Origin of the sequence: Micromonospora sp. NPDC085948 (genome assembly GCF_040686315.1) — a bacterium.
In the GTDB taxonomy this organism is placed as follows: domain Bacteria; phylum Actinomycetota; class Actinomycetes; order Mycobacteriales; family Micromonosporaceae; genus Micromonospora.
The window spans coordinates 510,880-568,550 of record NZ_JBFBJW010000003.1 but is presented as its reverse complement, the minus strand read 5'-3'; the positions used below and the strand labels follow the sequence as shown (position 1 = coordinate 568,550).

General features: G+C 70.0%; 37 protein-coding genes and 1 pseudogene (2 of these 38 only partly in view). 27 read left to right on the top strand and 11 right to left on the bottom strand.

Annotated features, from left to right (window positions below; all coding sequences use genetic code 11):
- Both AB0O48_RS12155 and AB0O48_RS12150 read right to left on the bottom strand, forming a co-directional pair.
- A pseudogene (locus AB0O48_RS12155) lies at positions 1 to 438 on the bottom strand (ice-binding family protein) (its annotated part extends 84 nt beyond the left edge of the window); the annotation flags it as partial.
- Positions 439 to 867: 429 nt separating this feature from the next.
- Entirely contained in the window at positions 868 to 1,521 is a 654-nt protein-coding gene (locus AB0O48_RS12150) for a class I SAM-dependent methyltransferase (protein ID WP_357254291.1), read from the bottom strand.
- Positions 1,522 to 1,651: 130 nt separating this feature from the next.
- On the opposite strand from AB0O48_RS12150, the gene AB0O48_RS12145 reads away from it, so the two are divergent.
- On the top strand, positions 1,652 to 2,398 hold the full coding sequence (locus tag AB0O48_RS12145; RefSeq protein WP_365065031.1) for an SDR family oxidoreductase: 747 nt from the start codon (positions 1,652 to 1,654) through the stop codon (positions 2,396 to 2,398).
- Positions 2,399 to 2,406: 8 nt separating this feature from the next.
- Here the strand turns inward: AB0O48_RS12145 and AB0O48_RS12140 are convergent, their stop codons facing one another.
- Complete coding sequence (locus tag AB0O48_RS12140; protein ID WP_365065028.1) at positions 2,407 to 4,635, bottom strand: hypothetical protein; 2,229 nt, start codon at positions 4,633 to 4,635, stop codon at positions 2,407 to 2,409.
- A gap of 281 nt (positions 4,636 to 4,916) precedes the next feature.
- Between AB0O48_RS12140 and AB0O48_RS12135 the strand changes: the two genes are divergently transcribed.
- The 17 genes from AB0O48_RS12135 to mmsB all read left to right on the top strand — a co-directional run bounded on the left by AB0O48_RS12135 (position 4,917) and on the right by mmsB (position 28,533).
- Positions 4,917 to 6,092: an FUSC family protein gene (locus AB0O48_RS12135; RefSeq protein WP_365065025.1), complete on the top strand. Its 1,176-nt coding sequence runs from the start codon at positions 4,917 to 4,919 to the stop codon at positions 6,090 to 6,092.
- 65 nt (positions 6,093 to 6,157) lie between these two features.
- Entirely contained in the window at positions 6,158 to 6,682 is a 525-nt protein-coding gene (locus AB0O48_RS12130) for a hypothetical protein (RefSeq protein WP_357254285.1), read from the top strand.
- Positions 6,683 to 6,754: 72 nt separating this feature from the next.
- Entirely contained in the window at positions 6,755 to 7,597 is an 843-nt protein-coding gene (locus AB0O48_RS12125; RefSeq protein WP_357570021.1) for a DUF4097 family beta strand repeat-containing protein, read from the top strand.
- Positions 7,598 to 7,628: 31 nt separating this feature from the next.
- On the top strand, positions 7,629 to 8,606 hold the full coding sequence (locus AB0O48_RS12120; protein WP_357570020.1) for an ATP-binding cassette domain-containing protein: 978 nt from the start codon (positions 7,629 to 7,631) through the stop codon (positions 8,604 to 8,606).
- Positions 8,603 to 9,391, top strand: a complete 789-nt coding sequence (locus AB0O48_RS12115) for an ABC transporter permease (RefSeq protein ID WP_357570019.1) — start codon at positions 8,603 to 8,605, stop codon at positions 9,389 to 9,391. The genes AB0O48_RS12120 and AB0O48_RS12115 overlap by 4 nt, the downstream gene beginning before the upstream one ends.
- 701 nt (positions 9,392 to 10,092) lie before the next feature.
- On the top strand, positions 10,093 to 11,775 hold the full coding sequence (araB, locus tag AB0O48_RS12110) for a ribulokinase (protein WP_357570018.1): 1,683 nt from the start codon (positions 10,093 to 10,095) through the stop codon (positions 11,773 to 11,775).
- A 189-nt stretch (positions 11,776 to 11,964) separates the two neighbouring features.
- Positions 11,965 to 12,972, top strand: a complete 1,008-nt coding sequence (locus tag AB0O48_RS12105) for an ABC transporter substrate-binding protein (RefSeq protein ID WP_357246139.1) — start codon at positions 11,965 to 11,967, stop codon at positions 12,970 to 12,972.
- Positions 12,973 to 13,162: 190 nt separating this feature from the next.
- Positions 13,163 to 14,704 carry a sugar ABC transporter ATP-binding protein gene (locus AB0O48_RS12100; protein ID WP_357246136.1) on the top strand — a complete coding sequence of 514 codons (1,542 nt, stop codon included), beginning with the start codon at positions 13,163 to 13,165 and terminating at the stop codon, positions 14,702 to 14,704.
- The gene (locus tag AB0O48_RS12095; protein ID WP_357246134.1) at positions 14,701 to 15,771 is read left to right on the top strand and encodes an ABC transporter permease; all 1,071 of its coding nucleotides are present in this window, start codon (positions 14,701 to 14,703) and stop codon (positions 15,769 to 15,771) included. Before AB0O48_RS12100 ends, AB0O48_RS12095 begins: the two co-directional genes overlap by 4 nt.
- Positions 15,768 to 16,757, top strand: coding sequence for a galactofuranose ABC transporter, permease protein YjfF (yjfF, locus tag AB0O48_RS12090; RefSeq protein ID WP_357246131.1), 990 nt, complete (start codon positions 15,768 to 15,770; stop codon positions 16,755 to 16,757). The genes AB0O48_RS12095 and yjfF overlap by 4 nt, the downstream gene beginning before the upstream one ends.
- A gap of 26 nt (positions 16,758 to 16,783) precedes the next feature.
- The gene (gene araA, locus AB0O48_RS12085; protein WP_357246128.1) at positions 16,784 to 18,286 is read left to right on the top strand and encodes an L-arabinose isomerase; all 1,503 of its coding nucleotides are present in this window, start codon (positions 16,784 to 16,786) and stop codon (positions 18,284 to 18,286) included.
- Between the two features lie 339 nt (positions 18,287 to 18,625).
- Complete coding sequence (locus tag AB0O48_RS12080) at positions 18,626 to 20,746, top strand: family 43 glycosylhydrolase (RefSeq protein WP_357246125.1); 2,121 nt, start codon at positions 18,626 to 18,628, stop codon at positions 20,744 to 20,746.
- Positions 20,747 to 21,162: 416 nt separating this feature from the next.
- A complete protein-coding gene (locus tag AB0O48_RS12075) occupies positions 21,163 to 22,149 on the top strand; it encodes a LacI family DNA-binding transcriptional regulator (RefSeq protein WP_357246122.1) in 987 nt (328 codons plus the stop codon).
- A gap of 276 nt (positions 22,150 to 22,425) precedes the next feature.
- Entirely contained in the window at positions 22,426 to 24,096 is a 1,671-nt protein-coding gene (locus AB0O48_RS12070; RefSeq protein WP_357570016.1) for an alpha-galactosidase, read from the top strand.
- Positions 24,097 to 24,524: 428 nt separating this feature from the next.
- Positions 24,525 to 25,667: a multiple monosaccharide ABC transporter substrate-binding protein gene (chvE, locus tag AB0O48_RS12065; RefSeq protein ID WP_357246116.1), complete on the top strand. Its 1,143-nt coding sequence runs from the start codon at positions 24,525 to 24,527 to the stop codon at positions 25,665 to 25,667.
- Positions 25,668 to 25,747: 80 nt separating this feature from the next.
- Complete coding sequence (gene mmsA, locus AB0O48_RS12060; RefSeq protein ID WP_357246113.1) at positions 25,748 to 27,286, top strand: multiple monosaccharide ABC transporter ATP-binding protein; 1,539 nt, start codon at positions 25,748 to 25,750, stop codon at positions 27,284 to 27,286.
- The gene (mmsB, locus tag AB0O48_RS12055; RefSeq protein WP_357246110.1) at positions 27,283 to 28,533 is read left to right on the top strand and encodes a multiple monosaccharide ABC transporter permease; all 1,251 of its coding nucleotides are present in this window, start codon (positions 27,283 to 27,285) and stop codon (positions 28,531 to 28,533) included. The genes mmsA and mmsB overlap by 4 nt, the downstream gene beginning before the upstream one ends.
- A 151-nt stretch (positions 28,534 to 28,684) precedes the next feature.
- Here the strand turns inward: mmsB and AB0O48_RS12050 are convergent, their stop codons facing one another.
- On the bottom strand, positions 28,685 to 30,061 hold the full coding sequence (locus AB0O48_RS12050; RefSeq protein ID WP_357246108.1) for a DNRLRE domain-containing protein: 1,377 nt from the start codon (positions 30,059 to 30,061) through the stop codon (positions 28,685 to 28,687).
- Between the two features lie 222 nt (positions 30,062 to 30,283).
- On the opposite strand from AB0O48_RS12050, the gene AB0O48_RS12045 reads away from it, so the two are divergent.
- The 4 genes from AB0O48_RS12045 (at position 30,284) to AB0O48_RS12030 (ending at position 35,512) form a co-directional block, all read left to right on the top strand.
- Positions 30,284 to 31,564, top strand: a complete 1,281-nt coding sequence (locus AB0O48_RS12045; RefSeq protein WP_365065010.1) for an MFS transporter — start codon at positions 30,284 to 30,286, stop codon at positions 31,562 to 31,564.
- Positions 31,561 to 32,544, top strand: coding sequence for a hypothetical protein (locus AB0O48_RS12040; RefSeq protein ID WP_365065007.1), 984 nt, complete (start codon positions 31,561 to 31,563; stop codon positions 32,542 to 32,544). The genes AB0O48_RS12045 and AB0O48_RS12040 overlap by 4 nt, the downstream gene beginning before the upstream one ends.
- Before the next feature lie 117 nt (positions 32,545 to 32,661).
- Positions 32,662 to 34,188, top strand: coding sequence for an alkaline phosphatase D family protein (locus AB0O48_RS12035; RefSeq protein WP_357570012.1), 1,527 nt, complete (start codon positions 32,662 to 32,664; stop codon positions 34,186 to 34,188).
- Between the two features lie 13 nt (positions 34,189 to 34,201).
- On the top strand, positions 34,202 to 35,512 hold the full coding sequence (locus tag AB0O48_RS12030; protein ID WP_357246097.1) for a hypothetical protein: 1,311 nt from the start codon (positions 34,202 to 34,204) through the stop codon (positions 35,510 to 35,512).
- Between the two features lie 45 nt (positions 35,513 to 35,557).
- Here the strand turns inward: AB0O48_RS12030 and AB0O48_RS12025 are convergent, their stop codons facing one another.
- From AB0O48_RS12025 to AB0O48_RS12010, 4 genes are read right to left on the bottom strand one after another with little or no spacing between them, the layout of a single operon-like run.
- Positions 35,558 to 36,742, bottom strand: a complete 1,185-nt coding sequence (locus tag AB0O48_RS12025; protein ID WP_365065003.1) for a low temperature requirement protein A — start codon at positions 36,740 to 36,742, stop codon at positions 35,558 to 35,560.
- 58 nt (positions 36,743 to 36,800) lie between these two features.
- Positions 36,801 to 37,367 (bottom strand): TetR family transcriptional regulator C-terminal domain-containing protein, encoded by a 567-nt coding sequence (locus AB0O48_RS12020; RefSeq protein ID WP_365065000.1) that lies wholly within the window; start codon positions 37,365 to 37,367, stop codon positions 36,801 to 36,803.
- A gap of 51 nt (positions 37,368 to 37,418) precedes the next feature.
- A complete protein-coding gene (locus AB0O48_RS12015; RefSeq protein ID WP_357246089.1) occupies positions 37,419 to 38,084 on the bottom strand; it encodes a hypothetical protein in 666 nt (221 codons plus the stop codon).
- A complete protein-coding gene (locus tag AB0O48_RS12010) occupies positions 38,081 to 40,522 on the bottom strand; it encodes a PEP/pyruvate-binding domain-containing protein (protein ID WP_365064997.1) in 2,442 nt (813 codons plus the stop codon). The genes AB0O48_RS12015 and AB0O48_RS12010 overlap by 4 nt, the downstream gene beginning before the upstream one ends.
- Before the next feature lie 312 nt (positions 40,523 to 40,834).
- Here AB0O48_RS12010 and AB0O48_RS12005 point away from each other — a divergent pair, with 312 nt between their 5' ends.
- The 3 genes from AB0O48_RS12005 to AB0O48_RS11995 all read left to right on the top strand — a co-directional run bounded on the left by AB0O48_RS12005 (position 40,835) and on the right by AB0O48_RS11995 (position 54,508).
- Positions 40,835 to 41,809, top strand: a complete 975-nt coding sequence (locus AB0O48_RS12005) for a hypothetical protein (protein ID WP_357570008.1) — start codon at positions 40,835 to 40,837, stop codon at positions 41,807 to 41,809.
- Between the two features lie 380 nt (positions 41,810 to 42,189).
- On the top strand, positions 42,190 to 53,808 hold the full coding sequence (locus tag AB0O48_RS12000) for a putative Ig domain-containing protein (RefSeq protein ID WP_365064993.1): 11,619 nt from the start codon (positions 42,190 to 42,192) through the stop codon (positions 53,806 to 53,808).
- Positions 53,809 to 53,824: 16 nt separating this feature from the next.
- Positions 53,825 to 54,508, top strand: coding sequence for a hypothetical protein (locus tag AB0O48_RS11995; protein ID WP_357246077.1), 684 nt, complete (start codon positions 53,825 to 53,827; stop codon positions 54,506 to 54,508).
- A gap of 67 nt (positions 54,509 to 54,575) precedes the next feature.
- Here the strand turns inward: AB0O48_RS11995 and AB0O48_RS11990 are convergent, their stop codons facing one another.
- Positions 54,576 to 55,073, bottom strand: a complete 498-nt coding sequence (locus tag AB0O48_RS11990; protein WP_357246074.1) for a hypothetical protein — start codon at positions 55,071 to 55,073, stop codon at positions 54,576 to 54,578.
- 358 nt (positions 55,074 to 55,431) lie between these two features.
- Between AB0O48_RS11990 and AB0O48_RS11985 the strand changes: the two genes are divergently transcribed.
- Positions 55,432 to 56,079, top strand: a complete 648-nt coding sequence (locus tag AB0O48_RS11985; RefSeq protein ID WP_357246071.1) for a M23 family metallopeptidase — start codon at positions 55,432 to 55,434, stop codon at positions 56,077 to 56,079.
- 72 nt (positions 56,080 to 56,151) lie between these two features.
- Positions 56,152 to 56,382, top strand: a complete 231-nt coding sequence (locus AB0O48_RS11980; RefSeq protein WP_184183641.1) for a DUF2188 domain-containing protein — start codon at positions 56,152 to 56,154, stop codon at positions 56,380 to 56,382.
- Positions 56,383 to 56,434: 52 nt separating this feature from the next.
- On the opposite strand, the gene AB0O48_RS11975 is transcribed toward AB0O48_RS11980, so the two are convergent.
- Both AB0O48_RS11975 and AB0O48_RS11970 read right to left on the bottom strand, forming a co-directional pair.
- Positions 56,435 to 57,439 carry a hypothetical protein gene (locus AB0O48_RS11975; RefSeq protein WP_357246068.1) on the bottom strand — a complete coding sequence of 335 codons (1,005 nt, stop codon included), beginning with the start codon at positions 57,437 to 57,439 and terminating at the stop codon, positions 56,435 to 56,437.
- Positions 57,440 to 57,455: 16 nt separating this feature from the next.
- A protein-coding gene (locus AB0O48_RS11970) for a hypothetical protein (protein ID WP_357246065.1) crosses the window boundary here: on the bottom strand, positions 57,456 to 57,671 show its end. 333 nt of this gene lie beyond the right edge of the window; 216 of the gene's 549 nt are visible here — the last part of the coding sequence; its start codon lies off the right edge, out of view; its stop codon occupies positions 57,456 to 57,458.

Below are 57,671 nucleotides of genomic sequence, written 5' to 3'. Positions count from 1 at the left end.
GCCGACCTTCCAGAACACGTTGCAGGCCGAGGCGCCGTTGGTCAGTACGACGGTGCTGTCCGACGCCGTCGTCAGCGAGGAGTCGATCTGGAAGATGAACACGGCCGAAGGGTCGGCCTGGGCGTTGAGCGTCAGCGTCCCGGTCAGTTGTGCGGCTCCGATTCGGTAGACGCCCGGGTTGAGGGTGTTGCCGCCCAACTCCGACGGGATGACGGTGAACGGCGTCCGGCCGGCGGCGTCGTTGAAGGCGATCGTCAGGTCGCTCTGGGCCTGGAGAGCGACCGCGTCGCCGAGGTGGATCTCGCCGCCGATGGTTGCCGTCCCGAAGCCCATTGCGGTGTTCCCCGGGTATCGTCCGAGGCTCTGGGCGAGGAAGCTGGGGCCGGTGTTGGTCGGCTCGGCGCCGGCGAGGACGGAGAAGTTGCCGGCTGTCCCCATGTTCACCGGTGCGTCTGCGGCAACGGCTGGTGTCGTGTTGACCAGCAGGAGGCCGGCTGCGACGGCGGCCGCCGCAGCCGCCGCGAGCGCCGGTAGGAGACGTCGGCGAAGACGATGATGACTGGGTTTCGCTGTCACAGAACACCCTCCGTGGGTACTACTTCGCAGGGGGCGCCTGGTGGGCCGCGCCCTGCGCGAAACTGCCGTGATGACGTGGACAAAGTGCGGTGACCACCACATCACGTCATCGGCGCGTATACCCACAAAACGGGATATTGCGTACGAACCGGAGCGCAATAGCCATTCATATTCATGTTTTCCCTATTACGCCCTGTGATTGCCCGACGCCTACTCCCGCGCCGCCACCTTCGCGAGAAGTGGCCGCTCGTCGATCGACAGGCGAAACTCTTCCCAGGCCAACGGTCGTCCTCAGTGCTGGTGTGTCGGCGCGGGCCGGATCGCCCGGCCGTGCACGCAGGGTGAGGACGGGCCGTTGCTGGTGGCCGGGAAGCGGAACCGACGCAGCTCCTCGATCACGAACCCTTCGGCACCGATGGCGGCGACGGTGTCGCGGTTGGTGTGGCAGCCGGCGAACAACTTCGGCCACAGTGTCGCGTCGAGCAGGCGTTGGGTCCGGTGCAGGCGGCTGCTCTGCTCGGCGGCGACGTGTTCGAAGAAGCGCAGCTGGCCGCCGGGGCGCAGCACCCGGCTGACCTCCGCGAGCGCGCTCGCCTGATCCGGCACGGTGCACAACACGAGCGCGACGACGGCCGCGTCGAACTCGCCGTCACCCGCGGGCAGGGCGTCCGCCAGACCGTCGACGACGGTGACCGGCACCGGTGCGCTCGGTGCCGCCCGCTCGGCGGCGGCGCGCAGTCGACGTTCCGGCTCGACCGCGACGACCTCGGTCACCGCGGGTGGATAGTGGGCGAACATCCTGCCGTTGCCCGCGCCGATCTCGATCACCCGGCCGGACAGGCCAGCAACCAGGTCCCGTCGGAACTCCGCCGTGCCGGCGCGGTCCATGGCGACGCTGAGCCTCTCGTACACCCGGGCGAACACCGGATGGGACACCACGGCCACGTCAGACCTCCAGGGGACCGGCTGATTCTCGTCGCACTGTTCTTGGGCGATTGTCCTGCATCGGTGCACGGTTTCCGTCTTACTGGTGGGCAGCGGTTGCAGACCCACCGCAGACAGGACGTGTTCGACCATGAAGATCGTCGTCATCGGTGGCAGCGGCCTCATCGGCTCCAAGCTCGTGGACAATCTCGGCGCCCAGGGGCACGAAGCGGTGCCGGCGTCACCAAAGACCGGCGTCAACACACTGACCGGCGAGGGAGTGGCCGAGGCGCTCGCCGGTGCCGATGTCGTGGTCGACGTGTCGAATTCGCCGTCGTTCGAGGCCGCCGCCGTGCTGGAGTTCTTCGAGACGTCCACCCGCAATCTCCTCGCCGCCGCGGCGGCGGCCGGGGTGGGCCACTACGCGGCGCTCTCGATCGTGGGGTGCGACCGGATCCCGGACAGCGGGTACATGCGGGCGAAGGTCGCCCAGGAAAAGCTCATCGTCGCGGCCGGGATCCCGTACTCCGTGGTGCACGCCACGCAGTTCTTCGAATTTCTCCAGGGGATCATCGACGCCGCCACGGACGGCGACACCGTGCACCTCGCGCCGGTCCTCATCCAACCGATGGCGGCGGACGACGTCGCGGCCGCGGTCGCCGACGTCGTGGTCGGTGCGCCGACAAACGCGGTGGTCGAGATCGCTGGCCCGAAGCAGTTCCGCCTCGACGAACTGGGCCGATCCATCCTCGCGTCCCAGCAGGATCCCCGGTCGGTGGTGGCCGACCCGGGCGCCCGGTACTTCGGTGCCACGCTTGGCGAACGCTCGCTGGTCCCCGCCGACGGCGCCCGCATCGCCGCCACCAGCCTCGACGACTGGCGTACCCGGGCCGGGTGACTCGGCCGCTACCCGGCTGCGACGGGTGGGTCCGCCCGCCCACCCAGACGCCGCACCAACTCCCGCACCGCCGCGGTGAACGACTCGTCCGCCTCGTCCGGCCAGTGGCCGTGGATCGGAGGGGGAACGCTGTCGCTGGCCGGCGTCACCACGTCCCGGGGATCGCGTTGTCGACGATCGACGGTGTCGGCCGGGTCGCTTCCCGCAGCCCCCCGGGGTGACCGGTGGGGGGAGAAGACCCAGCCGCCGATCGGGTCGGTGTCGCGCCACAGGTTCACCCACCGCCAACCGACCCGGTGGCCGATGTCGTGCAGTGCCGCATCGTCGATGTAGGCGGGAAAGAGCCGCGCGTAGAGGCGACGCAGCGGTGACCCGTGGGTGAGCAGGGCGACCCGGCTGCCGACCTCCGGCGGCAGTTGGAGCACCGTCGCGGCGAGCAGCACCGAGCCGTGGCTGTGCCCGGTGAGCAGCACGGCATGGCCGCTCTCGACGAGGTACGTGATCCGGCGGGTCAGCTCCGGCACGGCGCGTTCGGCGTAGCAGGGCGGTGCGAAGGGGTGGGCGGCTCGGGGCCAGAACGTGCCGAGGTCCCAGAGCACGCCGACGTGCCGCCGGAACGGGATGGTCCGGTAGGCGAAGACGCTGCCGACGATCATGCCGAGGATGATCGCGGCGATCAGCCAACTGCCGAACGCGATGGCGAAGGTGACCACGTCCGCCGGCAATCCGATGTTTCTCTCGACCACGTCGCTCGGGAACTGTCCCAGCAGGCCGATGGTGGTGTTGGCCGTGGCGAGGCCGGCGAGGCAGCCGAAGAGCACCGCCAGCGGCACCAGCTTCTCGGTGAACCGGGCCCGGGCTATCGCGTCCCGGACCTGCCGCAGTCGGGTGCTGGCCTCCGGCGGCGGGTCCGGGTAGTCGTGGGCGACGATCGCCGCGGCGTCGCGACGCCGGCCCCGGCGGGAGATCACGATGACCAGACCGGCGACGACAAGCGTGACCACGATCGCGCGCAGGAAGCCGAAGATCACCCACGTGTACGCGCGGGGTGGACCGGCGGCGATGCCCGCACCGGTTGGCGTGTCCCGGTCGAGGAAGTCCGCCGCCCGGTAGACCACCTCGGCGGAGTACGCCACCGCCACGCTGATCCCGGCGGCCGCGATCGCGAGCCCACCCAACCCGAACAGCGGCGTCGCACCTCGCTGCCGGTCCCGGCGCCGGAGCAGCACCACGGCCAGTGCGGCCAGCAGGGTGGTCTGTGCGACGAACAGCCCGGCCAGGGTCATGTCGTAGCCGGGCAGCTCGCGACGTCCGTCCCACGGCTGCGGACTGGCCAGCACGTAGGCCACCACGAGGACGGTCAGGACGATGGCGCTGGACCGTAGCGCGTGGGTGATCCCGTCGAGGCGCCGATCCGTCGCGGCCCGGTCGATCAGCGGGGGAGTGCAGAGCGATCCCACGCAGGCGGCCAGGACCACCACGGTGGCCACCGTCAACGCGACGCCGATGGCGGTGGCGCCGCTGGCGACCCGGGCCAGGAGCAGGGTGAGGTCCAGCGTCGCGAACGCGGCGGCGACGTGGATCGAGCGCAGCCGCCCGACCAGCGGCTCGGCGTCCCACTGACCGACCGCGCCGAGCCGATGCCCGGAGACCTGCTCGGGTGCGCGAAACGCCTCGAACGTCCGCCCCGGCCGGTTGCTGATCCGCCAGATCAGGCCGATCGCGGTGGCCGGGACCAGCGCGAGTACCGCCAGTCGCACCCCGACCGGCCGGCCGCTCAACCAGGACAGCCAGCTGCGTCCGGCGAGGCAGTTCGCCGAGTTCAGACACTTCCAACCCACGAGATCCAGGGCGACGCCGGCGATGCCGAGCACGTAGAGCACGGTGAGCGTGAGCGCCAGCAACCGGCACAGCGACCTGACCGTCGCCTCGGAACCGGAGTTCGCGGGACGCATCCAGATCGCCACGTTGACCAGCATGAACGGCAGCAGGAAGACCAACCCCAGGGCGCGGACCACGGTCCCGGCGGGCAGATCACCCCAGCGGTACGACTCCAGCGTCAGCCCGTGCGCGCCGGTGGCGTCCGAGTACCGGGGACGCGGCCGGTAGAAGCCTCCGTTGCGGTCACCCGCCACCTGCGAGACCTGCCGCAGGTCCAGCACCTCTTCGGCGTTCGCGCCGGAGACGCCGTGCACCCGCAGCTCGACGATGCCGCCGGTGGTGTCTGGCTCGCTCAACCGCGCTGGTCCATCCGAATGCCCCCCGAGGCGTCTCGGCAGCCCTCGGGCACACGATCCACCCGAGGCCAGCCCTGCCAGCCCGCCGTGCCGGGGCCGCCACCCGGACGGCGGCAGACCGCGGTCTACCCGAACCGGACGGCCTCAATCGCGGCCCGCCCACGCCGCGACGGACGCCGTGGCTGCCCTTCGTCGTGGTCGGCGCCGCGCACACGCTCGGGCGGGGAGGTCGACGCACCGGCGCGGGGGATTGATCGGGTGCTGGCGGGGTAGGTGCCGCCATGGTCGCTGCCGGTCGGCACGGAGCGGAGGGCCGCGCTCCGATCGTGGTCCGGCTCTGGGACCGCGTGGTGGCCACGCTGCGCGACCGGATGCGTCGGGTACGGGCCTTCGGCGGGCTCGCGGTGCAGGCCGGTCTGGCCGCGGCGCTGGCGTGGTTCGTGGCGCACGAGCTGCTGCACGTGTCGCAGCCGATCTTCGCACCGATCTCCGCGGTCTCGACTCTCGCCGCGTCCGTCGGCCAACGGCTCCGCCGTACCGTCGAACTGATCATCGGTGTCACCGTGGGGGTGCTGATCGGCGATCTGCTGCTCGTGCTGATCGGCACCGGGTGGTGGCAACTCGTCCTGATCGTCGTGCTCGCGATCGTGGTCGCGCTGTTCCTCGTGGGCAGTGCGGCGGTGGTGGTCCAGGCCGGAGCGACGGCGGTGCTGATCGCCACGCTCAGTCCGTCCATCCGTGATCTGGAGATCCCTCGGTTCGTGGACGCGCTCGTCGGGGGCGGGCTGGCGCTGCTGATCACCACCGTGCTGCTGCCGCTGAACCCGCTGCGGGTGCTCAACCGGGCCGCGCGGCCGGCGTTGGACCTCCTCGCCACCCAACTCGACGCGACCGCCAGCGCGCTGGCCGAGCGGGACGCTGATCGGGCCCGCACCGCCCGCAGCGAACTGCGGCAGAACAAGGGCCAGGTGCAGGCGTTCGTCGAGGCGACCCAGGGCGCCCGGGAGGCCAGCGTCCTGTCGCCGGTGCACTGGCGCGAACGGCACGGTCCGGTGAGCCGGTACGCGCAGGCGGCAGAGCCGATCGACCGGGCGATGCGCAACAGCGGGACCCTCATCCGCCGGTCGGTGACGCTGATCGAGGACGGTGAACCGGTCCCGGACGCGCTGCCGGGGGCGGTGGCCGATCTCGCCGAGGCCGTCCGGTTGCTCAAGCGGCAGTTCGCCGCCGCGGTCGAGCCGAACCGGGCACGTGAGCAGGCGCTGCGGGCGGTCCGGACGGCCGGTGCGGCCTATCGGGAGGGGGTCGGCTTCTCCGGGGCGGTGGTGGTGGCACAGGTCCGGACGACCGTCAGCGACCTGCTGGTGGCCTCCGGGCTGACTCAGGCAGAGGCGAATCACCTGGTCCGGGGCATGTTCGGCGAGCTGGAAGCACCCGGCGTGCCGCGGCGGGCCTGATCGGTCGGCACCATTGTGAGCCACGCCTGTTGCGTTCTGAGCCAAAGTGGTGCCATGATGGTGCCATGGAGCTGAGGTCATACGTCGAGAACCTGCGAGACGAGTTCGCCATTGCTGCCGAGGGGGTCGACCCCGAGGCCCGGATGCTGGCCGAGCGGCTCTTCGCCCAGTTGGAGGCGGCGACCCGTCTCACGTTGCTCGAGGCCCTGTCCGACGCCGCCGACGAGATCACCCGCGATCTCGCGCCGGGTTCGGTGCACGTCCGGTTGCGCGGGCGCGAGCCGGACTTCGTGGTGACGCCGGCCAGCCCGCTCGTCGACGAGGTGAGTGAGGCCAGCGGCCCGCCGCCGCTCGCCACGCCAGCCCCCGCGCCGGAGGGGGAGGACGGTGGCACCTCGCGGATCAACCTCCGACTCCCCGACCACCTCAAGGCAAGCGTCGAGGAGGCCGCCGGGCGGGCCGGGCTCTCGGTCAACGCCTGGCTGGTACGCGCCGTCGCCGGTGCCGTCAGCGCCGGCGAGACGGAGCGTCGCCCGCCCCGCCGGGTGGAGCCACGCTCCGGCCAGCACCTCACCGGCTGGGCCCGCTGACTCTCCGTACCCCCTTGTTTTCCCGCCGCTGACCAGCGGCGACAGTCGCCGACCACCTTTCGGGAGACCACCATGCCTGTTTTCGAAACGCCAGAACCCATCGCCGTCCGGGTCGAGCTGCCCGTGGGAGATGTCTGGATCAAAGCGACCGACCGCACCGACACCGTGGTGACGGTGCGGCCCCGCGACCCGTCGAGCAAGGCCGACGTGAGCACCGCGGAACAGACCACCGTCCAGTACGCCGCAGGACAACTGCTGATCAGGGTGTCGAAGAGTTGGCGCCGCTACGGCTTCGGTTCCGGGCCGTCGGTCGACGTCCTGATCGAGCTGCCGGCCGGGTCGCGAGTGCACGGCGAGTCGTCCTGGGCGGCGTTCCGCTGCGAGGGTCGGCTGGGCGAGTGCCGGATCAAGACGGGGAGCGGGATCCGGCTCGACGAGACCGGGCCGTTGGACATCGACAGCAGCCACGGCGAGGTCGCGGTGGAGCGGGTCACGGGCTCGGCCCGGGTGAAGGTCTCCTCCGGCAAGGTCCGCATCGGGGCGGTCGACGGCTCCGCCGAGATCAAGAACTCCTCCGGTGACTGCTGGATCGGCCGCAGCGGCGGCGACGTCCGGGTCAACACCGCGTACGGCGACATCACCCTCGACGCGCCGCTGGCCTCGGTGACGGCCCGCACCGCCTACGGCAACGTCCGGTTGGGCGAGGTCGTCCGAGGGGCGATCGAGCTGAACACCTCCTACGGCGCCATCGAGGTCGGCATCCGGCGTGGGACCGCCGCCTGGCTCGACGTCAGTTCCAAGCACGGCCGCGTCCACAACGCCCTGGAGACGACCGACGGCCCGGCGCAGACCGACGAGACGGTCGAGGTCCGGGCGAACACCTCCTACGGCGACATCATGATCCGCCGCGCCTGACCCGCCCACCGCGACCACGAAGGAGGAGACCATGACCAGCTCCACGAAGCCCGCGATCGTCGCCACCGACCTGCGGAAGTCCTACGGTGACAAGGTCGTGCTGGACGGCATCGACCTGATGATCAGCGAGGGAACGATCTTCGCGCTGCTCGGCCCCAACGGCGCCGGCAAGACCACCACTGTGCAGATTCTCTCCACCCTGATCAACGCCGACGGCGGGCACGCCCGCGTCTTCGGCCACGACCTGGCCCGAGACCCCGACGCGGTACGCGAACTGATCGGCGTCACCGGCCAGTTCTCCGCCGTCGACAACCTGCTCACCGGCCGGGAGAACCTTCTCCTGATGGCCGACCTGTGTCACCTGGACAAGAGTGTCGGCCGGCGACGGATCACCGAGCTGCTCGACCAGTTCGACCTGACCGAGGCGGCCGGCAAGCCGGTGTCGACGTACTCGGGAGGCATGCGGCGGAGGCTCGACCTCGCGATGACCCTGGTCGGCGCGCCCCGCGTGATCTTCCTCGACGAGCCGACCACCGGTCTCGACCCGCGCAGCCGTCGGGCCATGTGGCAGATCATCCGCGCGCTCGTCGCCGAGGGCGTCACCATCCTGCTCACCACCCAGTACCTGGAGGAGGCCGACCAGCTCGCCGATCGCGTCGCGTTCCTCGACCACGGCCGGCTGATCGCCGAGGGCACCCCACGTGAACTCAAGCGGCTCATCCCGGGTGGCCACGTGGTGCTGCAGTTCGCCGACCAGGACGGGCTCGAATCGGCGGCCCGTACGTTCGCCGCCGGCAGGCGGGACGACGCGGCACTCACCCTCCAGGTGCCGAGCGACGGAGGGGTCGGGTCGCTGCGTTCGCTTCTCGACCACCTCGACCGTGCCTCGATCAGCGTGGCCGGGCTCTCCGTGCACACCCCCGACCTCGACGACGTCTTCCTCACCCTCACCGGCCAGCCGGACTCCCGCGCCGGCCGACCCGACCAGGAAAGGGCTCCAGCGCGATGAGCACCGTCTCCCTCGCCGTGCGCGACTCGAGCACCATGCTGCGACGCAACCTCCTGCACATGCGGCGGTACCCGTCGATGACCATGCTGCTCATCGGCATTCCGATCATCATCCTGTTGCTCTTCGTCTACGTGTTCGGCGGCACGCTCGGCGCCGGCCTCGGCCCGTCCGGCGGTCGCTCCCAGTACGCCAACTACGTCACCCCCGGCATCCTGCTCATCACGGTGGTCAGCGCGGCGCAGGGCACCGCCATCTCGGTCGCGATGGACATGACCGAGGGCATCATCGCCCGGTTCCGGACGATGGCGATCTTCCGACCGTCGGTGCTCACCGGCCACGTACTGGGCAGCCTGGTGCAGACCCTGCTCAGCCTCGCAGCCGTCATCGGCGTGGCGCTGCTCGTCGGGTTCCGGCCCACGGCCAACCCGGTCGAATGGCTCGCGGCGATCGGCGTCCTCGCCATGATCACCTTTGCGCTCACCTGGCTGTCGGTGGCCCTCGGTCTGGTGAGCGAGAGTGTCGAGACGGCCAGCAACCTGCCCATGCCGCTGATCCTCCTGCCGTTCCTCGGCAGCGGCTTCGTCCCCACCGACTCCATGCCGACCCCGGTGCGGTGGTTCGCCGACTACCAGCCCTTCACGCCCGTCATGGAGACCCTTCGCGGTCTGCTGCTCGGCACCGGGATCGGCGCCAACGGGATCGTCGCGGTCGTCTGGTGCGTCGTCATCACCGTGGGCTGCTTCTTCTGGGCCAAGTCGCTGTACAACCGCAGTCGGGCCACCTGATCCCGGCACCCCCGCCCGACGTCCCGCCATCGCGACGGACAGCCGGCGACTCGGCCCACGGGGCCGAGTCGCCGGCTGTCCATGTCGCGCGGCGCGGCCCGACGGCGGTCCGTCGCGAGGGCTTGATCGACTCGGATTTCTTGGAGTCGGCCGGTCTCCCGCGCTGGGACCCCCCGATTTCAAGGAACGCGAGTGGATCAGCCCGGCCCGCCACCCGTCCGTCCGGCGGACTCGCGGACCGCTCCGGGTAGGACTCAAACGTCGAATGTTATCGATAACACCGGCCCGTCCCGAGGCCACGAGGTGAGCCCGTAGTCGCCGGGGGAGCGCTCGCTTGCGAGCCATCGCGATGCCGGCAGCCATGCCAGAGGTCCGACCATGGGAGCGCGGCGACCCGGTGATGTTATCGCCAACATCATCAGGCGCCGGTGCTCGGCGGGCATTCCGTGGTGAGGGTGGTGCGGTACCTGTCGCCCGGCCCGCCGAGGAGCGTTCGGTCGGTGGCCGATCCGTGCGGCAGGCCGCGTTCTCGGTGCCGGATCGGGGGCCGACACCGGATTCGCGTGCTTTGTGGCGGTCCGCCAGCGACGCGCCCGAGTCGGCTCGGCTTCCGCGTTCCGTTACGGAGCTGTTGCGCCTAGATGTCTTGACGAGGCTGGATGTGAGCGTTAACACTATCCCCGTTAACGGTGGAGGTGAACATGAACCGTGTGGACGGAGCTGACGACCGCTACGTCGTCGGTGTCGACTTCGGCACCCTGTCCGGGCGAGCTCTGGTGGTCCGTGTCGGTGATGGTGCCGAGTTGGGGACCGCGGTGCACGAGTACGGCGACGGCGTGATCAGCACGGCGCTTCCAGGAGGCCGAGCGCTGCCTCCGGACTGGGCTCTGCAGAACCCGGACGACTACCGCGACGTGCTGCGCAACGCCGTCCCGGCAGCGGTGTCCGCCGCGGGGGTGGATCCCGCCGCGGTGGTCGGCATCGGCATCGACTTCACCGCCTGCACGGTGCTGCCGACGCTTGCCGACGGCACCCCACTGTGTGAGACGCCCGAGTTGCGCGACCGGCCGCACGCCTGGGTCAAGCTGTGGAAGCACCACGCCGCGCAGCCGCACGCCGACCGGATCAACGCGCTGGCCCACGAGCGGGCCGAGCCGTGGATCGGCCGCTACGGCGGCAAGATCTCCGCCGAGTGGCAGTACGCCAAGGGCCTGCAGATCCTCGAGGAGGACCCCGAGGTCTACGACCGGGCCGAGCGCTTCGTCGAGGCGGCCGACTGGATCGTCTGGCAGCTCTGCGGCACCGAGACCCGCAACGTCTGCACCGCGGGCTACAAGGGCATCCTCCAGGACGGTCACTACCCGTCCGAGGGCTTCCTGACCGCGCTCAACCCCGACTTCGGCGACTTCGTGACCAAGCTCGACGGTCCGTTGCTGCCGCTCGGCGCCCGGGCCGGCGCGCTCACCGCCCAGGCCGCCGCATGGACCGGCCTGCCGGAGGGGATCGCGGTGGCCGTCGGCAACGTCGACGCGCACGTCACCGCGGCGTCCGCGCAGGCCGTGGAGCCCGGCCGTCTCGTCGCCATCATGGGCACCTCGACCTGCCACGTCGTCAACGGCGCGCAGGTCGCCGAGGTGGCCGGCATGTGCGGTGTGGTGGACGGCGGCATCAGCCCCGGCGCGTGGGGTTACGAGGCCGGGCAGAGCGGTGTCGGCGACATCTTCGGCTGGTTCGTCAAGCACGCCGCCCCGGCCGGCATCGACTCGCACGAACAGCTCACCGAGCTGGCCGCGAGCCAACCGGTCGGTGCGCACGGGCTCGTCGCGCTGGACTGGTGGAACGGCAACCGCTCGCTGCTGGTCAACCACGACCTCAGCGGGATGATCGTCGGAATGACCCTGGCCACCCGGCCGCAGGACATCTACCGGGCGTTGCTGGAGTCCACGGCCTTCGGCACGCGGATGATCATCGAGGCGTTCGTCGATGCCGGTGTGGCCGTGAACGACCTGGTGATCGCCGGTGGTCTCACCAACAACGCGCTGCTGATGCAGATCTACGCCGACGTGACCCGGCGACCGCTGAACATCATCGCGTCCGCGCAGGGGCCGGCGCTCGGGTCGGCGATCCATGCCGCCGTCGCCGCCGGTGAGTTCCCGTCGATCCACGAGGCGTCGCAGGCGATGGGCCGGGTGCACGAGGCGGTCTACCGACCGGACCCGGACCGGGCGCGCGCCTACGACGCCCTGTACGCCGAGTACCGGGCGCTGCACGACCACTTCGGTCGCGGCGGCAACGACGTCATGCTCCGCCTGCGGGCGATCCGCAACGCGGCCGCCGAGACCGCCACGGCCACCCAGGAGGCCGCGCTGGAGGTCGTCGCGTGACAGCGGCCGGCGGGCGGAACGTCTCCGGTCGCCAACCAGTCCCACCGGCGGGTTCCTGACCCTCTGCGGCCACACCCGACCCGCCGGTCTGCACCACCCCGAAGTAGCAGCACGCAACACCCGCGTACGCCGCTCCTTGCACATCGGCGGTTGGCGCGGTTCCCCACCACACCGAGCCAAGGAGATTCGATGCGCAAGATGCGAATGCACTCCGCTCCGTGGCGCGCTGCCACGGTCCTCGCCAGTGTGCTGCTCGTCGGCAGCATGGCGGCCTGCGGCAACAGCGACACCGGCGGCGGCGGCGACACCAAGGACGACGGCAAGATCACGATGGGCTTCTCGCAGGTCGGCGCGGAGAGCGGCTGGCGTACCGCGAACACCACCTCGATCAAGGAGTCCGCCGCCTCGGCGGGCATCGAGCTGAAGTTCGACGACGCGCAGCAGAAGCAGGAAAACCAGATCAAGGCGATCCGCAACTACATCCAGCAGAAGGTCGACGTGATCGCCTTCTCGCCGGTGGTGGAGTCCGGTTGGGACACCGTGCTCAAGGAGGCCAAGGACGCCAACATCCCGGTCATCCTGACCGACCGCTCGGTGGACTCGGCCGACAAGTCGCTGTACAAGTCGTTCCTGGGCTCGGACTTCGTCAAGGAGGGCAAGCTCGCCGGTGAGTGGCTGGTCGAGCAGAAGAAGACCGCCACCGGCCCGGTGAACATCGTCGAGCTGCAGGGCAACACCGGTGCGGCGCCGGCGAACGACCGTAAGAAGGGCTTCGGCGAGGCGATCGCCGCCAACCCGAACCTGAAGATCATCGCCTCCCAGCCGGGTGACTTCACCCGCGCCGGTGGCAAGCAGGTCATGGAGCAGTTCCTCAAGGCCAACAAGCAGATCGACGTGCTGTTCGCGCACAACGACGACATGGGCCTGGGTGCGCTCGAGGCGATCACCGCCGCCGGCAAGGTGCCGGGCAAGGACATCACCATCATCACGGTCGACGCCGTCAAGGATGGTATGCAGGCCCTCGCCGACGGGAAGTTCAACTTCATCGCGGAGTGCAGCCCGCTGCTCGGCCCGCAGCTGATGGACCTGGCCAAGAAGGTCCACGCGGGCGAAGAGGTTCCGGCTCGGATCGAGACCCAGGAGACCACCTTCACCCAGGCGCAGGCCAAGGAGGCTCTGCCCACCCGCAAGTACTGATCGACGTCGGGGGGCCGCCGCGCTCGCGTGGCGGCCCCGCCTCGTCCCCCCATAAACCCGAACGGACCGGGCATGACCCGCGATGACCCGTGCCACGCCCGCCCGAGCCCCCCGCAGGGGCGGCCGGGCGTGCGCGGTGGGAGCGCAGCGGCCCTTCCGCGTCGACAACCCCCAGAAGAGGTCTGATGGGATGACGGATAGCCGTCCGGTCCTGACGATGACCGGGATAAGCAAGTCCTTTCCCGGGGTGCGCGCACTCCACGACGTAAACTTCCGGCTCTTTCCCGGCGAGGTGCACGCCCTGATGGGCGAGAACGGCGCCGGCAAGTCGACCCTCATCAAGGTGCTGACCGGCGTCTACGACACCGACGAGGGCGCGATCACCCTGGACGGCGAGGCGGTGTCCTTCAGCGGGCCGATGCAGGCGACCGCCCACGGCGTCAGCACCGTGTTCCAGGAGGTCAACCTCTGCACCAACCTGTCGGTGGCGGAGAACATCTTCATCGGCCGTGAGCCCCGGCTCCTCGGCGCCGTCCGCTGGGGCGAGGTTCGCCGCCGCGCCCGAGCCCTGCTCACCCGCCTCGACCTCGACCTCGACGTCAGCGCGCCGCTCGGCTCGTACTCGCTGGCGATCCAGCAGATGGTCGCCATCGCCCGCGCCATCGACATCAAGGCCCGGGTGCTGATCCTGGACGAGCCGACGTCCAGCCTCGACGCCGGCGAGGTGGCGCAGTTGTTCCGCATCATGCGGCAGCTGCGCGACGAGGGCATCGCGATCCTGTTCGTGACCCACTTCCTCGACCAGGTCTACGACATCGCGGACCGCATCACCGTGCTGCGCAACGGTGGGCTCGTCGGCGAGTACCTGACCACCGAGCTGCCCCAGCTCTCCCTGGTGGAGAAGATGATCGGCAAGGAACTCGACGTCCTCGAGGGCATCGAGGAGCACTCCCGACGGGACCTCGCCGCGGTGGAGAAGGGCACCCCGCTGGTGGCGGTGTCGGACTTCGGCCGGGCGGGGGCGGTCGAGCCGTTCAGCCTCACCATCCACGCCGGCGAGGTGGTGGGCCTGGCCGGCCTGCTGGGCTCGGGGCGTACCGAGGTCGCGCGGTTGTTGTTCGGCGCGGACCGGACCGACGGCGGTCAGGTCGTGGTGGACGGCACGTCGAGTAGCCTGCGGACCCCCGCGCAGGCCATCGACCACGGCGTCGGCTTCTGTTCGGAGAACCGCCGCGCCGAGGGCATCGTCGCCGACCTGTCGGTCCGGGAGAACATCATCCTCGCCATGCAGGCGGCCCGTGGCTGGCTGCGTCCCATCCCGCGTCGTCGCCAGGACGAGCTGGTCGACAAGTACATCAAGGCACTCAACATCCGGCCCGCGGACCCGGAGGTTCCGGTCCGCAACCTCTCCGGTGGCAACCAGCAGAAGGTGCTCCTGGCCCGGTGGCTGATCACCGAGCCGCGGCTGTTGATCCTCGACGAGCCGACCCGGGGCATCGACATCGGCGCGAAGACCGAGATCCAGAAGCTGGTGACGCAGCTGTCCGACGGTGGCATGGCGGTGCTGTTCATCTCTGCCGAGTTGGAGGAGGTGCTGCGTCTCAGCCACAAGGTGGCCGTCATGCGGGACCGCCAGATGGTCGCGCAGCTCGCCAACGACGACAGCCTCAACGCCGACCGCATCATGCAGACCATCGCGAGTGGGTCCCACCGCGAGGAGGCAGACCGATGAGCGACACCGTGAGCCGCTACCGGACGATCACCGGTCACCGGCTGTTCTGGCCCGCGGCCGTGCTGGTCGCCATGCTCGCCGCGAACACGATCTACCGGCCCGGGTTCCTGTCCATCGAACTCAAGGACGGGCACCTGTACGGCTCGCCGATCGACATCCTGCGGTTGAGCGCGCCGCTGATCCTCGTCGCGCTGGGCATGACCCTGGTCATCTCGACCGGCGGCATCGACCTGTCGGTCGGCTCGGTCTGCGCGATCAGCGGCGCGATGGCCTGCATGTACATCAGCAAGCAGCCCGACCAGAACAGTCTCACCGTGGTGCTGACCGCCCTCGCGATGGCGTTGGGGGTCGCGCTCGTGCTGGGCGTCTGGAACGGGGTGCTGGTGGCCGTGATCGGGATCCAACCGATCATCGCCACCCTGATCCTGATGGTGGCCGGCCGGGGTCTCGCCCAGCTGATCACCCAGGGGCAGATCATCACCATCAACTCCGGGCCGTTCCGGACGATCGGGCTGGGTCACCTGCTGACCCTGCCGCTGGCCATCTTCATCGCCCTTGCCGCGGCGGTGCTCGTCGCCGCGTTCACCCGCCGCACCGCACTCGGCATGATCATCGAGTCGGTGGGCGGCAACGCGGAGGCGAGCCGACTCGCCGGTATCCGCTCCGGCCGGGTCATCTTCCTCGCGTACGTCGTCAGCGCCGTCTGCGCGGCGGTCGCCGGCTTCATGATGACGGCCAACGTCTCCAGCGCCGACGGCAACGCCGTCGGTCTCTGGGTGGAGTTGGACGCCATCCTCGCGGTCGTCATCGGTGGCACGTCCCTCGCCGGCGGCCGCTACTTCCTGAGCGGCACCATCCTCGGCGCGCTGATCATCCAGACCCTGACCACCTCGGTGTACGCCATGAACATCTCGCCGCAGACCTCGCTGCTGTTCAAGGCGGTCGTCGTCATCGCCGTCTGCCTCATCCAGGCGCCGGCCTTCCGGGCCCGGTTCGCCCGCCGCAGGCGCAGCGTTCCGCCGTCCGCCCCCATCGCCGACAAGCCGAAGGAGCAGGTGCCGGCATGACCACTGGAACGCTTACCGCCGGTCGTACCCGGTTCCGGCTGCCGAGGAAGCAGATACCGGTCCTCGCGACGCTCGCCCTGCTGCTGGTGATGTACGCCATCGGGGTGTCGCAGTACACGGCGTTCTCCAACGTGCAGGTCATCTTCAACGTCTTCATCGACAACGGCTTCCTGCTCGTCGTCGCGGTGGGTATGACCTTCGTGATCCTCACCGGTGGCATCGACCTGTCGGTCGGGTCGGTCGTCGCCATGACGGCGATGGTGTCGGCCGCGCTGCTGCAGGACGGCATGCCGGCGGCACTGGTGCTCGTCATCGCCCTGCTCATCGGCCCGACGCTCGGTCTGCTGATGGGTTGCGCCATCCACTTCTTCGAGATCCAGCCGTTCATCGTCACGCTCGCCGGGATGTTCTTCGCCCGGGGCATGTGCACGTTCATCTCCGGCTCGTCCATCCCGATCACCGACGGGTTCTGGACCTCGATGTCCCAGGAGCGGATCGGTAACCCGCAGGGCAACTTCGTGTCGATCAGCGTGCTGATCGCCTTCGTCGTGGTCGCCGTCGCCGCGTACGTGCTGGCCTACACCCGGCTGGGCCGCAACGTGTACGCCATCGGCGGCAACCCGCAGTCGGCCCTGCTGATGGGTCTGCCGGTGGGGCGGACCCGGATCGCCGTCTACACGATCAGCGGCCTGTGCTCCGCGATCGGTGGGATCCTGTTGTCCTTCTACACCCTCTCCGGTGCGCCACTGATCGCCGTCGGCATGGAGCTGGACGTCATCGCCGCCGTCGTCATCGGCGGCACGGTGCTCACCGGGGGCGCGGGTTACGTCTTCGGAACGGTGCTGGGCGTGCTGGTCCTGGGCGTGATCCAGACCCTCATCACCTTCGATGGGAGCCTCAACTCCTGGTGGACCAAGATCGTGATCGGCGGTCTGCTCTTCGCGTTCATCCTCCTCCAGCGCCTCATCGGAATCCGTTACAAGTGACAGTTCCTCTCGCGGAAGGCAACCCCATGGCACCACAAACCCAGCCCGAGATCTGGTTCCTCACCGGCAGCCAAGGCATGTACGGCGAGGAGACGCTCCGGCAGGTCGCCGAGCAGTCCCGCCAGATCGCGGCCGCGCTCGACGACTCGCCGCAGATTCCCGCCCGGGTGGTCTGGAAGCCCGTCCTGACCAACAGTGGTGAGATCCTGCAGGTCTGCCGGGAGGCCGCCGCCCAGGGTGCCGTCGGGGTCATCGCCTGGATGCACACCTTCTCGCCGGCGAAGATGTGGATCTCCGGTCTGGACGCGCTGCAGACGCCGTTGCTGCACCTGCACACCCAGGCCAACGTGCTGCTGCCCTGGAACGACATCGACATGGACTTCATGAACCTGAACCAGGCCGCCCACGGCGACCGGGAGTTCGGGTACATCCAGACCCGTCTCGGTGTGGCCCGCAAGACGGTGGCCGGGCACGTCAGCGACCCGCGGGTCACCGCTCGGGTCGGGGCGTGGGCACGTGCCGCGCTCGGTTGGTCGGCGATGCGGTCGCTGCGCCTGGCCCGCTTCGGTGACAACATGCGCGACGTCGCGGTGACCGAGGGCGACAAGGTCGAGGCGGAGCTGCGGTTCGGGGTCTCGGTCAACACCTACGGCGTCAACGACCTGGTCGAGGTGGTCGGTGAGGTCACCGACGCGCAGGTGGACGACCTGGTCAAGGAGTACCAGGACACCTACCGCATCGGCGGCGACCTGCTGCCCGGCGGTGACCGGCACGACTCGTTGCGGTACGCGGCCCGCCTGGAGTTGGGCATGCGCACGTTCCTGGACACGGGCGGGTTCCGGGCCTTCACCACGAACTTCGAGGACCTCGGGGGCCTGCGTCAGCTGCCGGGTATCGCCGTGCAGCGGCTGATGGCCGACGGCTACGGCTTCGGTGGCGAGGGCGACTGGAAGACGTCCGTCCTGGTGCACACGCTCAAGGCGATGTCGGTGGGCGTGGACGGCGGCACGTCGTTCATGGAGGACTACACCTACGACCTCACCCCGGGCGAGGAGTTGGTGCTCGGCGCCCACATGCTGGAGGTCTGCCCGACCATCGCCTCCGACGTACCCAACGTGGAGATCCACCCCCTGAGCATCGGCGGTCGGGAGGACCCGGTCCGGCTGGTGTTCGACGCCGCCCCCGGCCCGGCGGTGGTGCTCGGGCTCGCCGACATGGGCGAGCGGTTCCGGTTGGTGGCCAACGAGATCGACGTGGTGACGCCGCCGCAGCCGTTGCGTCGACTGCCGGTGGCCCGTGCCGTCTGGCGTCCGCGGCCGGACCTGCCCGTTTCGGCCGAGTCGTGGATCACCGCCGGGGCACCGCACCACACGGTGCTGTCGCAGGCGGTGGGCGTGGAGGAGTTGCACGACCTGGCCGAGATGAGCCGTACCGAACTCGTCGTCATCGACGCGGACACCGAGCCCCGCCGCTTCGCCGACGAGATTCGCTGGAACCAGGCCTACTACCGGTTGGCCCGCGGCTTCTGACCGGCGCGGCCCGGCCGCGTCCATGACGGGTGGTCCATCCCGGCCTGCGGGCCGGCGGTGGGCCACCCGTTCGCGTCTGCGTCAGCAGGGCCACGAGGCGATTGTGTTACGCCTTGACTAACAGCATGTTATCGCTCACAGTCTATAGCCAAGATGGTCGATGTCGTTGGCTGGTCCGGCCGCGCGCGCGTCCTACCCCGCGGTTTCGGCACCTCGTCACCGTGACGGTCGGGCAACCGGTGTTAGCGATCACATGGCCGGGCGTGGTCAGCTCGGTGCCCCGCCCGGTGCCGCGGACGCCGACCCAGACCGCACGGTTCGCGTCAGCAGAGGAGGATCATGCTTTCCATCGGTCGGGTTCCCCGGGGTGCACCACGGCGTGGGTGGCTTACGAGACTCGCCGTCGCCGCGATGGTGCTGGTGGTCGGTGGCGCGGCTGCGGCCGTCGCCTCGTCGCCCGCGTCAGCGGCCACGGTCGACACCAGCGCGTGGTACGTGTTGGTGAACCGCAACAGTGGCAAGGCAGTGGACGTGTACAACATGGCCACGAACGACGGCGCGCGGATCACCCAGTGGACGCGCAACAACGGCAACCAGCAGCAGTGGCAGTTCGTCGACTCCGGAAGCGGCTACTACCGGCTCAAGTCGAGGTTGTCGGGCAAGGTGCTGGACGTCTCCGGCCGCTCGACCGCCGACGGCGGGCCGATCGTGCAGTGGTCTGACAACAACGGCACCAACCAGCAGTTCCGGCTGGCCGACTCGGACGGCGGGTACGTCCGGTTGATCAACCGCAACAGCAACAAGGCGATGGAGGTGCAGGGCGCCTCGACCGCCGACGGCGGCAACATCGTGCAGTACGCCGACTGGAACGGCACCAACCAGCAGTGGCAGCTCGTTCGCGTCGACGGGACCAACCCCACGACGCCACCGCCCACCACCACGCCGCCCCCGTCGAACGGGACGTACACGAACCCGGTGGTCTGGCAGGACTTCGCCGACGTCGACATCATCCGGGTGGACAACGCCTACTACATGTCGGCGTCCACCATGCACTACTCGCCGGGCGCGCCGGTGCTGCGCTCGTACGACCTGGTCAACTGGGAGTTCGCCGGACACTCGGTGCCCAAGCTCGACTTCGGCTCGAAGTACGACATGAGCGGCGGCAGTAACGCGTACGTCGACGGGATCTGGGCGTCGACGCTGAACTACCGGCCGAGCAACAAGACGTACTACTGGGCCGGGTGCATCGACTTCGCGCAGACCCACATCTACACCGCGTCCGCCGTCGACAGCACGTGGAGCAAGCACACCACCATCCCCAACTGCTACTACGACGCCGGCCTGCTGTTCGACGACAACGACACCCCGTACGTCGCGTACGGCAACGGCACCATCAGCGTCGCCCAGCTGTCCGCGGACGGGAAGTCGCAGGTCCGCGCCCAGCAGGTGTACCAGACGCCGTCGAGCATCGGGACGCTGGAGGGCGCCCGCTTCTACAAGCGCAACGGCGCTTACTACATCTGGCTCACCCGCCCGGCCAACGGCCAGTACGTGCTGAAGTCGACGAACGGCCCGTTCGGCCCGTACGAGCAGCGGCAGGTGCTGCTCAACCTGCCCGGCCCGATCTCCGGTGGCGGCGTGCCGCACCAGGGCGGACTGGTGCAGACCCAGAACGGCGACTGGTACTACATGTCCTTCGTCGACGCGTACCCCGGTGGTCGGATGCCGGCCTTGGCCCCGATCACGTGGACCGGCGACGGCTGGCCGGTGCTGCAGACGGTCAACGGCACGTGGGGCACCACGTACCCGAAGCCGAACCTGCCGGCGCCGCCGCGAGCGGTCAAGCCGCTCACCGGCACCGACACGTTCGCCGGCACCACCCTCGGTCCGCAGTGGGAGTGGAACCACAACCCCGACAACAGCAAGTGGTCGGTGAACAACGGGCTGAACCTGCAGACCGCCACCGTCACCGGCGACCTGTACAAGGCGCGCAACACGCTGACCCACCGGATCCAGGGACCCACCTCGACCGCCACCATCGAGTTGGACTACTCCACGATGCGCGACGGAGATCGCACCGGCCTGGCGGTGCTGCGCAACTCGTCGGCCTGGATCGGGGTCCGGCGGGACAACGGATCCACCCGTCTGGTGATGCAGAACGGGCTCACGATGGACGGCAGTTGGAACACCACGAGCACCGGCAGTGAGGTGGCGAGCACCGCGGTCTCCGGTGGCCGGATCTGGTTGCGGGCCAACGCCGACATCAGACCCGGGTCCGGCCGGCAGGCCCGCTTCTCGTACAGCACGGACGGGGTCAACTTCACCTCGTTCGGCAACACCCTGACGTTGGCGAACAACTGGCAGTTCTTCATGGGCTACCGGTTCGCCATCTTCAACCACGCGACGTCGGCGCTCGGCGGCGCGGTCACGGTCCGTCGATTCGACCTGACGACGCCGTGACGCCGGTCACACAGCGATCGGTTTGACCGGTGGCGTCGACGAGCGCCGGCCCAGCCGGCACATGGAGTCGGCGCCACCAGGTCATGTTCCAGTCGGCCCTGCTCCACGCTCTCTCCAGGAGCGTGGAGCAGGCTGGCGAGCCACCGCAGCCCGTAACCGCGAGCCGGATGCCCGCGTACGGCGCGTGGGAAAAGCCTTGCGCGGCTTTCGATGCGTAGCACATCCGGGCACAGCCGTCCCGTATTCGAAGCGGATGCTGGCGTAGACTGACGGCGATTCAGCGCTGGTCACCTGGGATTCAGCACCGGCGTGGTGGCTGAGCGAGGGGGATCGGGCCGGGCCGCTCCAGTCGACGTCGACGGGCCGCGGGCCGGAGACGTAGCGGGGAGAGTGAAATGGCCGTCCACGGTCCCGCGATGACAGATGTCGCTCGTCTGGCCGGTGTCTCCCATCAGACGGTGTCGCGGGTGCTCAACGGGCACCCCAACGTTCGTGAGCAGACCCGGCTTCGGGTGCGGGCGGCGATCGCCGAACTCGGCTATCGCCCCAACGGCGCCGCTCGTGCCCTGGTGACCGGCCGATCCCAGGTCATCGGGGTGGTCGCACAGAACACGACGCTCTACGGTCCGGCCTCGATGTTGGCCGCGTTGGAGCAGACCGCCGCCGAAGAGGGTTTCGCGGTGAGTGTCGGCAGCGTGCGAAACCTGGACCACCGCTCCATCTCGGCCGCCGTCGAACGACACCTGTCGCACCGGGTCGCCGGCATCGTGGTCATCGCGCCGGTGGAGTCGGCGGGTGAGGCGTTGGAACACCTGCCGCAGGATGTCCCGCTGGTCACGGTCGACGGCGACCCGAGCCGGCCGGTCCCGTTGGTGACGGTCGACCAGGTGGCGGGCGCCCGGGCGGCGACCCAGCATCTGCTCGACGCGGGGCACCGCACCGTCTGGCACGTCTCCGGGCCGTTCGACTGGTTCGACAGTGTCGGCCGGATCGACGGTTGGCGGGAGGCGCTGCTGGCGGCCGGGGTGGACCCGCCGCCGCTGATGCCGGGGGACTGGTCCGCCGCATCGGGTTACCGGTGCGGGCAGATGCTGGCGAGGATGCCGGAGGTCACGGCGGTCTTCACCTCGAACGACCATCTCGCGCTGGGCGTGCTGCGGGCGTTGCACGAGTTCGGCAGACGGGTACCGCACGACATCAGCGTGGTCGGCTTCGACGACGTGCCGGAGGCGGCGTACTTCATTCCGCCGTTGACCACTGTCCGCCCCGACTTCGACGCGGTGGCGCGGGCGAGCCTGCAGATGCTGCTGGCCCAGATCGAGACGGGCACCGGCGGGGCAATGCGGCAGACCATCGCCCCGGCCCTGGTCGCCCGCGAGAGCGTCGCCCCACCGCGGAGTTGACGTCGGTCCCAGCCGAAGGCTGTTGGGCGGAGTGACCGGCGTTCGCGCACCTCGCCGTGCTGCTGGCTCGTCACCGTCGGTAAGACGCCGCTCAATCGGGAGCTGATTTTTTTCATCGACCGAGGGCAATGCAACTACCGACGAAGTATTGAACCTCGTGAAATGTGGCCGTAACATGATGGACGTCTCTGTTAACGCTAACAAGATTTGGCGTCCAGCTATCGCCCCACCAGTCAGATCGTAGTCACGGGCGGGCGCCACCGACAAGGAGGCTCGATGAACCGCATCACCCGAGGTCGACGCTGGGGGAGCGTACTGGCGGCCGGAGTGCTTGTCGCCGGTGCTCTGGTCGGCCTCCGCGCCCCGGCGGCGCAGGCACTGGACAACGGGGTGGCGCGTACTCCCCCCATGGGCTGGAATTCGTGGAACTCGTTCGGCTGCAACATCAACGAGGCGCTGATCCGGCAGACGGCGGACGCGATCGTCAGCAGCGGCATGCGGGACCTGGGCTACAACTACGTCGTGGTCGACGACTGCTGGTTCAACCCCAACCGGGACAGCTCCGGCAACATCCAGGGCGACCCCACCCGGTTCCCCAGCGGGATGAAGGCGCTCGGCGACTACCTGCACGCCCGGGACCTGAAGTTCGGCATCTACCAGGTGCCCGTCGACAAGACCTGCGCCCAGTACTTCGGCGCCTACCCCGGAGCAACCGGCAGCCGGGGCCACGAGGTGCAGGACGCACGCCAGTTCGCCGCCTGGGGCGTCGACTTCCTCAAGTACGACTGGTGCTCGCCGGAGGGCAGCATCAACGACCAGGTGGCGACCTTCGCCAAGATGCGTGACGCGCTGGCCGCCACCGGCCGACCGATCGTCTACAGCATCAACTCGAACAGCATCCACGCCAAGACCGGCCCGCAGCGCAACTGGGGCGACGTGGCCAACATGTGGCGCACCACCGAGGACATCACCAACGCCTGGGACACCGGCCAGACCAACGGCTACCCGATGGGCATCCAGAACATCATCAACGTGACCGTTCCGTTGGCGTCCTACGCGAGGCCGGGCGGGTTCAACGACCCGGACATGATGGAGGTCGGTCGCGGCGGCATGAACGACACGGAGATGCGCAGCCACTTCGCCATGTGGGCGATCATGGCGTCTCCGCTGATCGCCGGCAACGACGTCCGGAACATGAACTCCGCGACGCAGACCATCCTCAAGAACGCCAACCTGATCGCGATCAACCAGGACTCGCTCGGGTTGCAGGGGACGCAGGTGTCGTTCGACGGCACCCGCCGGGTGCTGGCCAAGCGGCTCGCCAACGGTGACGTCGCCGTCGCCCTGTTCAACCAGGGTGGCTCGACGACGACGATCTCGACCACGGCCGCCGCCGTCGGCAAGTCCGGGAGCTCGTTCACGCTGGTTGAGGCGTGGTCCGGTGCCACCACCTCCAGCAGCGGCACCATCAGCGCCAGCGTTCCGGCGCACGGCACGGTGGTCTACCGGGTCAGCGGTGGGGGGACGACTCCTCCGACGACCACGCCGCCGACCACCCCGCCGCCGGGCACGTCGAGCGCGCTCGCCAGCGCCGCCTCCGGCCGCTGCCTGGACGTTCCGAACAGCAACACCACCAACGGCACCCAGCCGGTGATCTGGGACTGCAACGGTGCCGCCAACCAGCGCTGGACCGTCAACGGTCAGACCCTCCAGGCGCTCGGCAAGTGCCTGGACGCGCCCACGAACGCCGCGGCCGGTTCCAAGGTGCAGATCTGGGACTGCAACGGTGGGGCCAACCAGCGGTGGACCATCAACGCCAACGGCACGATCAGCGGCGCCCAGTCCGGGCTCTGCCTCGACGTCAACGGCAACGGCACGGCCAACGGCACCACGGTGATCCTCTGGAACTGCACCGCGGCGGCCAACCAGCGGTGGACGCAGCGATAGCCGACCGGGCCCGTCGACCGACCAGGTCGCGGCAGCCCACCTGATCCGGTTCCACCCCCGGTGCCCGCGGACGACCCCCGTCGTCCGCGGGCACCGTCGCGTCCGCCGGCCGGCCGGGCCGGCGGTTCTGCCACGCCGCGGCCGTTCTGGCGCGGCGGTCGTGCGCGGCGGCGTTCCGGGCCGGGTGGTTCGGCGCGGTCGACGGTCCCGCCCGACGGCTGTTCGCTCCGGCGCCGGTCACCGCTGTGCTCCCAGGTCCGGGCACCTCCGAGCGCTGGTCCCGTCCGTGGAGACGCCTCCGTTACGAGACCGTGACACCGGTATTTCGGATCAAGTGTTGACGTGCCGGATGTGAGCGCTAACACTACCCCGAAAGGTGACAGTTTTGGCCCCGGCACTCGACGGGGGAGTCCAGAGAGGAGAAGCCCGTGGGCAGGAGATTCCTGGTTGCTCTCGGCGGCGCGATGCTGACGCTGAGTATGGCAGCGTGCAGTGGCGGGGGTGCCGGCAGCGGTGACGACAAGAGCAGCGCGAAGCCTGGCGACCTGACCATCGGTGTGTCGATGCCGACCCAGACCTCGGAGCGGTGGATCGCCGACGGCAACGCGGTGAAGTCCAAGCTTGAGGGCAAGGGCTACAAGGTCGACCTCCAGTACGCCGGCGACGACATCCCCACCCAGTCGCAGCAGGTCGACCAGATGATCACCCAGGGCGCTGACGTCCTGATCATCGCGGCGATCGACGGCACCGCGCTCAGCAGCCAGCTGCAGGCCGCCGCGTCCGCGAAGATCCCGGTCATCTCCTACGACCGGCTGATCCGCGGTAGCAAGGACGTCGACTTCTACGTCAGCTTCGACAACTACAAGGTCGGCGTCGCCCAGGGCACCGCGCTGCTCGTCGGGCTCGGCCTGCTGAACAAGGACGGCTCGAAGGGCACCGCCAAGGGGCCGCTGAACGTCGAGCTCTTCGCGGGCTCGCTGGACGACAACAACACGCAGTTCTTCTTCAGCGGCGCGATGGACACGCTCAAGCCGTTCGTCGACGACGGCACGCTCGTCGTCAAGTCCAAGCAGACCACCCCCGAGCAGGTCGCCACCCTGCGGTGGCAGCAGGAGACCGCGCAGAAGCGCATGGAGAACCTGCTGACCTCCAGCTACAACGACGGCTCGAAGGTCGACGGTGTGCTGTCGCCGTACGACGGCATCTCCCGGGGCATCATCACCGCCCTGCAGAACGCCGGCTACGGCACCGGCGCGAAGAAGCTCCCGGTGGTGACCGGCCAGGACGCCGAGATCGCCTCGATCAAGCTGATCAACGACGGCGTGCAGAGCTCCACGGTCTTCAAGGACACCCGTCTGCTGGCCGACCAGGCCGTGAACGCCGCCGAGGCGTTCCTGCAGAAGAAGGAGCCGGAGGCCAACGACACCAAGACGTACAACAACGGTGTCAAGGTCGTCCCGTCGTACCTGCTCCCTATCGTCACGGTCTACAAGGACGACATCAAGACCGCGCTGATCGACTCCGGCTACTGGACGGCGGAAGAGGTCGCCGCCGGTCAGGCCAAGAAGTAAGCCTATCGTCGGGCCCGGCGGTCGCCGCCGGGCCCGACGTCTGGGCGTACCGTGTCCAGACCTGACGGAGGACAGTGACCATGGACGACACCATCCTCGAGATGCGTCGCATCACCAAGACCTTCCCCGGCGTGACCGCGCTGGAGGACGTCACCCTCGCAGTACGCCGTGGGGAGATCCACGCCATCTGCGGTGAGAACGGCGCCGGCAAGTCCACCCTGATGAAGGTGCTGTCCGGCGTCTACCCGTCCGGCTCGTACGACGGCGAGATCCTCTTCGACGGCAAGCCGATGCAGTTCCGTGGCATCCGCGACAGCGAGGCCAACGGCATCGTCATCATCCACCAGGAGCTCGCCCTGGTGCCGTACCTGTCGATCGCGGAGAACATCTTCCTCGGCAGCGAACGGCGCAACCGCCTCGGGCTCATCGACTGGAACCTGGCCAACGCCGACGCCGCCAAGTTGCTGGCGTCCGTCGGGCTGCACGAGAACCCGGTCACCCCGGTCATCCAGCTCGGCGTCGGCAAGCAGCAGTTGGTGGAGATCGCCAAGGCGCTGTCGAAGAAGGTTCGTCTGCTCATCCTGGACGAGCCGACGGCCGCGCTCAACGACATCGACTCGGCTCACCTGCTCGACCTGCTGCGGGCGCTCCGCGACCAGGGCATCACCTGCATCATGATCTCGCACAAGCTCAACGAGATCACCGCCATCGCCGACTCGACCACCGTCATCCGGGACGGGCGCGCGGTGGAGACCCTCGACATGCGCTCCGACGAGGTGACCCAGCAGCGGATCATCCGGGGCATGGTCGGGCGCGACCTGGACAGCTTCTACCCCGACCGCGAGTCGTCCCCCGGCGAGGAGGTCCTCCGGATCGAGGACTGGACCGTGCGGCACCCGGTGCAGGACCGGATGGTCGTCGAGGACGTCGCCCTGTCCGTCCGCGCCGGCGAGGTCGTCGGCATCGCGGGCCTGATGGGCGCGGGGCGCACCGAGCTGGCGATGAGCGTGTTCGGTAGGTCGTACGGGCGCGACATCCGGGGCCGACTCTTCGTGCGCGGTCGGGAGGTGCAGGCACGCACCGTCGCCGAGGCGATCGACAACGGCATCGCCTACGTCACCGAGGACCGCAAGCGGTACGGGCTCAACCTCATCGACGACGTCCGCCGCAACGTCTCCGCCGCCGCGTTGGACCGACTGTCCCGCCTGGGCTGGGTGAACGGCAACGAGGAGATCAAGGTTGCCGAGGACAGCCGGCGGGAGATGAACATCCGGACGACGAGCGTCATGGCGGTGGTCGGGAAGCTCTCCGGCGGCAACCAGCAGAAGGTCGTCCTGTCGAAGTGGCTGTTCACCGACCCGGATGTGCTGATCCTGGACGAACCCACCCGGGGGATCGACGTCGGTGCGAAGTACGAGATCTACACGATCATCAACCGGCTGGTGGCCGCGGGCAAGGCGGTGATCGTCATCTCCTCGGAACTGCCGGAGTTGCTCGGGATGTGCGACCGCATCTACACCCTCTCCGCCGGCCGGATCACCGGTGAGATGCCGGTGGCCGAGGCGACCCAGGAGAGCCTCATGGAGCTGATGACCAAGGACAAGGAGCTCGTGGCGTGACCACCATCAAGACCCCTCCGACGGAGAGTCCGGCGACTCCGGACGGCACACCCGCCGCCGCACTGCACAGCGGGACGAACGACCTGCGGGCGCTGGTGTTGAACAACCTGCGGCAGAGCGGGATCTACGTCGCCCTGGTCGTCATCGTCGCGTTCTTCGCGATCCTGACCGACGGGGTGCTGCTGAGCCCCGGCAACATCACCAACATCGTCCTGCAGTACTCGTACATCCTGGTCCTCGCGATCGGGATGGTCATCCTGATCATCGGCGGGCACATCGACCTGTCGGTCGGATCGGTCGTCGCGCTGACCGGAGCGGTCTCCGCCGTACTGGTGATCCAGCAGGGCTATCCGTGGTGGGTAGGTGTCGTGGCGGCGATCGCCGTCGGCGTCGCGGTTGGCGCGTGGCATGGCTTCTGGGTGGCGTACGCCGGCATTCCGGCCTTCATCGTGACCCTGGCCGGGATGCTGCTGTTCCGGGGTCTCACCCTCCGGGTGCTCGACAACATCTCGCTGTCGCCGTTCCCGGCCGAATACCAGAAGGTCGCGGCGGGCTTCCTGAACGGTCTGCTCGGCGGGCAGGGCTTCGACGCCTTCACGCTGCTGATCGGCGCGGTCGCCGTGGCCGGGTACGCGGTGAGTGGTTTCCGCACCCGCGTGGCGCGCATCCGCTACCAGCAGCCCGTCGAGTCGTTCCCCTTGTTCGTCGCCCGGGTCGTGCTGGTCGGCGCGGTCATCATGTACTTCGCCTGGCAGTTGGCGCACGCCCGCGGCCTGCCGATCGTGCTGATCATCCTGGCGGTGCTCGTCCTGGTCTACGGCCTGCTCACCCGGCGCACCGTCTTCGGTCGCCAGGTCTACGCGATCGGCGGCAACCTGTCGGCGGCGGCGCTGTCCGGGGTGAAGGTCCGTACCGTCAACTTCTGGATGTTCGTCAACATGGGCTTCCTGGCGGCGGTGGCCGGCGTCATCTACTCGTCGCGGTCGAACGGCGCTCAGCCCGCCGCCGGCAACATGTTCGAGCTGGACGCGATCGCCGCGGCCTTCATCGGCGGTGCGGCGGTCACGGGCGGGGTGGGCACCGTGGTGGGCGCGATGGTCGGCGGTCTGATCATGGCGGTGATGAGCAACGGCATGCAGCTGATGGGCATCGACCAGTCGACCCAGTCGGTGGTGAAGGGCCTCGTCCTGCTCGTCGCGGTCGCCTTCGACGTCTACAACAAGCGCCGGGCCGGCACGGCCCGCTGACGCCTGAACCGAACGTGGCCCCTGACTGCTCTGCGGTCAGGGGCCACGGTCGTACCGACCAACTCCGCGATCTTGCACTTTGTGTCGGCGATCTGCGGCTTATGCAGCAGAAAGTCGGGACAGGAAGTGCAAGATCGGCGGAGTCACGCGGTCAGTGGCAGTTGGCGGTGCCGCTGTCGGTGTAGGTCTGGCCGGCCACCGGTACGAACTGCCAGTCGTAGCTGTTGGAGTGCAGGGTGAACTTCAGGACTCCCCAGGCCGAGCTGTTGCGTGCCTCGCTGTTGGGCTGGATGGTGCCGAAGCCGTAGTGGCTCGCACCGCCCATGCCGGCGACGAAGCTGCGCATGCCCCGGCTGGTGTCGGCGCCGCCGGACGGGTTCATCGGCGCGAAGCGCTCGTACACGTGGTTGTGTCCCCACACCACGACGTCGGCGTTGTAGTCGTAGAGCGCCTGGTACAGCGGACGCGTGGACGTCGACGGCGCGTGGTTGGAGCTGGACGTGAACAGCGGGTGGTGCCAGTACGCGATCGTGCACGGCTTGCTGCTGGCGGCCAGGTCGGCCCGCAGCCACTGCTCCTGGGTCGAGCCGGCGGACATGCTGATGTTCGAGTTCAACGACACGACGTGCCAGTTGCCGAGGTCGAACGAGTAGTAGCCGCGCCCGCTCGGGCCGGCCGACGTACCGAAGTAGTTGTAGTAGCCGGTCGCGCCCGACGTGTTGTAGTCGTGGTTGCCCGGGGACGGGCGGGTGCGGGACTTGTGCCGACCCCAGGTGGGCTCGTAGTAGCTGCTGAACTGCGACGCGGTGCCGCTGTCGTAGACGTTGTCGCCGGTGGTGAAGACCGTGCCCGGGATGTTGTCGAGCAGCGTGGCGGTGGCGCTGTCGCCGGAGCCGGAGTCGGCGATGTCGCCGGCACCGACGAACACCGGATCCCCGGACGGCGGTGTGGTGGTGCCGGTCGCGACCACCAACTGCGGGGCGTCCGCGCCGCTCTCGCGCGTGTCGTAGTAGGCGCCGTCGCCGCTGGCGGAGGTCGCACCGAAGCTGTACGTCCCGTTGCCGGTGACGGCGGCCGTGACGTCGACCTCGTACCAGGTGTTGCCGCTGACCGCGCCGATGGTGCCGAGCGTGGCCCCGTCGATCGTCGGCTGGTTGTTCCAGGTGGTGCCGGTCTCCGACCACGTCGTGTTGGACATCCGGCGGAACGTGCCACCGGCATCGCTGCCGCTGTTGCCGCTGATGGTGCGCAGCCGTAGCTTGGCGCTGGTCACCGTGCCGCTGACCCCGCTCACCGTGAAGCGCAGGAACGAGCGCCGCACCGGCGAGTTGTCCACCACGACCTGCGTGGACGTGCCGTAGTTGGTGGCGGCCGTGTCGCTCTGAACGTAGGTGTCGGCGACCGGCGTGAACGTCACGCTCGCCGCCGACGCCGCGACCGAGCCGGTGAGGACGACGGCGGCGCTGGCGACGACGAGCACCGCGACCGTTCCCAGCGTCAGCGGTGGGCGGGTGATTCGAATGTCCATCCAGGATCCCTTCTCTGCGGGTGGAGAGCGCAAGGAATGTAGGAAGGCCGATGAACCGGCGCGCTGCCGCCAGATGAACAGTACGCTCGAACAACGAAACTCCTCGATGTTTGTCGCTTGTTCACCCGTCGCATGTCTGCTTGACGCCCACGGTCCCTTGCGACCCTTCGGACCCGGTCGCCACGATGGCTGACCGTCAGTCGTCGACCCGAGGAGATGCTCGTGTACCTGTCGACCGTTTCCCGGCCGGTCGCCGACCCGCCCGGATCCGGGCCACGGCGTCGACGACTCGCCCTGGTCAGCGGCAACGTGGTCGCACTCGGCACGGTCAGCCTGATCACCGACATCTCCGCCGAGATGGTGGCCGCCGTCCTGCCGCTCTATCTGGTGCTGGGCCTCCAGCTCAGCCCGGTGGCCTTCGGCGTGCTCGACGGCGTCCACACCGGCGCCACCGCGCTCCTGCGGGTCGTCGGTGGGTTCGCCGCCGACCGGTTCCGGCGGCGCAAGCTGATCGCCGGCATCGGCTACACCCTCTCGGCGGTCGCGAAGCTCGGCCTGCTGCTCGCCGGCCGGTCGATACCCGCGATCGGCGCGGTCATCGCCGTCGACCGGCTCGGCAAGGGCGTGCGCAGCGCCCCGCGCGACGCGCTCATCACGCTGTCCACGCCGCCCGAGGCGCTGGGCCGGGCGTTCGGGGTGCACCGGGCGATGGACAGCGTGGGGGCGTTCCTCGGGCCGCTCGCCGCGTTCGCGGTGCTGCTGGTCGTCGGGCAGTCGTACGACGCGGTCTTCGTCACCAGCTTCTGCGTCGCCGCGCTGGCCGTCGTCGTGCTCGTGCTCTTCGTCCGGGAACGCCCCGCCGAGCAGGCGACGGCCGGCCCGGACGAGCCGGCGGTCTCCGTGCGGGAGGCGTTCGGCCTGCTGGGCGGGGGACCGGCTCGCCGGCTCGTGCTGGCCGCGGCGATGCTCGGGCTGGCCACCATCGGCGACGGTTTCGTCTACCTGCTGCTGCAACGCCGCGAGGACCTCGGTCTGCGCTGGTTCCCGCTGCTCGCGGTGGGAACCAGCCTGGCCTACCTGCTGCTCGCCGCCCCGCTGGGCGTACTCGCCGATCGGATCGGCCGGCTCCCGGTGGTGCTCGGCGGCTACACCGCCCTCGGTGCCACGTACCTGCTGCTGGCCGGTCCGGTCGACGGATGGCCGCTGATCGTGCTGACCCTGGGGCTGTACGGCGCGTTCTACGCCGCGACCGACGGGGTGCTCATCGCGCTCGCCGGACCGGTGCTGCCGGCACGGCTGCGCACCACCGGCATCGCGCTGGTGCAGACCGGGCAGGCCCTCGCGTACCTCGTCTCCTCCGTCCTGTTCGGTCTCGCCTGGCAGGCGTGGGGGCCGGAGGCGGCGATCCGCGCGGCGGCCGTGGCCGTCGCCTGCGTGCTGGTCGGCACGCTGCTCCTGCTGACCGACCCATCCCGACTGATCACCCGGAAGGTGCCCCGATGACCGCGATGTCGACCCGAGCGAAGATCGGCGTGGTGGTCGCCTCGGCCGTGCTGCTGGGCAGCGTGGCGGCCGGTTACGTGGCCATGGCCGCGGAACCCGCCCCGACACCGCCCCCTGCCTCCGGCGACCAGGCGGTCACCCTGACGCCCGGCCCGCGCCTGCTGGCCATCACCGACCGGCACCTGTCCACCGTCGCCACGGCCGACCCGACCGGGCCGCGCACGGTCTCCGGCCTGGAATGCCTGCGGGTGTACGCCGCGGCCGGCACCGGTGTCTGCCTGAAACCGGAGACCGCCTGGTCGTACCAGGTCGTCGTGCTCGACGCGGCGCTGCGGCAGACGCGGACGGTCGGCGTGCCGGGCCTGCCGAACCGGGCCCGGGTCTCGGCCTCCGGCCGGATGGTCTCCTGGACGACGTTCGTCGGCGGGGACTCCTACACCGCCAGCGGCTTCTCCACCCGTACCGGGATCCTCGACACCACCACCGGCGCCACGGTGACCTCGCTCGAAGAGTTCGCCGTCCGGCGGGACGGTCGGAGCTACCGCAGCCCGGACGTCAACTACTGGGGCGTCACCTTCACCGCCGACGACAACCGCTTCTACGCGACCATGTCCACGGCAGGCAAGCGCTACCTCGTCCGCGGTGACGTCGCGGCCCGGACGGTCGAGACGGTGAAGGAGAACGTCGAGTGCCCGTCGCTGTCCCCCGACGGCACCCGGATCGCCTTCAAGGAGGCCGTCGACGCCGACCCGGCGAAGGGCTGGCGGCTGTCGGTCCTCGACCTGGCGAGCATGCGGGTCACCGCGACTGCCGAGACCAGCAGCGTCGACGACCAGGCCGCCTGGCTGGACGGCCGGACACTCGCCTACACGAGACGCCAGAGCGACGGCCAGCCGGACGTCTGGAGTGTCCCGGCCGACGGGTCCGGTACGCCGAAGCTGACCATCCCGGGCGCGGAGTCCCCGGCACCGCTGAGCTGACGGTCCGGCTGCCGGGCGGCCCGGACACCTGACCGCCTTGGTGCGGACAGCCTTCCGTCATGCGGGATTACGCGCCGCACCCATCGCCGTTCATCGACGTTCTCAAGGCTGTTGACCATGACAAGGTTGAGCCGTCGCATCTTCGTCCTCGGTGGACTGGTGACCGCCGGAGTCGCGGTGACCCCCCGCCAGGGCGCCCGCGCCGCGGTGCCGTACCCCTTCAAACTCGGTGTGGCGTCCGGTGACCCGGCGCCCGACAGCGTGGTCCTCTGGACCCGGCTGGCACCCTCCCCACTCAACGCCGACGGGCAGGGCGGCATGGCCAACGCCGACGTGCCAGTCGAGTGGCAGGTGTCCACCACCGACCGGTTCACCTCGCTCGTCGCCTCCGGGTCGGTGGTCGCCCGCTACGCCGACGCGCACTCCGTGCACGCCATCGCGGGCGGGCTCGCCGCCGACTCGGACTACTACTACCGGTTCCGGGCACAGGGCCAGATCTCGCCGGTCGGACGGACGCGGACCGCCCCGGCGCCCAGCGCCTTCGGCCGCGACCTGGTGATGGCCTTCGCCTCCTGCGCCCACTACGAGGCCGGCTACTACACCGCGTACCGGCGGATGGCCGAGGACAACCCGGGGCTGATCCTGCACCTCGGCGACTACATCTACGAGGGCGGCGTCGGCAGCTCCACGGTCCGGCAGCACGTCGGCGCCGAGATCGTGTCACTTGCCGACTACCGCCGCCGGTACGCGCTCTACAAGTCCGACCCGGACCTGCAGGCGGCACACGCGGCGGCACCCTGGCTGGTGGTGCCGGACGACCACGAGGTGGAGAACAACTACGCCAACATGGTGCGCAACGACAGCAGCCCGACGCTGACCGCCGCCCAGTGGACCGCCCGGCGGACCGCCGCGTACCGGGCCTACTACGAGAACATGCCGCTGCGGCCGGCGTCCGCCGCCAGCGGCAACAGCATCCCGCTGTACCGGCGCATCCGGTGGGGTCAGCTCGCCACCTTCCACATGCTCGACACCCGGCAGTTCCGCGACGACCAGGCGTGCGGGGACGGTTGGAAGGTCTGCGCGGACGCGGACCTGGCCTCCCGGTCCCTGACCGGCGCGACCCAGGAGGCGTGGCTGCTCGACGGACTTGCCCAGCGCTACGGCACCTGGGACATCCTCGGCCAACAGGTCTTCTTCGCCCAACAGCTCGACGCGAGCGGGGCGGCGAGCATGGACGCCTGGGATGGCTACCGGGCCTCCCGCAGCCGGATCCAGAACGGCTGGCAGCAGCGCGGGGTACGCAACCCGCTGGTGCTCACCGGGGACGTGCACCGGTCGTGGGCCAACGACCTCAAGGCCGACTACGCCAACCCCGCCTCGGCCACCATCGGCACCGAACTGGTCTGCACCTCGATCACCTCGACCGGCAACGGCAGTGGCAGCACCACGGTCCCGAACGCGGCGGCCAACCCGCACCTGAAGTTCTACTCGGACCGGCGCGGCTACGTGCGGACCACGATCGGTCGCAGCCAGGTGCGCGCGGACTTCCGCACGGTGAACACGGTGACCGAGCACGGCGCCGCGGCGGCCACCGCCCGCTCGTTCGTCATCCTCGACGGCCAGCCCGGCCTGCAGGCCGGGTAGAAGGAGACCCACCATGACCGCACTCACGACACTGCTCGCCGCCTCCCTGCTGGTCGGAAACCTGGCACCGGCCCCGATCGCGGTCACCGCCGAGGCGATCACCTGGACCCCCGCGAACAGCGTGGCCACCGGTGACCAGGACCTGCCCGGCATCGCCACGAACCGCAACGGCCACGTCGCCGTGGTGTGGGAGGACGACCGGGACAGCAGCGCGCCCGAGGACGACACCCACAGCGAGATCTACCTGCGACTGTTTCGCGACGGCACACCCGCGTACGAGCTCAAGCTCTCCGGCGGGGGCACCAGCGGGGCCGCCTGGCGGCACATCAGCCCCGACGTGGGGCTCGACGACCGGGGCAACGCCGTGGTGGTCTGGGCCACCGACGGCGACGGCAACGGCGTCTACAACATCCAGTACCGGGTGGTGTCGCCCACCGGCACCGTGCTCGGCTCGGGGCAGGCCAACGCCAGCGACGCCGGGCAGCAGATCTGGCCGAAGGTGGCCGTCGACCCGGACGGCGCGCCGACCACCGGCGCGGTCGGGTTCACCGTGGTCTGGGAGGACATCCAGGGAACCGCTCCGGCCACCGTCAAGGCCGCCGGCTACACCGCGGCCACCACCAAGGGGTACGAGGTGACCGCCTCGCAGACCACGGGCACGCACCACCGCCCCGACGTGGCGGTGTCCGCCACCGGTGAGGCGCTGGTGGTCTGGGACGAGGACGCCGACGCGAACGGGTCGTACAACATCGGGTTGACCCGCCTGGCCCGGTCCAACGGCGCGGTGGTGCTGTCGCGGCGGACCGCCAACACGCAGAGCGGCGGGCAGCAGCAGCGCCCCTCGGTCGCGGCGAACGTCGTCGGAGACTTCACCGTCGGGTGGGAATCCGACCACAGCGGTACCCGAGGCGTCTGGGCGCGCTCGTTCACCGCCGCCGGCACCGCCCGGCACGACGAGGTCCAGGTCTCCACCGGGGCCGGGGCCGTCGCACCCGGGGTCGGCATCGACGACCAGGACAACGTGGTGGTGGGCTGGACGGTGTCGGGCGCCAATCCGGACGTCTGGGCGCGTGGCCTCAACCCGGACGGCACCTCCACCGGCCGGCTGGCGGCCCAGGCGCTGAGCCAGACCACGACGGGTCGGCAGGAGCACCTGGCCATCGCCTCGTCGCCCTGGGGCGAGGTGAGCCTGTGCTACACCGACGACAACGACGGAAACGCCTTCGACCAGGTGCTCCTCGGGTTGGGCGCGACGAACTCGACCTGGCTGCTGTCCGCCGACGAGCTGCGCCGCCTGAAGGCGCGGGGCACCAGGGCGAGCTGACCCCGTCGACCCCGGGTCGTCTGACACCTCCCGGTCGGGGAGGGGTCAGCCGGCCCGGGGTGGCCGCTCGTACCGGACCAGGGCGGTGAGGAGGGCCGCCAGCAGGCCGAGGGCGGCCAGCGCGGGCAGGATCCGGGCCGCCGGCAGCAACAGGAGGACGACGCCGATCGCGGCGAGCTGGCCCAGCGAGCCGCCGACGGTCAGCCGGAGGAACAGCAGACGACCGACGAGGTAGAGCGCGGCACCGCCGTAGAGCACCGTCGTCGCCGGCCATCCCATCGGCTCACCGGCGGGGTGTCGGGGCTGATCCGTCAGGTTCGCGAGGATCAGGTGGATGCCCAGGGCGAAGTAGACGACCCCGGCGACCAGCGGCAGGTGCGCCAGCGTGTACGCGTCCGACGCCAGTTGCTGACGGCGGCGGGTACGCGGCGAGGCCGAGGTCAGCACCTTCGCGGCCGCCGGGGCGACGCCCACGAAGTAGAGCCACCACAGGCACACGGTCGCGGCGAAGCCGAACACCGCGGCCACCAGCACCGGCCAGGCGATCGTGGCCCGGCCCACACCGGCCCCGGCCGACAGCAGGGACTCACCGAGCACGATGATCAGCACCAGACCGTGGCGTTCGGCGAAGTGCGCCCCGCTGCGGACCTCCCCGAAGCTGGCGGCGGTGGCGATCCGGCCACCGCCGTAGTCGACGAGGAACGCCACGGTCCACAGCACGGTCTGCGCGGTCCCGCCGAGGACGGCGCCCACCAGGAGCGGGACCCAGGCGAGTGTGGTGGACACGGCGAAGCGCAGGGTCTGCCGGCGGTACTGCGGGTTGCCGGACGAGGCGTAGGTCATCAGGGTGAGGTGCACCCAGCGGACCGCGATGTAGGCGATGGCCAGGGTGAGCGGCGGGCTCAACGCGCCGTCGTGGCGCTGCCAGGCTCCCGGGATCACCAGGGCGGCCACGAAGATGGCGGCCATCGCCGCGAGCATTCCGGCCAGCACGGGGCCGTTGTCCGCGCGGACCTGATTGCCCAGCCAGGCGTAGCAGCTCCACGCGTACCAGAACCAGAGCAGGAGCAGCAGCCCCTGGTAGAGGGTGAGTGGTCCCAGCGACTCCGCCATGAAACCGATGAGCCGCGTCAGCGCGAAGACCAGGACCAGGTCGAAGAAGATCTCGAAGGTGGTGGCTCGGTGTGCCTCCTCGACCAGCACCGGCCGGGACCGGCGGATGCGGCTCATCCGCTCATCCTGGCCGGTGTCACCCCTCGTCCGGGGGCCAACGGTCAGCTCCGCCGGATCAGGCGAAGAGCAGGTCGAGGTGGGCGTCCAGCGCGTCCAGTGCCTGCTCGGGGGTGTACTGCCCGCCCAGCAGGTAGACGCCGAGCCCTTCCATGAGCGCCAGCAGTCCGGCCGCGGCGGCGTCGCCGTGCCGGTCGGGCAGAACGCCGGCGATGAATCCGGTGAGCTGCCGGGTGCCCTCCCGGAGGCTGGGCGCGGCGGCCGGACGTACCGCCGTGTAGGCGAGGAACGCGAGCGCCACCCGCCCGTCGTCGCGGGTCCCCTCGTCCAGGGGCAACAGGGCGGCGATCATCGTGCGCAGCAGCAGCCGGGGCGGCGGGTCCACACCCAGTCGCGCCAGCGCCTCGGTGACCCTGATCTGGTTGCGTTCCCGCACCACGCTCAACGCGAACGCCATCATCTCGTCCTTGGTCCGGAAGTAGTGCTGGACCATCCCGGCGGACACCCCCGCCTCGGCGGCCACGTGGCGGAGGCTGACGGCCTCCAGGCCCTGATCGGCGGCGACCCGCATCAGCGCGTCCGCGATGAGGGTGCGTCGCTCCTGGTGATCGACCTTCTTGGGCATGGCCTCGATCGTTTCACAGTGGGTGGCCCGGACAGCCCGCCAGCGGCGCGGTCACCGGCTGGCGGGGGCGCTCGCGGGGGCGCCCCGCGCGCTGCGCAGGAGGCCGTCCGGGTCGTCGGCGTACAGGCGCAGCTCGTTCATCGGCAGGGTCCCGGTCTGCGCCAGGTCGAAGGTCAGCGGTCGGCGCAGCAGGACGTCGACACTGGTCTGGCTGCCGACCGAGATGGACACCACCCGGCGGTCACCCTCCTGCTCGACCTGCACCGATCTGCTCGACGGCAGCGAGCGGTAACGCTTGCGCAGGGCCTCGACGTCGGTCCACGGGATCCAGATGTCGATGCCCGAGCTGAGGCGTACGCGCAGGCCCCGGTCGCCCACCACGTGCGGGTGGATCGTCATGCTGGCGAGGAGGCCGATCATCCAGAGCAGGCCCCAGATGCCGAGGCCGAGCACGATCCAGCGGGCCGGCCGCCACGGCACCACGTGGGTGACGACCACATCGAAGATGGGGATCTCCACGACCGACAGGCCGATGAAGATGCCCAGGATCGGCGTGACCACGCCCCGGTAGCCGAACGGCTCGTCGCCCGGTCCCAGCGGCAGGGGACGGCGGCGGGCCCAGACGTACAGGCTGCGCCACATCGCGGCCTCGGCCTCGGCGGCCCGGCGCAGCAGTGGACCCACCCGCGTCCTGGTCGGTGCCAACGTGTCGGTCATGGTCGTCCTTCTCGGTTGGGAGCCGGCGGTCTGTGGACGGTGACGGTTCCGGCGCCACCGTCCACGGTGACGAGTTGTCCGGTCGTGATCGTCCGGGTGGCGTCCGGAACGCAGATGACGGCGGGAATGCCGTACTCGCGGGCCACCGTCGGGCCGTGCGCCATGATCGCGCCGGTCTCGGTGACCAGCGCCGCCGCGGTGAGGAACAGCGGGGTCCAGCCCGGGTCCGTGGTCGCGGCCACCAGGACGTCGCCGGGTTCGACATGGGCGGTGGCCGGGTCGTGCACGACCCGGGCGGGGCCGGTCACCCGGCCCGCCGACGCGCCCACACCGATCAGCGTCCCGTCGACGGCGGGCACCGCCGGCAGGATGGTCTCGACGTCGGTGCCGTCGGACAGCAGCGCCACCGGCACGTTCCGGCGGCGCAACTCCCGGCGGTGCGTGGCCCGTCGGGAGGCGACCGTCGCGCGCGGGTCGACACCCTGGTGTACGGCCGCGTGCGCCTCGTCGAGGGTCAGGAACATGATGTCGTCGGGTTGGTCCAGCAGCCCGGAGTCGTGCAGGTCGGCGCCGACGAGCAGCAGTTGGCGGCGCGTCTCGCGCAGCGGGTACAGCCCGGCGAACTTGCCGGCCTCGCGCAGGCCGGCGAGTGACCGCGCCCGGCGCAGCAGGAACCCGGCGATGCTGCCCCGCACCGGCCGCCGACGGCGGGCTCGCCCGACCAGCTCCCGCAGCGCCGCCTCCGCTGCCGCGCTGGCTCGCTGGAAGCGCTGGTCGGGACCCTGCCGGGGATCGGTGACCCGCAGGTAGTTGGCGAGCGCGGCGAAGACCGGGGTGGGATCCTCCGCCCAGCGCGGCACCCCGAGGTCGACCTCGGCGACGCCCCGGTGACCGTAGGCGTCCAGGAAGGCGGTCATGCCGATGTCGGGCAGCGTCCCGTGCCGGTGGCGTTCGGCCAACTCGGCCGGCGGGGTGTCGAGCAGGAGCTGACGGTGGTCGCCCGCGCCCTGGGCGAGTCGCCAGAGGGCCAGGTCCATCTCGATGGTGACGTTGTGCGGCATCCCGCCCAGCACGGCGTGGATCTCGTCCGGGCCGGCGACACCCTTGAGCAGGGCGGTCGGCAACGCGGTGGCGAGCATTCCGGCGACGATCGGCCACATGATCGCGTCGGCGGTGTCGTCGGCGTCGGCCTCAGTGGCCTGGACGAAGCGCAGCCGGTCGGCGGCGGTACGCAGGTCGGCGGGGGCGGCCGAGCGAACTCTCAACTGCTCGATCGCCTCGAACATCCGGGTCCGCGCGGCCTCGGGACGGGCCAGCGCCCGCAGGATCCCCACCACCGCGCGGCCGGCCGTCCGCAGCGACGCGGCCCCCGGTGCCCGGCCGCGCGTGGCGCCGCCCTTGGTCGGGGCGAACCGGGGATCCGCGAGCACGTGCTGCATCACCGCCTGGGCGCGCGGCCCGAAGTCGACAGCCAGGAGCCGCACCAGTCGCTTACGGGACGATCGGTCCCGCGCGAGGTCGGTCAAATCGCCGTAGAGGCGGCCGCCGATGTCGACGATCTCGACCCGCACCCCGAGCGCGGCGAGCATCGCGGCGATCTGCGCCCGCAGGGTCGACATGCCCATCGGGGTGACCGGTTGCCGCATGCCCTGGACGTGCCCGAACTCCAGGTAGACGCGGGGGAGGGGCTTCCCGCTCGGCGGCGGGGCGGGGAACAGGCTGGTGATCGGCCGGGACTGGAGGAGCCACAGCACGTCGTCCGCGTCGATGGCCCACTCGACATCCTGCGGGCAGCCGAAGTGCGCCTGCAACCGTTCGCCGGTGGCGCGGAGGCGGGCCAGTTGGGCCGCCGTCAGGCAGCCGGCCTCGTCGCGCGTGACGTCGTCGAGGAGGTAGTGGTCGACGGCGGTGGCGCCGTCCACCACTGTCGTGCCGAGGCCGGCGGCGGCGTCGACGGCCATCTCGTCGCGGCGCCCGGTCAGCGGGTTCGCGGTGAACAGCACCCCCGCCACCGTGGGGGTGACCATGCGCTGCACGACGACGGCCATCAGCACCGTTCGATGATCGATGCCGTGGGCCTCGCGGTAGGCGGTCGCGCGGTCGCTGTGCAGCGAAGCCCAGCACCTCTCGATGGCGGCGATCAGCTCGGCGGTGCCGGTGACGTTGAGGACGGTGTCCTGCTGCCCGGCGAAGCTCGCGTCCGGCAGGTCCTCGGCGGTGGCGCTGGAGCGCACCGCCACCGGGCCGGCGCCGAGCCGCTGGTACGCGGCGACGACCTCGGCCGTCGGGACGACCCCGAGTCCGTGCGCCTCGGTGGTGACGCAGAAACCGTCGGGGACCTGCTCGCCGTGCCGGATCAGCTCGCCCAGCCCGGCTGCCTTGCCGCCGACCACTGCGGTCATGGCGGCGGTCACCTCGGACAACGCGATCACGTGCATGGCGACCCACCCTCGTTGCAATGCGACTGCATTGAAACGACCATACCTCTTTTGCGATGCGACTGCAATGCAACAGCGCTGGCCACCGCCGTACGCGAGACACCCGATCCGGAAACCGTGCGGCTGGGGCTCTACGAGCCTCACGCGATCGAGCTGCTGACCGCGCTGGCCAGCGGGCGCCTGGCGCTCAGCCACGAGACTCGCTCTGAGTAGCGCGTTCGCCCAGTTGCGAACAGTCCATTCGCGGCTCGGCGACGGCACGGTCTGGTTAGGATAAGACCCCCATTTTCTACCCCAATTCACCCTGAAAAGGTGTCGATTTTGCCTCACATTTCGGGTGCCGTGCTGCCGGTACTGCTGGCATTGACGCCGATCGTGCCGGCCAACACCGTTTCGCCGGACCAGTCGGACTTCTCGTTGACCGTCAGCCCCAGCCGGATGGTCGTACCAGCCCACGAGATCGGGCAGCCGCGACAGTTCACCGTGACCAACCGTGGTCAGTCGGCGATCGACGTCTCGATGCGAACGGCGAGCTTCGCGGTGGATCCTGCGGGGGTGTTGACGTTCCGCTCGGACGTGGCACACACGGCGATCGACTGGGTCACGGTGAACCCGAAGCGCCTTCGGCTCGCCCCCGGTGCGACCGAACCGGTGGACATCCGGATCGCGTTACCGGCGAACGCCGAACCCGGCGAGCACCAGGTAGCGGTGATCTTCTCGGCACCACCGCCGGCCAATGCAGCCGGGACGAGCATCCGCCGCAGTGTCGGCGCGCCGATCTATGTCACGGTGCCGGGCGACGCGATCGAGTCGGTGCAGGTAAGCGACGTCGATGCGCCCGGTTTCGCGCTGCGTGGTCCGCTGGCGCTCACCGCGACGGTACGCAACGTCGGCACCCTTCGCCGCAATTTCGTCGCGGCCGACCGGTTACGGGCCCGGGTGGCAGGGGAGGACGTGACGTTCCCCGACTTCACCCTGCTGCGCGACGGCAGCCGACAGGTCAGCGCCCGGTGGGACGATCCACCCTTCATCTGCGTCTGTCGGGTGACAGTCGCGGTGCCGAACCCGGACGGCCGGGCGGGGAGCGCGCAGGCGACGGTCGTCATCCTTCCGCTGCACCTCATCGGTCCGACGGTGGGGGGCCTCGTCATCCTGCTCCTGCTCGGCTGGATGCTCCGGCGTCGCCGGGGCGGTACCGCTGCGGCGACACCGGCGCCGTCCACGGTGGCGGGTGACGCAGCGCATCCGGCGCTGCCGGCGTCGGTTCTTGACGACCTGACCCGGTAGGCCACGTGCTATCCCTCGGTCCGTCCCGATTGGTCTGGCCGGCGGGCCGATCGCCATCCGCCGAGCGTCTTTCACGATTCACGAAATCACGCTCAGGTCCGGTCCGTGTGCCGATTCGTCCTATATTTCCCGATTACGCCCGAAAGCGGCTCATCGGCTGACATAGCCTTAGTGCGTCTTATGGGGGGTTGACGCATGTCCGTGACGATGGTGAATGGCTTTACGGCGAGACGGGGTCGGAGCGGTGCCGCGACGAACGGCGTGCGCCCCTCGTTGACTGTCGCAATCGTCGACAGCACGGACGTGGCCCGTTGAACACCCGCACCCGGTCCTCGCGACTGTTCGGTCGCCGTGAGGTCCGACGCCGAACCGCAGTTGGCGTGGTGGGCACCCTGCTGGCCACTCTGGTCGCCGTGCTCAACCCGGTCGTCGCCGAGGCAGCCGGCACCGTCCTGTTCAACCAGCCCTTCCACAACAACACCCCGGACGGACTCGGTCCGATCGTCCTGCCGGCCCTACCCGCAGCGTCCACCACCCCGAACTTCGCCTGCCTGAGCGCCTCCGGCAACGTCAGCACCGGAGCCCTGCACAGTTGTGCGACGCAGACCGACGCGCCCGGCAGCGGCAAGCTGCGACTCACCGACGCCACCCTCAACCGGACCGGTGGGCTCTTCGGGGCGACCAGCGTGCCCACCGCGTCCGGGCTGGACATGACCTTCAACCTCTACCAGTACGGCAACACCGGCGGTGCGGACGGGATGACCCTCGTCCTCGCGGCGGTCGACCCCGCCAACCCGGCCGCGCCGGCCACCATCGGCCAGTCCGGGGGAGGGCTGGGTTACACGGGTACGCGGACACTGCCTGGTCTGGCCAACGGCTACCTGGGCATCGGGTTCGACGTCTTCGGCAACTACAGCACCACCACCTACCAGGGGAGCGGCTGTACCGACCCAGCCTTCGTCACCGCGTCCAGGATTCCGGGTCAGGTGCTCGTCCGGGGGCCCGGCCGGGGCACGGTCGGCTACTGCGGCCTGAACAGCACCGCCACCAACGGATCGTCGCCAGTGGTCCCACTGCGGGCCAACAACCGCGCCGGCTCGGTCGTACCGGTCGAGGTGGTCATCAACCCGACCACCTCCTCGTTCACCACCGACTCCGGTCTGGTGGTGGCGGCCGGACGTTACATGGTGGTCTTCCGGCCGGTCGGCGCGAGCGTCTCGCGGGTGCTGGAGGGGGCGCTGCCCGCGGTCGCCGCCGGCCTCTACCCCTCACCGAGCTGGCTGAACAGCAACGGCATCCCGCGTCAGCTCGCCTTCGGCTGGGTGGCGTCCACCGGCTCGGTGGTGGACAACCACGAGGTCGACAACACCAAGGTGGTGACCTTCAACCCGGTGCCCGACCTGAACGTCACGCAGACGAGCTACACCGGCCCGAACCCCCAACCCGGTGATCCGGTCAACTACACGGTGGTTCCCTCGGTCGCCGTCGGCGCCAACGAAACCGCCCCGGTCTCGATGACCGCGACCACGCCGACGGGTGTCGTGCCGGTCGGCGCGTTCGGAAGCGGTTGGGTCTGCGCGGCGCCAACGGGGCAGACCGTCACCTGCACCAACAGCAACGGACCCTTCGCCAACGGGACCTCGCTGCCACCGATCTCGGTGGTCGGCATCGTCACCGGGTCCGCCGTCACACCGTCGATCATCCAAACCCAGTCGACGGTCACCGCCTCGTCCATCGACGGCAATCCCGGAATCTCCACCACCACGGTCGTGGGTACGCCGCCGACGACACCGAGCGGAATCACCGTCTCACCCGCGACGAGCACGATTGCCGGTGGCGTCGCGGTGACGGTCGGCGGGACGAACATCGCCGGGGCGACCGCCATCGAAATCGGCACCACGGCGCAGCAGCAGGCCGGTACGCCGGTCGTCCTCCTGCCCTGCCCGTCCGGCCCGGCGGCGGGTTGCTTCACGGTCAACGGTGACGGGACGCTGAGCATCTCGTCCATGCCCGCGCGCAGCAGCGCCGCCACGGTGAACGTCACAGTGGTCACCCGGGGCGTCGCCGCCGCCGCCAGCTACGTCTACACCGACGTACCGGCCACCCCGGCCGCGCCCACCGCGACCGCCGGCCTGGCCAGCGCCACGGTGAACTGGACGGCACCGGCGAGCAACGGCAGCCCGATCACCAGCTACGTCGTCACCCCGATCCGCAACGGGGTGGCGCAGACCCCGATCACCTACGACACGTCCACCACCAGCCGGGTCATCTCCGGGCTGACCCTCGGAGCGACCTACACGTTCACCGTCGCGGCGATCAACTCGATCGGCACCAGCGCGACGAGTCCGGCGTCCAACGCGGTGGTGCCTTACGCGGTGCCCGGGGCACCCACCATCACGGCAGCCAGCGCTGGCGACTCGTCGGCCCGGCTGACCTGGACCGCACCCAGCACCGGCGGCAGCCCGATCACCTCCTACGTCATCACCCCGTACATCGGCGGGGTGGCGCAGACCCCGCAGACCTTCGCCAGCGCGGCAACCACCCAGACGGTGACCGGGTTGACGCCGGGCACCGCCTACACCTTCACGGTGACGGCCCGCAACGCGGGCGGCGCTGGACCACCGTCGGCGCAGTCCGCGCCGGTCATCCCGAACCAGTCGCCCAGCCTCACCAACCCCGCGCCGCCCGCCGGCGAGGTCAGCGTCCCCTACAGCAACCAGCTCACCGTTAACGGCGGTACGGCACCGTTCGCCTGGTCGATCAGTGCGGGCAGCCTGCCGCCCGGGGTGACCATCAACGCGAGCACCGGTCTGCTCTCCGGCACCCCCACCACCGCCGGGACCTTCGACTTCACCGTCCGGGTGCTCGACGCCAGCAGCCAGGCAGCCACCCAGGCGCTGAGCATCGTCATCGCGCCGCTGCCCACGCTGACCTTCCCGCCGCCGCCGCAGGGGCAGGTCGGCATCGCCTACAGCACCCAGCTCACGGTGAACGGGGGCACCGGCCCGTTCGTCTGGTCGGTGAGCGCGGGCAGCCTGCCGCCCGGGGTGACCCTGAACCCGAGTACCGGTCTGCTCTCCGGCACCCCCACCCTCGGCGGCAACTTCTCGTTCACCGTCCGGGTGGTCGACTCCTTCGGCCAGGCCGCCACCAGGACGGTCGCCCTCGGCATCACCGCCTCACCGACGCTGACGTTCCCGCCGCCACCGCCCGGCCAGGTCGGCGTCCCGTACAGCACCCAGCTCACGGTGAACGGCGGAACCGCGCCGTTCGTGTGGTCGGTCAGCGCGGGCACGCTGCCGCCGGGTCTGAGCCTGAACCCCAGCACCGGTCTGCTCTCCGGTACCCCCACCACCGAGGGTAGTTCCAGCTTCACGGTGCGGGTCGTCGACGCCGCCGGTCAGCAGGCGACCGCACCGGTCACCCTGGTGATCACCACCGGGCCGCTGGTCGTGACGAAGACCTCGAACGTGAACACCGTGGCGGCCGGCGGGACGGTGAACTACACGATCAGCGTGACCAACACCGCCGCGGTCGCGCTCAGCGGCGTCACCATCACCGACCCGCTCGGCGGGGTGCTCGACGACGCGGTCTACAACGCCGACGCGACCGCCACCTCGGGCACCGTGTCGTTCGTCAGCCCAACCCTGAGCTGGACCGGCAACCTGGCCGCGGGCGCGGCCGTGACCATCAGCTACTCGGTCACCGTGGCCAGCCCGCCGACCGGCAACCTGATGTTGACCAACACGGTCACCTCGCCCACGCTCGGCACCAACTGCAGCACCGGCAGTCTCGACGCCCGGTGCACGGTCAACGTTCCGGTCTCCGCGCTCACCATCGTCAAGACGGCGAACAGGACCACCGCGACGCCCGGCGACGTGGTCAGTTACACCATCGCGGTCACCAACACCGGGCAGGCCGCCTACCCGGCCGCCAGCCTCACCGACGCGATGGGCGCGGCACTCGACGACGCGGTCTACAACAACGACGCGGCGGCGACGACCGGTGCGGTCTCCTTCAGCTCGCCGAACCTGACCTGGACCGGCGCCCTGGCCGTCGGCGCCAGCGCCACCATCACCTACACGATGACCGTTCGCGCTCCGGACCCCGGCGACAAGGTCATGACCAACACGGTCAGTTCCGGCAGCCTCGGCAGCAACTGCCCGGCCGCCGCCAACGACTCCCGTTGCACCGCGACCGTCACCGTGCTGGTGCCCGGCCTGGTCCTGACCAACACCGCGAGCACCGCGAACACGACACCCAACTCCACCGTCGGCTACACGGTCACCATCACCAACAGTGGGCAGACCGCGTACACGGGGATCAGTGTCGCCACCTCACTGGCCGGGGTGCTCGGCCGGGCCACGTACAACAACGACGCGACCACCACCGCCGGGGCGCTGTCGTACACCAGCCCGATCCTGACCTGGACCGGTGACCTAGCGGTCGGCGCGACGGTGACCGTGACGTTCAGCGTGACGGTCAGCCCGGCGACCACCGGCGACCCGGTGCTGACCAGCGTGGTCTCGTCCTCGGCGGTCGGCAACAACTGCGCCCCCGGCAGCATCGACCCGCGGTGCACGGCGTCGGTCACCATCCTCATCCCCGGGTTGACGCTGCTCAAGACGGCGAGCGTGCCGAGCGCGACGCCCGGCGCGGTGGTGGCCTACGAGATCGTGGTGACCAACACCGGCCAGTCCGCCTACCTGGGGGCGAGCTTCACCGACTCGCTGGCCGGGGTGCTCGACGATGCCGCCTACAACGGTGACGCCGCCACCACCTCGGGGACCGTCACCTACACCAGCCCGACCATCTCCTGGAGCGGTGACCTCGCCGTCGGCGCATCCGCCACGATCACGTACTCGGTGACCGTCGGCAATCCCGCCACCGGTGACCGGTCGATGACCAACCGGTTGGTCTCCCCGACACCGGGCGCCAACTGCGCCACCGGCAGCGTCGACACCCGCTGCTCGGCGACGGTCGCCGTGCTGCTGCCCGGGCTGACCCTTACCAACACCCCGAGCGCGGCCACCGCCATCCCCGGCGACACCGTCGGCTACACCATCACCATCGCCAACACCGGGGAGACGGCGTACCCGGCGACGACAAGTGTCACGAACCCGCTGGCCGGCGTGCTCGACGATGCCGTCTACAACTCGGACGCCACGGCCGACAGCGGGACCGTCGACGTGTCCGGGGCGGTGCTGACCTGGACCGGCGCGCTCGCGGTGGGAGCGACTGCCACCGTTCGCTTCTCCGTGACCGTGCAGAACCCCGACGCCGGAAACCGGGTGCTGACCTCGACCCTCAGCTCGACGGCGGCCGGCAACAACTGCCCGGCCGGCACGCCCGCCGCGGCCTGCACGGCCACTGTCACGGTGTTGCGGCCCGGGCTGACCATCGTCAAGACCGCCAACAGCGCCACCACCGTCCCCGGTGGCGTGGTCACCTACACCATCACCGTGACGAACACCGGCGAGACGACGTACGCGGCGGCAGCGTTCACCGACTCGCTGGCCAACCCGCTCAACGACGCCACCTACAACGGTGACGCGACCGCCTCGTCCGGCACGGTCAGCTACGCCTCGCCCAACCTGAGCTGGGTGGGCGCACTGGGCATCGGCGCCGCCGCGACCATCACGTACTCGATGACGATCCTCGACCCGGACCCGGGCGACAAGTCGATGGTCAACACGGTGGTCTCCACCACCCCGGGCAGCAACTGCGCGACGGGCAGCAGCGACGCGCGGTGCACCGCCACCGTGCAGGTGCTGGTGCCGGCACTGACCATCACCAAGACCTCCGGCGTGCCGACCACCACGCCGGGCGCGACTGTCGGCTACACCGTCACCATCAGCAACACCGGGCAGACGGCGTACCCGACGCTGACCGTCACCGACGCGCTGGCCGGCGTGCTGGACGACGCGGCCTACAACAACAACGCGGTGGCCTCCGCCGGCACGGTCGGCTTCGTCAGCCCCAACCTGATCTGGACCGGGCCCCTGGCCGTCGGCGGGTCAGTGACGATCACCTACTCGGTGACGGTGCACGATCCGGTCGCCGGTGACCTGATCCTCAGCAACCGGGTCAGCTCGACAGCGGCGGGCAGCAACTGCCCGACCGTGGGCGGCAGCGACGCCCGCTGCACAGTCACCGTGCCGGTGGCCCGGCTGGTGATCGCGTTGGACGCCGAACCGGCCACCGTCACGCCGGGTGGGGTGATCCGGGTCGGCGCGACCTTCACGAACACCGGCCAGGTCCCCTACCTGAACACCAGGGTGAATCTCGACTTCGGCGGCTTCATCGACGACGTGCTGCCCACCGGTGACCAGACCGCCTCCTCGGGGACGTTGACCGCAGGCGGTGGCGGTGCGGTCTGGACCGGTGACATCGCGGTGGGGCAGACCATCACGCTGACCGGCACCGCGACCGTGCTCGACCCGGACACCGGCGACCGACAGATCAGCGGCCGCGCGTTCTCCTCGGCCGCTGGCAACAACTGTCCACCCGCGAGTACGGATCCGCGCTGCGTCTTCAGCGTGGCCGTGCTGGTGCCGGGCCTCGCGCTGGACGTCGTCGCGGACACGACGACCGCCGTACCGGGGCAGACCGTCGGTTACACCGTGACGATCACCAACTCGGGGACCTCGCCGTACAGCGCGATCAGTGTGGCCAACTCGCTGGCGTCGGTCCTGACCGACGCGACGTACAACGGCGATGCGGTGACCAGCGCCGGAACCCTGACCTTCGCCGGCACCACCCTCACCTGGAGCGGTGACCTGGCGGTCGGCGCGGTCGTCACGATCACCTACTCGGTGGTGGTGCGCTCGCCCGACCCGGGCAACAAGATCATGGTCAACACCCTGCAGTCCACCGCCGTCGGCAGTTCCTGTACCGCGACCGCCCAGGCGCCCGGGTGCAGCTCGACCGTGCTCGTCCTCACCCCGGCGCTGACCGTCGCCAAGTCGACGACTGCCACGACCGCGCTGCCGGGCACTGCGGTGCCCTACACGTTGACCATCACCAACTCGGGTCAGGTCGACTACAGCGCCGCGAGCGTCGCCGACGACCTGACCGGGATCCTTGACGACGCCGCCTACAACGCGGACGCCAGCGCCACGGCCGGCACGGTCTCCTACGCCGAGCCGGTGCTCACCTGGACCGGCGACCTGGCCGTCGGCGCCACCGTGACGATCACCTACAGCGCGACCGTCGACAATCCTGCCACCGGTGACGACGTGCTCACCAACGTCGTCACCTCCGCTGCGGCTGGTGCCAACTGCCCGGTGGGCGGCGCCGACCCCCAGTGCACGGTCACCGTCGCGATCGTCGACCAGTCTCAACTGACGTTCGCCAAGACCGCGAGCGTGGCCTCGGCCACCGTCGGGTCGGTGGTCACGTACACGGTGGTGGTTTCCAACTCCGGGCTCACCCCGTACCTCGGCGCGGCCTTCGACGACTCGCTGGCCGACGTGCTCGGCAACGCCGTCTACAACAACGACGCCTCGGCCGGCGGGGTCGGCACCATCGCCTACAACGCCCCGGTGCTCTCCTGGACCGGTGACGTGCCGGCGGCCGGGTCGGTGACCATCACCTACAGCGTCACGGTGCAGCCGGTCACCGGTGACAACCTGATGGTCAACACCCTGGTCTCCGACTCCGACGGCGGTAACTGTGCCGCCGGCAGCGTCGACCCGAGGTGCACCACGCGCGTCACCGTGTCGCAGGTGACCATCCTGAACACCGCCGACATGGCCACCGTGCTGCCGGGCGGAACGGTCGTCCTCACCACCACCATCACCAACGACGGCGGCACCGCCTACTTCGGCGCGGTCGTCAACCTGGGCGGCGCCAACCTGCTCGACGACGCCGTGCCGATCGGCGACACGGTCACCTCCGGCGGCCTCGTGGTCGGCCCGGACGGTCTCGCGTGGACCGGCGACCTGCCGGTGGGCGGTGTGGTGACCATCGCCAGCACCTTCCGCGTCCGCAATCCGGACCCGGGCGACAAGATCATCACAAGTACGGCCACCTCGGCGATCCAGGGCAACAATTGCCCGGTCGACGGCACCGATCCGCGCTGCACCGTCCGGGTCGACGTGCTGGTGCCGGCGCTGAGCATCGTCAAGGTCGCCAACACACCCGTCACCACACCCGGCAGCACGGTCGGCTACACCATCACCGTCAACAACACCGGCACCGCACCGTACGTGGGCGCGGTGGTCACCGACGACCTCACCGGCGCGCTGGACGACGCGAGCTTCGGCAACGACGCCACCGCCACCGCGGGCGTTCTGTCGTACGCGGCGCCGACGCTCACCTGGACCGGAGGCCTCGCGGCGGGGCAGAGCGCCGTCATCACGTACACCATGACGGTGTTCAGCCCCGACCCGGGCGACAAGACGATGGTGAACGCCGTCTCCTCGACCGAGGCTGGCAGCACCTGCCCGCCGGCCAGCTCCAACCCGGACTGCTCGGTGCTGGTGCCTGTACTCACCCCGGGTCTGGGCATCACCATCACCGCCGGCACGGCCAGCACGGCGCCCGGCGCGCAGGTGGGCTACACCATCGCCATCGTCAACACCGGGCAGACCGCGCAGACGGGCGTCACGGTGACCAACTCGTTGGCCGGGCTGCTGGACGACGCGACCTACAACGGCGACGCCGTCGCGAGCACCGGCACGGTCACCTTCACCAGCCCGAACCTACAGTGGTCCGGCACCCTCGCCCCGGGGGCGACGGCCACGGTCACCTACTCCGTGTCGGTAGCCAGTCCGGACGGCGGCGATCGTCTCCTGACCAGCCGGGTCAGCTCCGCGGCGGCCGGTAGTAGCTGCGTCGTCGACAGCACCAACCCGGCGTGTACGGCCACCGTGACGGTTTCGGTGCTCAGCATCGTCAACAGCGTGGCCCCGTCGAGCGCGGTGCCCGGCGGCACGGTCCGATTCACCACCACGGCGACCAACACCGGGACCACCCCGTTGACCGCGATCGAGATCGTGGCCGACTTCGCCGGCTCGGTCGACGACGCCACCTATACCGGCGACGCGGCGGCCTCGACCGGCACTCTGGTCCTGGTGCCGGGTACGGCATCGATCCGGTGGACCGGTGACCTGGCGGTCGGTGCGGTGCTCACCGTCACCGGCTCCTTCACGGTGAACAACCCGGACCTGGGCAACCAGATCATGACCTCGGTCGTCAGCTCCGCCGTACCCGGTAACAACTGCCCGCCCGGCGGCACCGACCCGTTGTGTACGGCGACGACCACGATCCTCATCCCGGCGCTGACCGTTTCGAAGACCGCGGACCGGGCCAGCACCGTCCCCGGTGGCATCGTCGGCTACACGATCACCGTCACCAACACCGGCGAGACCCCGTACACCGGTGCCACCGTCACCGACGACCTGGCCATCCTGCTCAACGACGCCACCTACAACGGCGACGCCGTCGCCAGCTCGGGTGTCGTCACCTACGCCGCGTCGACCCTCAGCTGGACCGGTGACCTCGCGATCGACGGATCGGTCACGATCACCTACACCATCACCGCCGACGATCCGCAGACCGGCGGCCGCGTCCTGGTCAACACGGTCAGCTCCACCGCCGCGGGCAACAACTGCCCGCCCGGAGGCTCGGATCCGGCCTGCACGGCGACCGTCCAGGTGCTGCTGCCGGCCCTGAGCATCAGCAAGCACGCCAACGTCGGCACCACCACCCCGGGCGGCACGGTGGGCTACACCATCACCGTCACCAACAGCGGCCAGACCGACTACACCGGGGCCACCCTGAGCGACAGCCTCGCCGCCGTGCTCGACGACGCGACCTTCAACAACGACGCGGTCGCCACCGGCGGCGTGGTGTCGTACGCCGCGCCGACCCTGACCTGGACCGGTGACCTCGCGGTCGGCGGCAGCGCCGTGATCACCTACTCGGTAGCGGTGCACAACCCCTCCGACGGTGACCGGAGCATGACCAACGCCGTCACCTCCACCACGCCGGGCAGCAACTGCCCGGCCGGGGGAACCGACCCGGGCTGCACCGTCACCGTCACCGTGCTCATCCCGGCGCTCACCATCACCAACGTCGCCGACGTGGCCACCACCACGCCCGGCAGCGTCGTCCGGTTCACTGTCACCCTGACCAACACCGGGCCCACCCCGTACGTCGGCATCCAGGGGACGACCAACCTCGCGAACCGCTTTGACGACTCCCGGCCCAATGGGGACCAGGTCGCCAGCTCCGGCACGTTGACCGTGGTCGGCACGGTCGTCACCTGGACCGGCGACATCCCGATCGGCGGGGAAGTCGTCATCACCGGCACGGTCACGGTCAACAACCCGGACACCGGCAACCGGGTCATGGCCAACACCGTCACCAGCAACGCGCCCGGTAGCAACTGCCCGCCCGCGGCGCCCGGTCCCGCCTGCACAGTCAGTGTCGCCGTGCTGCTGCCCGGCCTCGCCATCGACAAGACCGCCGACAACCCCACCATCACGCCGGGTGGCACCGTCACGTACACCATCACCGCCACGAACACCGGGGAGACGGGGTACGTCGACACGACGATCACCGACTCGCTCGCCGGCCTGCTCGGTGACGCGGTCTACAACGCCGACGCCACCGCCAGTTCCGGGGTGGTCTCCTACACGGCGCCGGTGCTGACCTGGCGCGGTGACCTGCCCGTCGGCACCGCCGTGACGATCACCTACACCCTGACGGTCAGCGACAGCCAGGTCGCCGGGCGCACCCTCGTCAACACGGTCACCTCCGGGGCGCAGGCCAACAACTGCGCGGTCGGCAGCACCGACCCGAGGTGCAGCACCCAGGTCGCCATCCTGATCCCGGGGCTGGGCATCACCAAGGCCGCGGACACCGCCACGGTCACCGCCGGCGGCACGGTCACGTACACGATCACGGTCACCAACACCGGGCAGTCGCCGTACACCGGTGCGACAGTCGCGGACTCGCTCGCCGGTGTGCTCGACGACGCCGTCTACAACGCGGACGCCACCGCCAGTTCCGGTGTGGTCTCGTACGCCACGCCGGTGCTGACGTGGACCGGTGATCTCCCGGTCGCGGCGGTCGCGGTGATCACCTACTCGGTCACGGTCAACTTCCCGGACAGCGGGGACCGGACTCTGGTGAACACCGTCAGCTCCAGCACCGTGGGCGCCGACTGCCCGGGATCGTCGGCCTGCACCACCACGGTCGCGGTCCGGATCCCCGAACTGAGCATCACCAAGACCGCCGACACCGGCACGGTCGTCGCCGGCGGGACTGTGCGGTACTCGGTGCTGATCACCAACAGTGGGCAGACGCCCTACAGTGGCGCCACCGTCACCGACTCGCTCGTCGACGTCCTCGACGACGCCGTCTACGTCGGTGACGCCGTGACCACCACGGGCGTGCTGTCCTACACCGCCCCGGTGCTCACCTGGACCGGTGACCTGCCGGTTGGCGCCACCGCCGCGATCACCTACAGCGTCACCGTCAACCAGCCGGTCTCCGGCGACGGGACCCTGGTCAACACCGTGGCCTCCACCACCCTCGGTAATACCTGCCCGGCGGGTGAGGGCGGCGCAGCATGCACCGCAACGGTCGTCGTGGCCGCGCAGTCGATCACGTTGTCTGGCCTGCCGGCCGGGTTCGCCCTGACCGGCCGGCCTCAGCAGGTGGTCGGTCGGCCCGAGGCGGTCACGATGACCGTCACCACCAACAGCCCCACCGGATACGCCGTGACAGTGCGCGGGCTGGCGCCCGAACTGGTCGGGGCGAATCCCGAGAATCCGTACACGATCCCGATCGAGAACCTGAGGGTACGGGAGAGCGGTACCAGCGTCTTCCGCGAACTCTCCGACGTGACGCCGGTGGTGGTGCACCGCCAGCCCGGGCCGTCGGCGCCGGGCGGGGACGCGATCGGCAACGACTACGAGGTCAGCATTCCCGCGGTCGTAGCCGACGAGTACTCCACGACGTTGGAGTACGTGGCGATTACCGAGTAACAGCCTGAGGAGCATCATGCGAAGGATCCCTGTCCTGGCGACCGCACTGGCCGCCTGGGTGCTGGCCGGGCCAGCGGTCGCCCCGGCGCAGGCGGCGGCCCCGACGCCGAAGCCGTCCGCGTCGGCCTCGCCGCCCGGCCCGCTGCTCAGCATCACGGTGGACGACGGCCGGACCGAGGTCGCCGCCGGCGACGAGCTGACATACCGGCTCACCGTCCGCAATCTCGGCACCACCAAAGTGGCGGACATCAAGGTCTCGCAGAGCCTGCCGACCGGGTTGACCCTCGTCTCCGCCGACCGCGGAGGCAAGTCTCGGGACGGCGCGGTCACCTGGGACACCGACCTCACTGTGGGTCAGGAGTCCACCTTCACCACTGTGGCCCGGGTCGGTGAGACGCCAAAGGATCTTCTGCGACTCGCCACGGTCGCGTGTGCCACCGCCAAGGACGGCAAGAAGCCACTCGTCTGCGCGACCCACTCCGATCTGCTCCCGGCCGGCGCCGTCGCCCCGGCCGCCGAGCGCTCCGGCATGTCCTGGCTCTGGTCCGCAGGTGCGGTGGTGGCGCTGCTCATCGTCGGCCTGGGCGCGATCGTCCTGCTTCGCCACCGCCGACGCCGGGTTGCGCCCGTGCCCGCCCACTCGGCGTCCCGACCGACCGAGAGCACCGACCGAATGGCCGGCGCGGTCAGTCTGGATTGAGCGAGCCTCGAGCCGCGTCGGCCGCCGAGAGGCGGTTGCCGAGCCGGCGCTTGTCGTACGGCGCCGATCAGCCGACCGAGTGGGTCACCGTTCCGGTGTAGACGCCTACCACCGTGGACGGTGACAGCTCAAAGATCAAGGTCGGGTTCCAGCTGGCCCTGTTCAGTCCGTCACCGGTGGTCCTGCTGAACGCCCTGGGTTCCGTGGCGAGTGGCACCGCCTCGGCCGCGGTGGGCTGACCCGGTACGAGGACGCCGGTGCCGACGTCCTGCGTAGCTGGTCCGGACCAGTAGTCGATCGTGCTGGCCGGGATCGTCTCTTCCGGCGTCCCGCCACCGGTGGTGAAGTCAGTCGCTGTCACGGTCGCCACCCAGGTCGCCGCGAGCTGTGCGCGATCGTCGACGACGGTGACCGTGCCGAGCTGACCGGAGATGCCCTCGTCGGGCGACCCCTGCCCGAGATCTGTGCTCGCCGGCACGATGATGGAGAGTTCGCCGCCGGCGACGACGACGGTGGCCGTGACGTCGCCGGTGCTGTCGGCCCGGGCGGGCGTGGGACAAGCCACCAGGCATGCCGCTCCGATTGCCACGGTCAGTTCAAAGGGCCTGCGCATTGTTGTTCCCGTCATCACGTGCTGATCCGCTGCGTCTCCTTGTACCGAGCCTATCGGCCGTGATCCCTGCGCACTGCCAAAGTGGACATAGTGCAGACCCGCGAATGGTATTACCGCTGGAGCCGGCGCCTCTGCCGAGGACCTAGGCGACTCGGACGGCCGTCGCCGTGCCGGCGGGGCGAATCGATGTTTGCCGGTGACGTTACGGTGACGAGTCCCCGAGCCGGGCTACCAGCAGCCGACCGTGGCGTCCGACGCGGCGGGGAGACCGGGGGCCGAGGTGTTGCCGGGATCTGCCATGCTCGGCTCGATGACGACCGGCCGCCCGCCCAGAGCCCCTTCCCACCGCCGTCCTCGCAGTCGCGCCCTTCGCATCCTCCTCGCGCTCGTCGCGGTGGCGGCCGTCCTGGGCATCGCGGTGGTCGCGGTGCCGATGCTGCGACCGGCCGGCCCGCGCCCGCTCTTCCAGATGCCGGTCTCCTGTGGCGAGACGTGGCAGCTCAGCACCTACCCCGGTCACGACGACTACGACGTGGACTTCTTTCCGATCGAGGGCGAGGCGTGGGGGCGGCCGGTGCTCGCCTCCGCCGCCGGCACGGTCACGGTGGCGGGCATCAACGGGTCGTTGGGCGACCGCACCCCGGAGAACCCGGACGGCCCACGGGGGCGCGGTGGCGGCTACTGGGTGAAGATCGACCACGGCGGCAAGTGGGAGACGCAGTACCTGCACATGCTCGAACCGCCCCTGGTCGCTGTCGGCCAGAAGGTCGCCCAGGGTGACCAGCTCGGGCGGCTCGGCAGCACCGGCAACTCCGGCGCGCCGCACCTGCACTACGAGCAGCGGCGCGGCTGGGACAAGGTCGAGACGTACTTCGACGGCACGGCGTCGGGCATCACCACCGACGAACGTGAACAGATCCTCCGGCGGGTGAGCAACAACTGCCCGGCCGTCTCCTGAGGACCGCGGTTTGCCCGGCCCGGCTCGGGGCACTGACTGGGGGGACAGTTCAGACGCGGAGAGGAGCCGGCCATGGTCAAGGGTGACGTCGACACGTACCACGAGGACGGGCAGTGGAAGAACAAGGCGGAGGGCAACGAGCGGGCCAGCAGCACGCATGACGTGAAGGCTGACGCGCAGGCCCAGGGCCGGGAGATGGCTGCCGACCGTGGCGTCGAACACGTGGTGAAGAAGCAGGACGGCACGATCGGGGAGAAGAACACCTACCCCCGCAGCCGCGACCCCCGCGACATCGAGGGCTGACCGCCCCTTCGCGGACTGACCTCCTCGGCTGCGCCGACGAGGTCAGTCCGCGTCAGCCCAACCGGCGAACAGGCGTGCTTCGTGCCCGTTGTCGACGGGCGAGATACCAGCCGACCAGCGCGACCAGCACCAGCAGTGCCACGATGCCGACCGCGTAGGCGAGCCAGACCGCTCTCGGGGACTTCGCGACCGCCATCGGTGCCGCGACGGGCAGGGTGATCCGTCCCTCCGCCTTCCGTTCCACCAGCCCGCTGGCGAGGAGCACCTGTGCGTCCCAGACGCCCGCTGGCAGGGACTGGTTGACCTCGATGCGGACCATGCCGTTCTGGCCCGGCAGGATCGTCACGCCGTTGGTGACCTTGAACGGCCCGGCCTGGACCGCTCCCTTGCTCAACGTCAGGCGTCCGGTCATGTCCAGCGCCCGCTCGCCGGTGTTGATGACGAGCGCGGTGACCACGGGCAACCCGCCTGTCCCGCGCTCTGCGCCCAGCTCGTCGATGCGAAAGTCCGTCGGCGGCTCACCGCCCGGACCGATGTCGAGGTAGACACGGACACCGACCCGGTGCACCTGCACGACGTTGCCGTTCGGCTTCGTCGCGCTGGTCACCTGCGCCCAGATGGCGGCGTACCGCTCGCCCTTGGACGCGCTCTTCGGGACGGCGATGTCGACCGCGACCGGCTGCCGCTCGCCTGGGGCGAGGTCGACAGTGGGCGTCTTCAGCTTGATCCAGCCGCTGAGCTCGTTGCCCGTGCGGTCATCGGGAATGGTGAAGGCGTTCTCCTCGACCGACGCGCCCCCGGCGTAGAGCTCGATCTTCTGTGACACCGGGGAATCGTTGCGCACCTCGACCCGCCGGCTGATCGTCGCGCCCGGCTTGAGGTGGTCGATGATGTAGACCCGGGCGCGCGGGTCCTCGGCCCGTTTGGCGGGGATGTCCAGCAGTTGGAGGTTGATCGCGGCCGGATCGTCCCCCGGCTCGTATCGCTGCTCCCGCGCGGCAACGGCTGGTGCCGCCGACGCCCCGACCGCTACGAGAGCGACCGAGGCCAGCAGCACCAGCCGGCCGAGCGGCTCAGACCACCGAATGTGTCACCGTCCCGGTGTAGACACCCTCGACGGTTCCGTCCGGAATGTTCACCTGCAGCGTGGGGTTCCAGCTCGCGAAGTTGTTGCCGGTACCACCCGTCTTGCTGAACGCCGTCCGGGGGACATTGATGATTACCGCCTGGGCCGCGGTCGGCTGCCCCGGCGTGAAGGTGCCGGTGCCGGCCGTTCCGGTCGCGTTACC

Bases quoted from the DNA above. Each gene is read 5' to 3' on its own strand.
- AB0O48_RS12030 (WP_357246097.1), top strand. From the start codon at position 34,202: ATGACCGCACTCACGACACTGCTCGCCGCCTCCCTGCTGGTCGGAAAC.
- AB0O48_RS12115 (WP_357570019.1), top strand. From the start codon at position 8,603: ATGAGCACCGTCTCCCTCGCCGTGCGCGACTCGAGCACCATGCTGCGA.
- AB0O48_RS11985 (WP_357246071.1), top strand. From the start codon at position 55,432: ATGACGACCGGCCGCCCGCCCAGAGCCCCTTCCCACCGCCGTCCTCGC.
- AB0O48_RS12130 (WP_357254285.1), top strand. From the start codon at position 6,158: ATGGAGCTGAGGTCATACGTCGAGAACCTGCGAGACGAGTTCGCCATT.
- AB0O48_RS12145 (WP_365065031.1), top strand. From the start codon at position 1,652: ATGAAGATCGTCGTCATCGGTGGCAGCGGCCTCATCGGCTCCAAGCTC.
- AB0O48_RS12100 (WP_357246136.1), top strand. From the start codon at position 13,163: ATGACGGATAGCCGTCCGGTCCTGACGATGACCGGGATAAGCAAGTCC.
- AB0O48_RS12020 (WP_365065000.1), bottom strand. From the start codon at position 37,367: ATGCCCAAGAAGGTCGATCACCAGGAGCGACGCACCCTCATCGCGGAC.
- AB0O48_RS12035 (WP_357570012.1), top strand. From the start codon at position 32,662: ATGACAAGGTTGAGCCGTCGCATCTTCGTCCTCGGTGGACTGGTGACC.
- AB0O48_RS12125 (WP_357570021.1), top strand. From the start codon at position 6,755: ATGCCTGTTTTCGAAACGCCAGAACCCATCGCCGTCCGGGTCGAGCTG.
- araA (WP_357246128.1), top strand. From the start codon at position 16,784: ATGGCACCACAAACCCAGCCCGAGATCTGGTTCCTCACCGGCAGCCAA.
- AB0O48_RS11995 (WP_357246077.1), top strand. From the start codon at position 53,825: ATGCGAAGGATCCCTGTCCTGGCGACCGCACTGGCCGCCTGGGTGCTG.
- AB0O48_RS12135 (WP_365065025.1), top strand. From the start codon at position 4,917: ATGGTCGCTGCCGGTCGGCACGGAGCGGAGGGCCGCGCTCCGATCGTG.
- AB0O48_RS12025 (WP_365065003.1), bottom strand. From the start codon at position 36,742: ATGAGCCGCATCCGCCGGTCCCGGCCGGTGCTGGTCGAGGAGGCACAC.
- AB0O48_RS12080 (WP_357246125.1), top strand. From the start codon at position 18,626: ATGCTTTCCATCGGTCGGGTTCCCCGGGGTGCACCACGGCGTGGGTGG.
- AB0O48_RS12095 (WP_357246134.1), top strand. From the start codon at position 14,701: ATGAGCGACACCGTGAGCCGCTACCGGACGATCACCGGTCACCGGCTG.
- AB0O48_RS11980 (WP_184183641.1), top strand. From the start codon at position 56,152: ATGGTCAAGGGTGACGTCGACACGTACCACGAGGACGGGCAGTGGAAG.
- mmsA (WP_357246113.1), top strand. From the start codon at position 25,748: ATGGACGACACCATCCTCGAGATGCGTCGCATCACCAAGACCTTCCCC.
- AB0O48_RS12050 (WP_357246108.1), bottom strand. From the start codon at position 30,061: ATGGACATTCGAATCACCCGCCCACCGCTGACGCTGGGAACGGTCGCG.
- AB0O48_RS12010 (WP_365064997.1), bottom strand. From the start codon at position 40,522: ATGCACGTGATCGCGTTGTCCGAGGTGACCGCCGCCATGACCGCAGTG.
- araB (WP_357570018.1), top strand. From the start codon at position 10,093: ATGAACCGTGTGGACGGAGCTGACGACCGCTACGTCGTCGGTGTCGAC.
- AB0O48_RS12075 (WP_357246122.1), top strand. From the start codon at position 21,163: ATGACAGATGTCGCTCGTCTGGCCGGTGTCTCCCATCAGACGGTGTCG.
- AB0O48_RS12105 (WP_357246139.1), top strand. From the start codon at position 11,965: ATGCGCAAGATGCGAATGCACTCCGCTCCGTGGCGCGCTGCCACGGTC.
- yjfF (WP_357246131.1), top strand. From the start codon at position 15,768: ATGACCACTGGAACGCTTACCGCCGGTCGTACCCGGTTCCGGCTGCCG.
- AB0O48_RS12070 (WP_357570016.1), top strand. From the start codon at position 22,426: ATGAACCGCATCACCCGAGGTCGACGCTGGGGGAGCGTACTGGCGGCC.
- AB0O48_RS12040 (WP_365065007.1), top strand. From the start codon at position 31,561: ATGACCGCGATGTCGACCCGAGCGAAGATCGGCGTGGTGGTCGCCTCG.
- AB0O48_RS12120 (WP_357570020.1), top strand. From the start codon at position 7,629: ATGACCAGCTCCACGAAGCCCGCGATCGTCGCCACCGACCTGCGGAAG.
- AB0O48_RS12015 (WP_357246089.1), bottom strand. From the start codon at position 38,084: ATGACCGACACGTTGGCACCGACCAGGACGCGGGTGGGTCCACTGCTG.